Raw genomic sequence first — 57,671 nt, forward strand, 5'->3', positions numbered from 1 at the left:
ATTTGAAAGCCAATGAAACCATAAACCACGGCTAAGATTGGGTTAATGATGTTAAAGAAACAATAGAAAATATAATCCAATGGGTTAACCATTAGCACACTGTACATATAAGCACCACATGTATTCCATGGGATAAGTGGTGAAGTGATAGTACCAGAGTCTTCTAATGTCCGGCTAAGCACTACGGGATCTAAACCTCTGCGTTCATATTCTTCTTTATACATCCTACCTGGCATGACAATCGCCATATATTGGTCAGCGGTAATAAGGTTTGTACTGATACACGTTGCGACAGTTGATGCGATCAAACTGCCAGTTGACTTAGCTGTTTTCAAAATAGCGTTAACAAATACCTTTAACATGCCTAAGTGTTCAAGTACCGCACCAAAACTCAAGGCACACATAATCAGCCACGTCGTGTTAAGCATACTCGACATGCCGCCACCGCTTAATAGGTCATTAAGCTCACTGTTACCGGTTTCGATGGAGACACCGTCAAAAAATGCCGTCCATACCACGCGTATATTTGCTTCAGATTGGCTAAAGCCCTCGCCTGCGAGTCGCTCGATGAGCTCTGGCTGAAAAATTACCGCCCAAATCGCACCGATAATTGCACCAATAGATACTGCGATAAACGCTGGCGCTTTTCTAATCGCAAGCACCAACAAAACAACTAATGGGATCAAGTTAAAAATACTTAAATTAAATTGCGCAGCCAATTGTTCATTTAACGAATCAATCGCTTCAGTTGACGCTGTAGTCGACTCGGTAAAGCCTAAGATGGTAAACAGCACAAGCGCGGTTGAAATAGAGGGTACGGTTGTCCACAACATGTAGCGAATATGAGCAAAAAGTTCACTACCTGCAATCGCTGGTGCTAAGTTAGTTGTTTCAGATAACGGCGAAATTTTATCGCCAAAATAAGCGCCTGAAATAACGGCACCAGCGGTGATCGCCGGTGATAATTCCAGCCCTTGAGAAATACCGAGTAAGGCGACACCTATGGTTGCAGCCGTTGTCCACGAGCTGCCAATACTCATCGCGACAATACCACAGATAATACATGATGCTGCATAAAACCATGATGGATTAAGTATCTGTAAACCATAGTAAATCATGGTCGGGACGGTACCCGAAAGCAACCAAGTACCAATAAGCGCACCAACTGATAATAAAATCAAAATGGCGCCAAGTGACAACGATATACCGTTAACTATCGCTTTTTCTATCTCAGCCCAAGAAAAGCCGTTTTTTATCCCGATAACAACCGCAATCCCCATAGCAACAAGTAGCGCGATTTGGTTTGGACCATAAGACGAGTTGTCACCAAATAGTGTTACCGCCCCTGCAAGCATAATAACAAGCGCAATAACGGGTATCGCCGAATCAAACATACTTGGCGTGCGTGGTGATGAATCTACTGACATGTGAAATTTAAAACCTATTATTTTTTAATATTTATTGTTATACCAATTGAAATTAATATTTGACCAACTCAGAGCTGCGTCAGGGAAGTTAGAATAAAGGAAATTTATACAGATGTAGTCATTCTCCATCAAATAAATTTGCGAAATTATCACTTTTCTGACGAGCTCCCAAGGGCGAGTTTAAAAGACTTTTATGCTTCGTTACTGATTTTGATAAGGGAATAACCATTATCGGCAATCAAAGCCTTGCCTAAAAGCCTTTTAAATCTCGCTGAGTGATCAAATATTTAATTCACTTGGTATTATGACAAGTAAAATGCCTGTTGTTGACGCTAAGTGCAAGTCACAAATTATTAACTGTAAGGCTGTCCATCAATAAATATTCGATAAAACTGCATAGATGATACCACTTATACTAATCATGCAGAAACAAAAAAGCCGCCCTAATGGACGGCTTGACTGATTTTTAAACATTATACCCAGTGATTTACCTGTTTTTCGCGAGCTTATTAAGCTCGATTAAATCAAAGGTAATTTGCGCCGTTTCATCTAAGAAAATATCAAGCTCTTCGAGCTCTTCTGGTAAATCGTCAAGTGCTTCGATCGGCTCTTTGCCCATCCTTGCTAATCGTTCGTTGGCACGCGCTAAACGCTGGGCTTTACGAGTTTCGCTTTTCTGTTTCCGCTCTTCAATATTCAGTGAAATTGATTTGTCGTCTTTTTCAGCTTTGTATTGTGCGATATCTTTCTGCAGGTATTCAAACTCAATATTAGCCTTAATCCGCTCTTGATGTAGGCCTTCTAGGTAGGCGATATCAAAAGGCGTTGTGTTAACCTGGCGGTAGTTAGCACGTGGCACCTGATCCCATACTAACGCATTTTCTTCCTTGCTCTCACCCCACTCTGCAGGGTCAATCGCAGATGGAAACGCAATATCTGGCGCTACCCCTTTGTGTTGCGTACTGCCACCATTGATTCGATAAAACTTTGCAATAGTGTATTGAATCGAACCAAGTGGTTTTTCATAAAGATCATAGACACGACCTAAGCCACGGTGCTGCTGAACAGTGCCCTTACCAAAGGTATTTTCACCAACAATGATACCGCGGTTGTAATCTTGGATCGCCGCTGAGAAAATTTCCGAAGCTGATGCACTGTAACGATCAACCATGACTGTCAGAGGCCCATCGTAGTGCACGATACCATCGCGATCAGCATTTACCGCGATGCGATCTGCGCTGTCTCTAACCTGAACAACAGGACCTTTTTCAATGAATAAGCCCGTTAATAGTGTTGCTTCCGTTAATGAACCACCACCGTTACCACGTAAGTCAACGATAATACCTTCGACATTTTCAGCTTTTAACTTTTCAATTTCATTTTTAACATCTTTTGATAAGTTATTGTAAAAGCTAGGTATTTCAATAACACCAAGTTTACGAGGCTGTCCTTCTATTGACTCGTCAATATAAACCTCAGATTTGGCCGCGCGATCTTCAAGTTTAATTTTATCGCGAACGATCGACACGGTTTTCAGGCTATCTAAACTATCTGATTCACCCGGTAAGACTTGTAACCGTACTTTGGTACCTTTGGGCCCTTTGATTAAATCAACCACATCATCTAAGCGCCAACCAATGACATCGACAAATTCATCGTCATCTTGTGAAACGCCAACGATGCGATCTTTGGGTTTTAATTGATTTGACTTATCAGCTGGGCCACCCGAAACAACACTTTGAATCACGGTATAATCATCTTCGGCACGCAACACCGCGCCAATACCTTCGAGTGATAGGTTCATTTCCATCTGGAAACGTTCAGCATTGCGCGGCGATAAATACGAGGTATGCGGTTCGACTACGCGAGAAAAGCTGTTCATCACGAGTTGATAGACATCTTCGCTTTCGCTTTGTTTTAAGCGCTTAATCGTCGATTTGTAGCGTTTCGTCAGTAGCTCTTGAATTTTCGGCCACTCTTTATCAGCTAAGGTTAAATTTAACGCATCATATTTAACTTTCTGACGCCATAACTCGTTGAGCTCTTCAGTCGTTTCTGGGTAGCTGGCATTTTCACGGTCGAAGTGATAGCGCTCTTTAACCGTAAAATCAAACGGCTTGTCAAGTAGCGTCAGTGCATATTCATAGCGCTCAACACGGCGTTGTAAATTCAAATTATAAATGTCGTAAGCTACCTGCAGTTGACCTTTGGCAATGACCGCATCAAAAGCATCGCGATATTGTTCAAAACTCGCTACGTCTGAAGCGAGAAAGATATTTTTGTTAAAGTCGAGTTGCTTGATGTAACGATCAAAAATCTGGTTAGATAACGCATCGTCAATTTTGAACTTCTTGTAGTGAGCACGCATAAACTGTGCAGTGATGCGCTTTGTCGATACAGCGTGTTGGCTCTCTGGACTGAGTACGGGCAGTTCTGCTGGTATTTGAACGTCTTTACCAAAACTAACTACTGAAACGACTGATAGAGAAACAGCGATCGCGATACGACAAAATTTATGCATGCTTCGAACTCCAACTATTATGAGAAGATATTTTCTACTTGTGTTTTGATAACCATACCAGACTGAAGTTGAACGTGTACATCGTTGCCATCCACTTCTGTAATCACGGCATCCATTGGGGCATTACCAAACTTAACCTTAACTTTAGCACCCTCTTTAACAGTAGACGAGTCGATTGGTGTTAAGTTCACTGGTTCTTGTGGCTTTTTCGCTACTCGCTTAGTTGATTTTACATTTTTGAATTTTTGTTTTTTATCGGCTACGCCTTTGTTTTTAGGCGCTTGACCTGTTTTCGCCGAGTTTTTTTGACCTTCGCTTTTTGCTTTAGTATTTTTGTTACCAAATTTTTCCTGGCTTTCTTTGAGCGTTTTTGCAGCGTAATCTGCTTGCTCTTGATCGATTTCGGCAACTTGCTCACCTAACAGATCAACGCGATGACTACCCACTTTTACCGACTTTAAGTAACGCCAGCTACTTGTATAGTGTCTTAACGCTTGACGCAAACGCGTTTTACTGACCGTTTCATCTTCAGCTAACTGCTCAGCTAAGTCTTGAAAAATACCCACTTTAAGTGGTTTAGCTGGGCCTTCAATTGAGAAACACGCAGGAAATTTCTCCACCAACAAAGCGATGATTTCTTTACTTGTGTTACGTTTGTTTTCCATAAATACTACTTACAAATTTTTAATTTAAATCTTCAAGATATTGCGAACGATTGTCTAAGACATTTTGACACCATTCATAAATATCATCTGTTTCTAGTTCTGGCAAGGCAGGTTCGCCTATCCAGTGATGCCAAATCAACTCTAATAAATTAGCAAGTTCATCTGGCGAAATATCTTCTTCAGCTAAATCATACATTGTATGATAGAACTCATTGAGCTTTTCGGCGACTAACTCTTCTTCGCCATCCCAATCGCCAACAACGGCTTCTGAGACTAAAAAGTCATGAATAACCACAAACTCTTTCATTACTTACTCAACTGTTGTTCGAATAATGCAACAATTGCTTCGAGGCCTTGTTGATCTGTTTCATCAAAACGCTCAAAAACGACACTATCGATATCTAACACAGCGACGACTTTTCCGTTTTGATGCACAGGGATGACAATTTCCGCGTTTGAAGCCGCATCGCAAGCAATATGCCCCTCAAATGCATGAACATCGGCAATGCGCTGTGTTTCATCTTTTGCCGCTGCTGTACCACAAACACCTTTACCTAAGGGGATGCGAATACACGCAACCTTACCCTGAAACGGACCAAGGATCAGCTGTTCATCAACCAAACGATAAAAACCTACCCAGTTTACACCTTCTAAACGCTCAAAAAGCAAGGCACTGATATTAGCCATATTCGCGATTGTGTCTGTTTCATCACCAATAATAGCTTGAACTTGAGCATGTAATTCTTGGTAAAAGCTCTCTTTTGTCATCAAAGTTACTATCTATAATAAAAAAGGCGCCTAACATACCTTGAAAAGCGCCTTTTTTAAAGTGTTTATCCGATTTTTCTTAATGTTCAATGGCAAAGTGAACAGAAACTTCTGCTGATAGGGTATCGCTGCCACTATAAGATTGATGAAAACGAGCAGACTCGGCTGCCATCATTCTTGGTCTGGCTTGAAAATGTGATAGCTCCTCTAACGCGATCACCCGGCCTAGTTTGCCCCCCGCACTATCTACTAACGTTTGTGCTTTACTTCTGGCATTGGCAACTGCTTGTTTTAACAACGCTTGATAAACCTCTTCGTTATCACGCGTTAAACTTTGCACAGGATCAATCCGAGTAGCGCCAATTTTTACGCTGTTATCGAGCAGTTTGTCGTAATCGCGCAAATTAGTTAAATTTATTTCTACTGTCCTACTGACAACAAACTCTACTTGTGTCATCGGGGCTTTAGTTGTCGCCACCTCAGTTTTGACTATAGTGCTTTTCGCTTGTGGTGCCGGCGCGTATACTTGATTAACGCGCTCATTAGGATTTGGATAACGGATATGGACAGATAATTGACTCGACTTAATCTGTTCAGCAGCCACGCCCAAACTTCTGGCATAATTAGTTAACGCCGTGGTTTGGCCATCAACAACCGTCTTCAGTTTACTCGCACTAATACCTCGCTGCTCAAAGCCAAAACGAATGAGAAAAGTATCAGGCGCTACACTGGTACTGGCTTTACCAACGACTTTGACACTCTCTTGGGCATATCCTGTCGAGTGAATAACTAATAAACTTGCGCATATCACTGCACCAAACCAAAGCTTTTTCATCTGTATTATCCTTATTGATTGATCTGAGCTAGAAAAGCCTGTCTTTCTGTTTCACTAGCTTGTTGCCACCAGTAAGTAAGCATAGATAATGCAGTTGGAGATTGCTTGCTTATCGCAATATTTTCTTGTTTTGATTGTTCCTGTAAAACGGGGGTTTTGGCATTGGATTGTTTTTGCTGTGCCGCGCTCGGTGTACCAACAGTTGGCGCAGTGAGTGGCGCTGTCGACGAAAGCATACTAACTTGTGAAGCAACTGGCTCGGCATCAGTGCTGGTGATAATCACTTGAGGTTGTTTTGCAAACGCTTTGCCCTCGCGTTCATTATCAAGCTCGGGGGTCGCTAGCTGGTAATCTTGATCACCATTGGCGTAAAAGCTGAATAAGAATGGCTTAGAGCGAATCGTCGCAAAGTTCTCAAAGTCTTCTTCGAAAAACTCTTGGTACTTCAATAGTAGTTTTTGTTCACCGGGTTGAATATCAAAAGTAGTATCTTTGGCAAGAAAGCCGCCATTGTGTTCTTTGCCATTAATTTCTAGGACCTTCAAGGTTTCACTCACCATTAACTGGCCAGCAATCGCTGGCGCACAGATAAAGCAAGTACTCAAGACTAAGTGCTTAAATTTGATCATGTTATGCTCAATACGTTGAATATTAATATTATCTTATGAGAACAAAAAACAAATGAAAAGTTTCATTAATACTCTACGCTTGGTAATCTTTTAAACAACCACCTCAAAGAGTTATTATCCTTTTATGAGTTCCTGCCGCTGCCCATGGTTAGATACCAGTAAACCCGATTACGTTAAATATCACGATGAAGAATGGGGAGTGCCTGTATACGATGACAAAAAAATGTTTGAGTGTTTGGTGCTAGAGTCAGCCCAAGCAGGCTTGAGTTGGTACACCATTTTGAAAAAGCGTGATGGCTATCGACAAGCGTTCGCTAATTTCGATGTCGAGCAAGTCGCTAAATTTACCGATGAAGACATCGAAGAACTAATCCAAAACCCTGCCATTGTTCGTAATCGATTAAAAATAGCAGCAACGATAAATAACGCGAAGCGCTTTATCGAAATACAGCGAGAGTTTGGCAGTTTTTGTCACTATCTCTGGGCGTTCGTTGATCACCAACCGATAGTGAATGCCATGGCTAAGCTTGATGATTATGTTGCGACTTCTGAGGTGAGCGACACGCTTGCCAAGGATATGAAAAAGCGAGGCTTTAAGTTTTTAGGTTCAACAACCTTGTACTCTCACTTGCAAGCAACCGGCTTGATCAATGATCACAGTACAAATTGTTACAGAAGAAAAGAAATTATTTGTCAATATAATGATAAAGATTCGGTTAAAATGAAAACTTAATGCTTGGTTGAATTAAACTTTTTATGTCATTATATGTCAAAGACATGAGTGGTATGATAGATTTAACCCTTGAAAAACTACTCGGTAGTCTATAAATACAAGATTAAACATTCTCAGAGGAATATTTATGCAAACAATCAATACGGCGAGTCAAAGCTCGTCAATCGAGATTAACAAGGTACTCAAGAATACCTACATGCTGTTAGGTATGACATTAGCTTGGAGTGCTGTGTGTGCTGGCATCTCTATGGCAATGAATCTGTCACCTGTGGCAGCTTTAGTGATGACTATTGTTGCTTTCGTTTTATTGTTTGTTGTTCAAAAACAGGCAGATAAAGCGAGTGGCCTAATTTGGATTTTCGCCTTTACCGGCTTAATGGGCGCATCGTTAGGGCCAATGTTAAATGCCTACGCAGGTTTGCCTAATGGCGGCTCACTCATCATGCAAGCACTTGGTGGCACTGCACTGATTTTCTTTGCGCTATCAGCATACGCATTAACCAGTAAGAAAGACTTCTCATTTATGGGTGGCTTTTTAATGGTTGGTTTGATTGTGGTTGTAGTTGCTGCGATTGCCAACATTTTCTTCCAGGTGCCTGCTGTTTCACTTGCGTTAAATGCAGCAATCATCATGATTATGTCGGGTTTAATTTTGTTCGACACGAGCCGAATTATCCACGGTGGCGAAACAAACTATATCCGCGCAACGGTTTCTTTATACCTAAACATCTACAACATTTTTGTAAGCTTATTACAATTATTAGGTGTTTTCGGTAGCGACGATTAATTTTCGTCAACATACTGTTATAATAAAAGCCTCGAATCTCGAGGCTTTTTTATTTTAAGGGGTACACTTGAAAACTATCGCCGTGATGATCACTTCATCGCCTTTATCAAATTTAACAGCAACGAGTATCGCATTAGTTGAACAGCTAGCAGCCCGGTACGATACTGAAGTTATCGGCGTGTTCTTTTATCAAGAAGGCGCACTGAATGCCAGCGCAAGCACAGCTATTCCTGCTGATGAATACCAAACAATAAAGCAATGGCAAACGCTACATCAAGCACATAGTATTCCACTGCATTTATGTATAACCGCAGCCGAAAAACGCGGACTTAGCGATGACTGGCAAGATAGCACCAATATTTTGCCGGAGTTTACCGTATCAGGGTTAGGTGAATTTGTTAGCCTCTACTCTGCTGCCGACCAAGTGATCCAGCTGTAGAGGTGATGATGGAAAAATCGATAGCCATTATTAATTCGCATGCCCCGCTCAATTCAACTCATGCCAAAGAGTCGTTAGATTTGGCATTAATTTTAGGTTCCTACGAGCAAGCCACAAGTTTGTTTTTTATCGGCGATGGCGTTTGGCAACTCATACCTCAAGCCATTAGCCAAACAGGCGCTAAGGATTTCCTAAAAACCTTAAATGCCCTTGAGTTTTATGACATTGAGCATATATACGTATGCAAAAACTCTTTATTGCAACGTCAATTATCTGAACACTTTGCGCTCGATAATGTGCAGGTGTTATCACCAGACGTGCTCGCCAACAAAGTGGCTGAATTTACCACAATATTAAAATTTTAAGGCTACATTGTGCTACACATTATCCGTCAATCTCCATTTCAACAAGACATAAGCCATGAGCTAGCTTGTTTATTAACATCACATGACGAAGTGGTGCTTATCGATGATGGGGTTTATTTTTGTCAATGCTTACATTTGCAATTATTGCTCGATAAATCAAAAACGGTATATCTTGTCCAAGAACATGCTCAAGCTCGTGGTATTAGTGCCGCTAAAGGCACCTTAGGGATAACATTTGACGAGTTATCGACACTTATTTTAGAGGCAAACAAAACGTTAACATGGCAAACATGATTGAATTTAACCAACAGACCATTGAAACTGATAAGCAAGGCTACCTGCTCGATTATACAATTTGGACACCGGCACTTGGTGAGTATATGGCTGGCCTTGATAATATTGTCTTAACGCCAGAGCATTGGGAAGTGATCAATTTTGTTAGAGCGTTTTATTTAACTTATAACACCTCTCCAGCTATTCGCGCATTAACCAAAGCGATGAAAGCTGAATTTGGTGAAGAAAAGGCAAGCTCACGCTACCTTTATCGATTGTTCAAAGAGGGGCCGGCAAAACAAGCAACAAAATATGCTGGTTTACCTAAACCAGCACGCTGTATTTAACTCAACAACTTACACTTTGATATTAACATTATTACCGCTCGAAGCTGTTGGTGCCGGCAAGCTATCTAAGCTACTCGCAGCCGCTTCGATAAGTTGAACAGCCATCTGGCCTTCAATCTCTTGTTGATTCTGTGCCTTCTTTGCAACGGCAATTTCTAAAGCATCACCTGAAGCCGTTTGCACCGCGCTTGATGAGTGGATGGTAATTGACATAAATACTTCTCCTAAAATATATCTATGTATTGTATCGGTCGTGTTTCAAATAATTTTAGTAAAAAAAAATGGGATCTAAGTGAAAAACTCAGACCCCATTGATTTAATTAGTAAACTAAATTTGAATTATTTTACTGGTAACGTAGGAACATGAACGCCGGCCATTTCGTGCATTACACGCACAACCTGGCAACTGTAACCAAATTCATTATCGTACCATACGTATAACACTGCGCGGTCTTCATCAACAATCGTTGCTTGCGAGTCAACCACACCAGCAAAACGAGAACCGACTAAGTCAGTAGAAACAATTTCAGTTGATGCAGTGTAGTCGATTTGATCTTGTAACTTCGAGTTTAACGAGATCTCACGTAAGTAGTTGTTTAAACCTTCAGCACTTGTCGCTTTCTTGAGGTTAAGGTTCATGATCGCCATTGAAACGTTCGGCGTAGGTACACGAATTGCGTTACCTGTTAATAAACCCTTCAATTCTGGTAGTGCTTTAGCTACCGCTTTAGCTGCACCAGTAGAAGTAATAACCATGTTAAGTGGTGCACTGCGACCACGACGTGGTGATTTGTGGTAGTTGTCAATCAAGTTTTGGTCATTTGTATATGAGTGAACCGTTTCAACGTGACCGTTCTTGATGCCAAACTCGTCATTGATGGCTTTTAATACTGGCGTAATCGCATTCGTTGTACAACTTGCTGCTGATACGATTTTATCTTCAGGTAAAATCATATCTTCGTTTACACCGTATACGATGTTTTTAATATCGCCTTTTGCAGGAGCAGTTAACAATACTTTCGAAACACCAGTAGATTGTAAATGCTGACCCAAACCTTCTTCGTCAGACCAAATACCTGTGTTATCGACAACTAGGGCATTGTTAATACCGTATGCTGTGTAATCAATTTCTGAAGGTGATTTAGCGTAAATCACTTTGATGAAGGCACCGTTTGCTTTGATTACATTATTTTCTTCATCGATAGAAATGCTACCGTTGAAAGCACCATGAACTGAATCGCGACGCAATAAGCTTGCACGCTTCGCTAAGTCGCCATCTTTACCGGGACGAATAACAATGGCGCGTAAACGAAGTTTTGAATTTGGACCTTCACGTTCAATCAATAAACGCGCTAGTAAACGACCAATACGACCAAAACCGTATAACACGACATCTTGTGCGCCGTTATCATCACTTGATTTTTGAATGTCTGCTAATTCTTTTTCTAAATATTGTTCAATTGATAAACCGTTCGCATCACCTTTAAATAAATAGTTGTATGCTAGTTTACCAACATCGATGCGCGCAGGCGCTAATGACATTTTGTTTAACGCTTCAACAAATGGGAAGCTCTCACGCAAACGCAACTTGCTTTCTTCGTGTAAAGCAACTGATTTATGAGCCTTAATAATATCGATAGGCGTAGCCGTTACTAATGGACGACCATATACTGAAATTTCAATACCTTTGTTACGGTATAGCTGACCAATAAGTGGTTGCATGTTTTCAGCAAATGTTTGACGCTCTTGCCAACTAGCTTGATATTCTTTTTCCGTTTGGAATGTCATTTTTTAAACCTTTATATTTAAGTCAATTGAACAGTAAGCTATTATCACTATTATTGTTATTGTTGAAATGAAAATAGTCTCAACCTCGTTGCGGCGCACATTGTAATCGAACATGAAAGATTTCTCTAGCGATTACATAAAATTTTCATTATTTAAGTGAAGCCATATGCGTTCAGTATTACCCTTGATAATTGGTGTTAGTTTTCTCTCCGGCTGTGAGCAAGGCCCAACCATAGCAACTATGTGTGCGGCCGACCCACAAATTTGCCTTGATATTCATGATGACAACTGGTGTCGGAAGGAGCGCAAAGCCCTGTTATTACATAACTATAATGTCAAACAAACTAACGATGACGCCGACAAATACAAAGAGCTACTAGCTTATGAAGATTACATTGGCTGTATGTCGCTGGCCTCGCAAATAGAACATATCAAATTAAAAGAGAAAAAGACTAATCGCGTTAACAGTCTACTTAACGCTGAACGACGCTTTGAACAATTAGCACAAAACACAAAAACATCGGACAACCCTTACCTACTCTATTTTCATTGGTCGCGGTTTCTTGATGAAGACGCGATGAACAAGTTTACCGCTATGGAAGGCAGTGCGGCATTAGAAACACCAGAGTTACAGCAGTTTTTAGCCAGTTATTACATTAAACGCGATCCAGACAAAACCCTGGGTATACTATTTCACTCATTAGAACTCACGCCCTCTGGTGCCCAGTTAAATCACGAAGTTTTTGAATCGATTGCCAACATTTTTAACGATAAAGACGAACATAAACAAACATATATCTGGTTAAAAGTACTGCAATTATACAAACCCGACGATCAGCACTTAAATCAAGCATTAATCGCTATGTATGTTGAAAAGCACGGTTTGGATATTAACTTTTTAGATACGGTTGCCACCGTCACCTTGAAGAATATTGAAGAAGGTAAATTTAAAGCACCGCAGTACTAATTATCACCTGAGAGAAAAGTCTAAAAAAACGCACTCAATGGGGTGCGTTTTTTATTATTTGAACAGTAAACTGAGTGAGTTAACACAATAGCGCTTACCCGTCGGCTTAGGGCCATCATCAAAAACATGACCTAAATGACTTTGGCAATTAGCGCATTGAATTTCAATACGTTGCATATTGTGAGAGTTGTCTTGATGATAGCTAACTTGGCCTTCGCGACTTTGCCAAAAGCTAGGCCAACCACAGCCGGCATTAAATTTAGTTGCAGAGTCAAATAATGGCTGTTCGCAGTAGGCACAATGATAGATACCGTCTAACCAATGATCATTATATTTACCCGTAAAAGGATGCTCAGTAGCCGCTAAGCGACAAATTCGGTACGCATCCTCAGAAAGCTCATTTCTATGATCTTTATCTACCATTGCTAACCCTTTTTAACCTTTATTGAAAGACTAAACCTCGATTAAACGACGTGCCTGGGTCGACCATTCAACGTGGAACTTTTTACCTGCTGGCGTATCAACACGCTCAAAAGTATGAGCGCCAAAGAAATCACGTTGCCCCTGTAATAGATTAGCAGGCAATACACCGCAACGAACCGAGTCATAGTATGACAACGACGATGAAATAGCACCAATTGGCACACCTAAAATCGTTGCATCAGCAATCGATTGACGCCAATTAAGTTGATGCTTATTGAGTTGCTCGATGAAAAATTCGTCAACCAGTAAGTTTTCAAGTTCGCTATCGCGCTCAAATGCTTCAGTGATCGACTGCAAGAATACCGCACGAATAATACAACCAGCACGCCAAATTTTGGCAATATTGGCAAAATTTAATGTCCAGTTGTACTCTTTTGCTGCCAAGCTCATTAATTGAAAACCTTGAGCGTAAGCACAGATTTTCGAACAGTAAATAGCATCGTGTAAACGATCGACATAAGCTTGTTTTTCGTCTGAAGATAATACCGGTAACTGAGGTCCCGCTAATTTAGTACTCGCTTCAACACGCAGTTTCTTAAACGATGAAATTGAACGAGCAAACACTGCCTGGGCGATGGTTGGCGCAGGGCAACCAACTTCAAGCGCACTAATAGCCGTCCACAAGCCAGTTCCTTTTTGGCCTGCTTTGTCGAGAATCAAATCAACTAATGGCGTTTGGTCATTGTTTGGCTTATGACGAAGTACTTCAACAGAGATTTCCATTAAATAACTGTCTAATGGTCCCTTGTTCCAGTTTTCAAAAATATCAGCAATTTCATCAGGGGTGTAACCAAGACCTGCGCGCAATACGTGATATGCCTCACAAATAATTTGCATGTCAGCATATTCAATACCGTTGTGTACCATTTTAACGAAGTGACCAGCACCTGCTGGGCCAATATACGCTGCACAAGGATCGCCTTTTTCAACAATTTGTCCTGGCTCAGTGCGCTCAATTGGCTTACCCGTTTTAGGATCAACTTTAGCGGCAATGGCTTCCCAAATAGGTTTTATACGTGTCCATGCATACGGAGAACCACTAGGCATTAGTGCTGGACCAAAGCGGGCACCGGTTTCACCACCTGAAACCGCTGAAGAGAACAAAATAAAATTGTTTTTATATTTCTTTTCTCTCTCCACGGTATCAACCCATAAGCTGTTGCCTGTATCTATAACGATATCATCAGGTTGGATACCCGCTCCAATCAAACTCTCACAAACGTGATCTACTGGCGCTCCGGCTGGTACTGATAACACAATGGTATGTGGCGCTTTTAAACGAGAAAATAACTCAGTGTATGAGCTACAACCAACAACACGCGGACTGCCCGACTTATTTTCTAATGCATCTTGGGCGATCGCATCATTAACTTTATCTGTACTGAGATCAAAAGCAGCAACGGTATAGCCATTGTCAGCAAGGTTCAATACTAGGTTTTTACCCATAACACCTAAGCCAATAAAGCCGATATCACACGTCATATTTTCTGTTGTCATGTAAGTGTCCGAATTGTAAATATTTGGGCAAAGTACGATTGAACTAGCTCAATTATAGTTGCACTTAATACCCCTTAAAAAATTGCAGGCATTTTATCATGCACAGCTAAAATTAATACACTAAAATCAATATTTCCTGCGGAAAATGCCGCTATATTTGTGTAAACATTCGCAACACCAAAGGCGCAAATGTAATAAAAACACGTTTTAGTCGCTTTTTATGTTGAAAAAATCTGAATTTGATGTAATTTTACTACAAAAGATATTTTGCCGAATAATAGCAATTAGGAATAAACATGACAGTTAGAATAGGTATCAACGGTTTCGGACGCATTGGTCGTTTTGTATTTAGAGAAGCTTTTTCACGAGATAATGTCGAAGTTGTTGGCATTAACGATTTAATTGATGTTGATTACATGGCTTACATGCTTAAATATGACTCTACTCACGGTCGTTTTAATGGCAGCGTAGAGGTAGTAGACGGTAATCTAGTGGTAAATGGAAAAACCGTTAGGGTGACGAGTGAACGTGACCCAGCTAACTTGAAGTGGAATGAGATTGACGCCCAGGTAGTTGTTGAATCAACAGGGTTATTTTTGACCGATGAAAGCGCACGCAAACACATTGAAGCGGGCGCGCATAAAGTCGTCATGTCCGCGCCATCGAAAGATACTACGCCTATGTTTGTGATGGGAGTAAATGAAGACACCTATGCCGGCCAAGATATCGTCTCTAATGCTTCTTGTACGACAAACTGTTTAGCGCCAGTAGCGAAAGTATTAAATGATCGCTGGGGCATTAAAGATGGTTTGATGACCACCGTACACGCAACCACGGCAACACAAAAAACGGTAGATGCGCCGTCGGCTAAAGATTGGCGTGGTGGCCGTGGTGCATCGCAAAATATTATTCCATCATCAACAGGTGCGGCAAAAGCCGTCGGTAAAGTTATCCCTGAATTAAATGGCAAACTTACCGGGATGGCATTTCGGGTACCAACACCTAATGTGTCGGTTGTAGATTTAACGGTTAACCTTTGCTCACCAGCGAGTTACGACGAAATTTGTCAAGCCATGAAAGAAGCCGCCGAAGGCGATTTAAAGGGTATTTTAGGCTACACAGAAGATGCGGTTGTTTCGAACGACTTTATTGGTGAGCGTTGTACATCTGTCTTTGATGCTACCGCGGGTATCGCGCTAACTGACACCTTTGTTAAAGTAGTCACTTGGTACGACAATGAGATTGGCTATTCAAACAAAGTGCTTGATTTAGTTAACCACATCAGCAAGTAATTCACCTCAAAGGTTACTGCCTTATAGACATGTATTTTAGTCGCCGCGTGTTGTAATTTGTGCACCGGCGACACTATATAAATAAAACTACCGATAAAACGACAAGACAATAAACAAGCCAAAGCATACTAGATGTAGCATTTCGCTCATTGTCCTGCCGCTTGGCGATTGCCCTCTTCTTGACAATAAATATAACGGCTCAACGTCGACACTACATACAGGTAAACAGTACTGCTTAAAAAGCAACGACTATTTCTGTATACAAGTTGTTATAACATTTATCCGCAGTCTTTTTACAATTCTCTTACAGTTTTTTCTTATCGTTTAATCGATACTTCACCTATCAAAATTAACTAATCAACTTATCAACAAATTACAGGTGAATATTATGACTTTAGATAAAAAAGCGTTCATTGAAAAAATCCAAAAAGATGCACAATCTCTACAAAACAGCTTTGAAGCATTTAAAGCAAATGTAGAGAACAACGCAGAAAAGTCAAAAGAGAATGTCGATGAAAAAATTGCCGCGTTAAAAGTGTCAATTAAAGAGCAGGAAGCGAAAGCAAAGCAGTTACAACAAGATATTGAAAACTGGGCTGCTGATAAAAAAGAGCACACTCAAGAAACTATCTCATCATGGAAAAAGAAGCGCGAAATTGCCAAGCTTGATCGCAGAGCAGAAAAAGCACAAAAGCACGCAGCTCACTGTGTTGAGCGCGCAGTTGTTCACGTTGTTGCCGCTGAGTACGCACTTTTAGAAGCTATTTCTGCAACAATTGAAGCAGAAGAAGCACGCGAAGAAGCGACAGAGCAAGAAGCTACTCAAGAAACTGCATCAGCGTAAATTTCGCCTAGCAGGTGATAGTTATTATTGCCTAATAGCTATCCCAATCTAAGCATTACATCTGCTAGCATGCATGATATCCCCTGTAACATGACAGGGGATGCCTTTTCTTCATTAACCTGACTATTGATTTAACGATGATAGTTGTTATCGACAATAAACGGGCTTAATTCGCTCAACAAATGGTAAGTCTTGCTTCGTTACCGGCCCTTCGCCTAACCACATAAGAAATTGCTCGGTCATATCGACTTTACCACCCGACGTCATCTGGCTTTGCATGAGTTTGACTTGTACAGCCAAGCGCTGATCAAGATACTCATTTGGTGATTCAACGCCAGCCAATATTTCAATTGCCAACGTCGCGTCACTGCGGTCAGTGATTTCGCTACTGTTTTGATTATCTAACAATTTTCGTTGCCATTTCAGTGGTAGTTGCGCAAAGCTCCCGTGTTGATCAATGGCTCCATCTTTATCAATCGCTTGCGCTATGACATCGAAAATTGCTTGCCATTGTCGTAGCTGCTTTGCTTCAGCTAGCTGGCTTATTTTACCACTGACTGACGCTATACACTGATCGATTTGCTTTGCTAAACCTTTGGTGGTTGCAGGTAGATCTGATTTAAGTGTCAATAACTGCTGGTTAATTGCCTTTAACGATTTAACATCATTAGCAAGCTGAGCTTGTTCTTCCAAGGCTAATAAACTTGCTTTCACTGTCTCAAGCGCTTGGTTGTTTTCTTGATTTTGCGCTGACTTAACTGCATCTCGCTTAGCAAATAATTGATCGTTAACCTGACGAAACGCTTGCCAAAGTTTGTTTTCTTGATGCTTACCAGCGAAACCTATGGTTTTCCACTCGGCCTGTAGCTGCTTAATTTGATTAGAGGCCGCAAAGACATCGTCAAGCGCTAATAAACGGTTTGCCGTTTCAATTAATGTTAACTTTTGCTGCTTGTGCTCACTGTGTTGCTGATTAATGGCAGCAGTAATTGGCGAACAAGCTTTGCGATAGCGTTCAATTAATTCGTTATAGCGTTTTCTTGCAACCTCACCGGCTGATTGCCACTGTTTCTTTAATAGATTAAAACGCTGTTCTAGATCTTTTAGCGGCAACTGAACTGATTGCTCAGCCAAGGCGTTTAACTCAGCGATAATATCCTCGCGTTGTTTAACATGCTCATCTCGTTGTTTTTCTTGTTGGGCAAAAAACTCTCGACACGGTGAAAAAGCTTGTTCGCAAGCTTCGTTAAATGCATCGTTAAGCAACTTCTCTTGCTCTTCTTCGGCGTGACCTAAACTGTTCCACATTTTGCGATATTGTTTAACAAGATTCGCTTGCTGAGTTAAGTCGTCTTTCGGTGTTGTGGCAATTTCAGTGATTTGTGCCAGTAACTCTTGTTTTTTTGGCGTTGCCACATAGTGTTCCCAGTCAGCCAATTCTGCGATCTTTTCACTAACTTGCTCATGATCACGATTAAGTTTTACTTGATTAGCCGGGCTTAATTGATCAAATAGTGATTTGGCGTGTTTATAAACACCAAAGGAGGCATTGTATTTTCCCAAGCGAATTAACCGCTTTACATCGGCATACTTCTTGGCACACTGACCAAAGAGTTTCTTTTGCTCTTGCTCAAATGGCGCTAAAGCATTTTGCCATTGGCCGTTAATTTCTTGATAGGCTGACTTAAGTGACTGTGGTAGTACACCTGCGCTTCGCTTTTCTGCCGCTTTCCAATCTTTCAACCAACTAGCAAAAGTTTGTTGTTTATCAACATATTGCTCCATGGTCGTTGGTACGGCTAATTGCGCAATGCGCGCTATGAGATGTGTAGCCTCACTCACCGATTGTGCTATCACCGGAATCTTGCCGAGCTTTTTGCGTTCCCTATCTAATTGCTGTGAATAACCTTGTTTAGCTTGATCATCAATCAATGCTTGGTCAATCAATTGTTGCAAAGTATCACAGGCTTGGTTGATTTGCGTTTCATCGAGATCGTTGGTCTCAAAAATTGCATTTGCAATTGATTGGTCAATAGCGCTGAGCTGTTGCTCAATTTCTCGCTTTTGTTGCTGCTTTTGGGCTTTTAGCTGCTCAGCAATTTGTTGTTGTTGGTAAGCCTCAGCTTGTATTGCAAACACTTTATCGAGCTGGACGATAATATTGTGATACTTCTCTTTATTTAACGCCTGTTCAGCCTCGGGTAAATACGTTAATTCAGCAGAGATTTGCTGCCACTTAGCATCTAATTGCTGACGTTTTTCCAACATTTGCTGATAATCGTTTTGCTCTTTAAGCGCGAGTAACATAGACAAGGTTAACTGAGCTTCTTTGCGCACTTGCTCGGGTTTTTCTTTTGCCACTCTAATGTTACTTAGTTTTGCTTCAATCGCCTTACACACCGTTTGGTCATTTGCTTTTTTTAAACACTTTTCGAGTTGATTGAGCTCATCGATTTCTTCAATGATCCTAAGCTGTAACTTGCTCGAATGAGCATTAGTAAAGGCTGTATAGAGAAAGCTTGGTTTGTTTAAACGCTCAAATAATGCTGTTTGGACATTTTCATCATGCTCTAACGCATACCAACTTTCGATCAGTGAGGACTTTTTCGTGAGACTAAGTATCCGAAGTTTTTGTTCTGCACTGGTCTCATTTAAATGTGACAACAAAGATTTTTCTATTTCATTTAGTGCTAATTGGCGAATCGCCGAAGCGCTATCATCAAGATTTTGCCAATATAACGGCATACTTTTTAGCTTTTTAAAAGCTGCAATGCGCACAGTATCACTGGGATCAGTTTGGGCAATTGAAACAAGGACTTCCCTATCCTGCTCATCTGTTTGGTCAAGCTCCTTTTTAACCGCCTCTAGACGAATGGTTTCGTCTTTATGTTGCCATTTTGCTCTAAAAAACGTGGAAAAGATCATAGATCAGAAAACCTAGCAATATTATTTTTATCAGAAAACTGTGCTTTTAATTCGCGTTTTGTTTTTTCAACGATCCGGCCATCAGCGCCGATCGATAGCATTTCATCACTGTTTAAATGTTTTGCTTGATAAGCCATAACAATTTGTAATGCAGAGTCTCGTTGTGCCTGATCAACTTGAGTACCTTCAGGCCAGCGGCCAGTTTCTGCACAATGTTTTAGCCTTAAGTACATGTCTTGTGACATGTTTTCAACAAGATCTAATACGTTCATAATTCTTTACTAGTTCTCTTAAAAATAATCAAACGAATGCGGGTAATAATGTAGCTAAAAAAACCAATGACACAGACGATCATCGATAACAAATACTGCCATGACGTTTGATTGTTGTCGTACCAAAATATACCAAGAAATCCAGCACAAAATAGTAACATAGCAATAAACGATTGATTTAATAATGTTTGTGCTCTTTGAATACGGTTAACTTTGCGAATATGTGATAGGCGATCACCGGTTGCATTAGCGATTTCCAAACCGCAATGACTACAGGTTGGCGCTTTATCGGAGATCTTTTTACTGCACGCAGGGCAATTTATAACAGCCATGGCTTACCTCAAAAATATGTTTTGCGTATTCTACAAAAAAAAACGCCCATATAGGGCGTTTTTTTATGAAAAATAAGTTTATTTATTTTTCTTTGCGCTCTTGCCATAAATCAGCATTTTTAATGCCTAATTTTTCTGGATCAAAGGTGAAGTGCTCAACACCTTCTTTTTGTTGACGCTCGTAATCTTTTAATGCCGTTAATGCCGGTTTAGCGACGAAGAAGATGATTAAAATACCAATAATATTTAACCAAGCCATCATCCCAACACCTACATCACCTAAGCCCCATGCAATATCAGCGGCTTTAACGGTACCGTAGAAGGTTGCCGCCATAATCACCACCTTTAACAAGAACGTTAAAATTGGGAAATTGAAGGTACGCTTAATGTAAGCAACATTATTCTCTGCGATAAAGTAATACGCAAGAATCGTTGTAAACGCAAAGAAGAACAACGCTAATGCGATGAATGGCTTACCTACGCCAGTTAATACGCTGTCTACTGCAATCTGAGTAAATGCAGGGCTGTTTGCAGCGACATCTGCCGCAACATTCTTAACAATAAATGATTCACCCGCAGCATGAACGTTGTATGAATCTGTGATCAAGATAATAAATGCTGTTGCAGAACAAACAAATAGGGTATCAATATAAACAGAGAATGCTTGGACTAAACCTTGTTGCGACGGGTGTTCTACCTCTGCCGCTGCCGCTGCATGAGGACCCGTACCCTGACCAGCTTCATTTGAATAAACACCGCGTTTCACACCCCAACCAATTGCAGCACCAACACCAGCCATCGGTGAGAATGCATCATTGATGATCATCATTACAACACCTGGTAATTTATCAATATGAAGTGCAATAACAACGAATGCGATAATGATATATGCTAGCGCCATAAATGGTACAACAACTTGAGTAAAACTAGCGATACGCTTAACACCACCAAAGATAATAAAGCCGAGTAACAAGACAATAAACGATGCGGTGTAAATTTTTGCTGAGCTAATTTGGCCTAGCGCTGTGTCGATCATCGTACCTGAGCCAAATGCCATTTCGACCGCATTACCAATTGAGTTGGATTGCACTGTAGGCAATAACACACCACAAGCGATTACTGTGGCAATAGCAAATATCCATGCATACCATTTTTGGCCTAATGCTTTTTCAATATAATAAGCTGGACCACCACGGTATAAACCATCGTGCTCTTCTTTATAGATTTGCGCGTTTGTTGATTCGATATAAGCCGTTGCTGCGCCAAAAAACGCCACAATCCACATCCAAAACACAGCCCCAGGACCACCAAAACCAATAGCCGCTGCAACACCTGCAATATTACCTGTACCAACACGACCCGATAATGAAACCGCCAATGCTTGGAAAGATGAGATACCTTGATCAGAGCTTTTACCAGAAAGTAATAGTCGCCACATTTCACGGAAGTGACGAATTTGCACAAATCTTGTGACGATCGAAAAGAAAATACCAGCGCCCAAACACAAATAAATCAGTGCTGGGCTCCAAATAACGTCATTCAATGACTGAACTAGTTCTAACACAAATACTCCTTGGAATTATTATTATCTTAAATCGTCAACAACGTGAAAAATAGCGGTAAGTACGTCACGTCCAAACAAGCTACTTCTCGTATCAGACCAACCTACGTGTTGATCTGGCAATAAAATATTGTCTTTAAATGGCATTTCAATCGTGTACGCCAAGCATTTAAAGGTTTCGCCAACCCAGTTTGAGCCGACCGTTAAATTTGCTTGGCCTGGCTCGTCTTTATCGTAGCCTTTTTCATCTTGAAACTCTGGCGTGATCGCCAATAAAATTTGTTTAAATTTGTCTTCTAAGGCTTTGTGTTTTTCGTCATATGAAGGAATCCCCTCACAACCTGCGACAAAGTTATACGGCAAGGCTTCATCACCGTGAATGTCTAGGTGCATATCGACACCGGTTTGGTGCATTTTTTCTACAACCAAGTAAACTTCAGGGCTATTTTCCATGCTTGGTGTTTGCCATTCACGGTTAAGGTTTACGCCCTTAGCATTGGTGCGAAGGTGGCCTCTGACACTGCCGTCAGGGTTCATGTTCGGCACACAGTAAAACACGGCTTTATCTAAGATTGCGCGCGCAACGCCATCGTCTTCATCTAACAATCTATCGATAAAACCTTCCATGAACCATTCGGCCATGGTTTCGCCGGGGTGTTGTCGAGCGGTCAGCCAAATTGTTTTCTTGCCCTCGCCTTCTTCACCAATTTTTAACAAGGTCATATCACGACCATCTAGCGTTTGACCTAATACTTGTAATTGGCAATCTGGAGAAAGTTGGGCGTTGTGAATTAAATCTTGGTGGCGCTCGTAGCTATATGGCGCAAAGTAGGCAAAGTAGACGCTGTCGTGCTCTGGTTCAAACTCTATGGTGAGTTTGTCACCGTCGAAACTTGTTGGCACGCGGAACCAGAACTCTCTATCGTATGAGGCGACCGCTTGGTAATTATGCCAGCCTTCTACGTAAGCTGATTTACCGGCATTCATCAAGTGCATCGTCAGTGGGCTGCGCTCTGTGTTATGCACTTTAAAATGGAACCACTGATAAAACTCAGATTGGTTATCATGTTCAATTTCTAACTGAATGTTTTCTGGATTTTCTGCATTTAACACACGGATGTTACCGCTGTCGAAATTCGCTGTAATTTGCATAAAATTATTCTTATAAAATTAACGTCGCGACCTAGTGTACACAAACAGTATCGATATAAGAAGTCGTTATTGCAGTGAAATCGTTAGAGTGTTCGTAAATAGAGACCAAGCTCGGTGCTATAACCCAGGGATTGAGCAACAACCTTGTTATTTTCATCAATCACATAATAACTTGGGTAGCCAGTTATTTGGAAGGTTGTTTTGAGCTCACTATTACCTAATGCTACGGGAAACGTTAGCGCTTTATCGGCGACAAATGTTTGAACCTCTTCAATACTATCAAAATCTAACGCGATAGCGACAACATCAATATCATCGCGTTTAAGGTATATATTTTCTAAATTACCGATACTCGCATGGCAGATCTGACACCATGGTGCAAAGAAATAGAGTACTTTCTTTTTTTGCTGTGCGGTGATTGCTATTGTTTTGTCATCTAGGGTGGGTAGGTTCACCAATTCGGTACTAACTTGGCTGTTATCTGATAGCATAGAAGATTCTTTAAACAGGCTAAGAACATTAAAAACAGCAATAAAAAAGACAAGCTGGATAGCTAAACTGCGCAACACAACAACACTTCCCATTAATTTAAATTTAACTGATTAGACCTTTATATCATATCTTTTCTTTCATTATCGGTAAGCGGTATTCTCGAGATTTCCGCCTCGATAATTGCTCCCTGCATTATTCTAATTACCTATATCCATATAGGCATTCGCGGCAATGACAGCGATCCAAATAAAAAGGCCAGCATCATTAGCTGACCTTTCAAACATCTCGGATTTTAGTGAGGGATTTAAGCTTAGTTCAAAGAAGGTTTAACGCGCATAGCTGCCTATGCTTTACTTCTTTTAGCCTTAAGCCCTCATTCTGGCGAGGAAATTTTGCTTAATTCGAGGCGAAGTTGCTAATTTATAGTTTTTCATATAATTCGCAACTTCAACAATGAAGTAAGTGAAATTAACCGTCAGAATTAGCCAATGTGAGTTTCGTTACGCATATAAGGCTGCAATACTGTTGGTATTTCGATGCGACCATCAGCACACTGATAGTTTTCTAAAATAGCAACTAAAGTACGACCGACTGCTAAACCTGAGCCGTTTAATGTGTGAACAAGTTCAGGCTTATTGGTTTCACTGTTGCGGTAACGCGCTTGCATACGGCGCGCTTGGAAATCGCCCATGTTAGAGCAAGACGAGATTTCACGATAGGTATTTTGCGCAGGCAACCACACTTCAATATCGAAGGTTTTGGTTGCACTAAAACCGATATCACCGCTACACAACACGACGGTGCGGTATGGTAACTCTAATTTCTCGAGGATAACTTCCGCATGACGTGTTAACTCGTCTAATGCTTTAAATGAATCTTCCGGCTTAACGATTTGCACCATTTCAACTTTGTCGAATTGATGCTGACGAATTAAACCGCGAATATCACGACCTGATGAACCGGCTTCCGAACGGAAACACGGTGTATGAGCCGTCATTTTAATCGGCAATTGATCTTCGGCTAAGATGTCATCACGCACTAAGTTTGTTAAGGGTACTTCAGCTGTTGGAATCAATGAAAAATGACGGTTGGCCAAGTCGGTGTGGAATAAGTCTTCACCGAACTTTGGTAATTGGCCAGTACCATATAAAGAGTTGTGATTAACTAAATACGGCACATACATTTCTTCGTAGCCATGCTCTGTGCTGTGCACGTCGAGCATAAATTGCGCTAACGCGCGGTGCAGTCGCGCGATTTGGCCACGCATAACGACAAAACGCGTACCTGCTAATTTAGCGCCGGCTTCAAAGTCTAAACCTTTGTCTAAAGCACTCGCTAGGTCTACGTGATCTTTTACGTCAAAATCGTAAGTCTTTGGCGTGCCCCAACGACGAACTTCAACGTTATCGTCTTCGTCAGCACCTTCTGGTACTTCATCAGATAATAAGTTTGGAATAGCCGACACGAGCTCATCAATTTTCGCTAATACGCTATTAAGCTCTTCTTTAGCGCTATCAAGTGCACTACCAAGTTCGTTCACTTGGGCAAGTAGTGGCGCTATATCTTCGCCGCGAGCTTTGGCTTGGCCAATTGATTTAGAACGCGTATTGCGCTCGTTTTGTAAGTCTTGAGTTTTAACTTGAATCGCCTTGCGTTGCTCTTCAAGTTTATTAAATGTTTCAACATCTAATGTAAAACCACGTTTTGCAAGGTTTTGAGCGATATCGTTGATGTTGGTTCTAAGCTGTTTTGAGTCAAGCATGTTTTATCACTTGTCGGTTATTTGTTAATGAGTGTCACTATAAACATTCCTAATGCGGCCGCCATTATACACAAACTGACATTAAGAACTATATTTGTCATCGCTTTTAATAAAAAGCCTTGTTGAAACAAGAGTATTGTGTCAACGCTGAAGGTAGAAAATGTGGTGAATGCACCGAGAAAGCCAATGCCAATTAAACTGCGATAAACGCCAGCGTCTATATGGCCTTGTTCGATCAAACTGTAGAGCAGACCGAGTAAAAATGAGCCGACCAAGTTCACCAATAAAGTTGCATATGGAAAGCCCTTACCAAGTAAACTAGCCGTTTGTTGATAAACGAAAAACCGCAAACTTGCCCCTAGACCACCACCTATGGCTACTGTGAGGTAAACTAAATAGTTATTTATACCGCTTGTCATTAGCATCCTTGTTGAGATTATCTAGGTAGTCGCGTTTTTGTTTGAGTTGCTTTTCTAAGCCTCGCTCGGTTGGGTAATAAAAACGCGTTTGAGCAATTTCTGGCGGAAAATAGTTTTCACCAGCAGCAAAGGCATTTTCTTCATCATGAGCATAACGGTATTCTTGCCCGTGACCAAGTGATTTTGTGATCGCGCTTGTTGAATTTCTCAAGTGAACCGGCACGGCTAAATCGGCGGTTTGAGCAGCGAGCTCGCGAGCCTGTTTAAAGGCGGTATACACAGCATTACTTTTTGGTGCTAGCGCCATATAAACCGTTGCTTGGGCAATCGCCCTTTCACCTTCTGCTGGGCCAACGCGATGGAAGGTGTCCCAAGCGTTGATGGCAAGTTGCATCGCTCTAGGATCGGCATTGCCAATATCTTCCGATGCTATCGCCAATAAACGTCTCGCTACGTAAAGCGGGTCGCCACCGGCGTTGATAATACGAGCAAACCAATACAGCGCCGCATCGGGATCAGAGCCGCGTACCGATTTATGAAACGCGCTAATAACATCGTAAAATGCGTCACCGCCTTTGTCGTATAGCGCAATTTTATCGCCCGCCACTTGCGTTATATGATCAAGTGAGATGGTTTTCTGATGATTTTCAACGCTCGCTAGTTCAACGGCATTGTCGAGTAGGTTCAGTGTTCTTCTCGCATCGCCTGCCGCCAAAGCGACAAGTTGCCGTTTGGCATGGTCATCAATTGAGATGTCGATTGACTCTTTGTTAGCTAAAAACACCAGAGCATTGGCAATGATTTGGTTTAAATGAGCCTCTTCAAGCTTTTTTAAGGTATAGACCCGCGTTCGTGACAATATCGCTTTATTTAATTCAAAGGCGGGGTTTTCGGTCGTCGCACCTATAAAAACAATCGTGCCATCTTCAATATGTGGTAAAAAAGCATCTTGTTGTGATTTGTTAAACCGGTGTACTTCATCAACAAATAATAAGGTGCGTTTATTTTTGTGAATCGCATTATCTTTTGCCTGATCTATCGCGATTCGTATGTCCTTAATGCCTGAAGTGACAGCAGATAAACGAATGATTTCAGCGTTGGCATGATGTGCAATTAATTCAGCTAATGTCGTCTTACCCGTACCTGGCGGCCCCCAAAAGATAACCGAGTGGCACTGCCCTGCTTCAATCGCTGCGCGCAAAGGTTTACCGGCACCCAGGATGTGTTCTTGGCCGATATATTGATCGAGTGATTTAGGCCTTAAAACCGCAGCAAGTGGTTGAAACTCACTCGGAATATCTAGATCAAAATCAAAGGAGTTATTGACGTTGGTCATCAATATGCGTGCCTTGCGGGATCTCAAACTCAAAAATTGACGGCGTTGAGTCTGACGCTTTCATCGTTAAACTGATTTCACTTATTTGACCGGTCGCATCAAATATTACTAATTGATCGAGCTTATCGTTAACAAACTTGAGTTGGAGCGCTTTGACGTGAGCTTGCTCGTCTAAAGACTCTATAACAAATGAGGATTGAACTTGTAATACGCGATAACCCTGCCAGAGTTTGTCATCATTACTACTGAGTAATAAAATTGGGGTATTGGCTAATGCTTGGTCAAAATTATAAATACTGACCTGTTCTATAAATGGGTCGTAAAACCATAAGGTTTCGCCATTGGCAATAATTAACGTTTCGTCAGGCGATTGCGTGTGCCAGTGTACTTTATTTGGCTTTTCTACCGTTAACTGCCCCTGACCATTAGCAATTTCTTGACCTTCCGCATCAATTACTCGCTGGCTAAAATCAGCGCTAAAGCCGTCTAGTTTCGACAGCTTTGCCTGTAAAGCCTGTTTGATTTGAGCAGACGCTACTGAATTAGGCTCAGTGGTAAACTGACTTTGGCTCTGGGCAAAACAACTAACACTAACAACTGCACTGCTAAACCCCAATACAAGTGGCAACAATAATTTTTTCATATACATCTAGAAAACTCGCTTAGGCTTTTACTGGTGGCGGCGCTAAAACTTCACGCGCACCATTGTGACCCGGTGCACTTACGACACCTTGGAGCTCCATTTGTTCAATGATTCTAGCGGCTCGGTTGTAACCAATTCTGAATTTGCGTTGGACACCTGAAATAGATGCGCGTCGACTTTCTGTAACAAATGCTAGTGCTTCATCGTATAACGTGTCTAATTCTTCTTCACCACTGCCTTCGGCTTGTTCACCCGGTAATAGGATTTCTTGTTCACTCTCACCCGATAAAATTTCATCTAAGTAATTTGGCTCTCCGCGTTGCTTCCAGTCGCTAACAACCGCATGAACTTCGTGATCGTCAACAAACGCACCATGAACGCGGGTAGGTACACCCGTACCCGGTGGTAAATAAAGCATATCACCTTGCCCGAGTAATTGTTCTGCACCTTGTTGGTCTAATATGGTTCTAGAGTCGATACGAGATGACACTTGGAACGCCATACGCGTTGGAATATTGGCTTTAATTAAACCGGTGATAACATCTACCGATGGGCGCTGTGTAGCCAACACCAAGTGAATACCTGCGGCACGTGCTTTTTGCGCAATACGGGCAATTAACTCTTCAACTTTTTTACCGACGATCATCATCATGTCGGCAAATTCATCGACCACTACAACGATACTCGGCAGCTTTTCTAATTCAGGTGCGGTTTCGTCCATCGAATCACCAGGCTTCCATAAAGGATCGGTGAGCGGTGTGCCATCGGCTTTTGCTTGCGCGACTTTTTGGTTAAAGCCTTTTAAATTACGTACGCCCATGGCCGACATTAACTTATAGCGTCTTTCCATCTCACCGACACACCAACGAAGTGCATTGGCTGCTTCTTTCATATCAGTTACGACTTCTGCTAATAGGTGTGGGATCCCCTCATACACCGAAAGCTCAAGCATTTTCGGGTCGATCATGATCAAACGCACTTCTTCCGGCGTAGCTTTGTATAACAAGCTCAAAATCATGGTATTAACACCAACAGATTTACCCGAACCTGTGGTACCTGCGACCAATAAGTGTGGCATTTTCGCTAAATCAACAACCACAGGGTCGCCAGCTATATCTTTACCTAAAACCATGGTTAACGGCGATTTACTCTCGACAAATTTATTGCACGAAATCACCTCACTTAAGCGGACAATTTCACGATGTTTGTTTGGTAACTCTAGGCCAATAACCGATTTCCCAGGAATCACTTCAACAACGCGAACACTGATCGCTGATAACGCTCTGGCTAAATCTTTTGATAAGTTGGTAATTTTGCTTACCTTAACACCCGGCGCCAAATCGAGCTCAAAGCGCGTAATTACTGGGCCTGGAAATACTGAAACAACCTGTGCTTGAATATTAAAATCAAGTAACTTAGCCTCAACCAAACGACTAACATTGTCTAAATCTTCTTGGTTAATTGGATTTTCAGCTTTGTCGGGTCTATCGAGTAATTCAATTGACGGCATGCCCTGATATTTATCGATCGGCTGTGCTGCGTTATTATTTTGTTCTTGGCTACTCGGTTGAGTCGGTGTTGGTACTTCGATTACCGGTGTTTTTTCAAAGGCAGCTGCAATTTCCGCTTCACTGACATGCTCTTGTACCGATGTAACAACTGGGCCATCGATTAACTCGTCGATTTCCACGAAGTCCTGTTCGTTTTTATCTTCAAAGGCTTCTGTGCTATTAATCGCTTCAAATGCTTCTTGAATATTTAACTGTGGTTCTAGCTGTTCAGGTGTTTTAGCTTTACTCGGAAATTCGTCAAAACTGACATCGGTCTCATTTTCCTGAACAACGTTTTGGCGCTGCTCACTATCACTGCTATTAGGCGCAAACTTTTCTTTTAAATACGCAGGTAGCGCAACCAAATACAGTGCAGCTTTAATCGTGTATTCACCAATGCCATCGATAATACTCAACCATGAATATCCCGTCAGCAGGACAAAACCAGCGGCAATGAAAAGCAAATAAAATAAGGTCGTGCCAACAAATGATAAGTAAGGTAATAAAGCGTTACTTACTACATCGCCGATAATGCCACCTGCACTAAAGTAGTAAATATCATCGAAATTCATACTCGCTAATGCCGTTAAGCCAATAAGAAGCATTAAAAAGCCAACGACTTTTAAGCCTAATGTAAGGTAATCAAGCTCCATTAACTTGTGGTAACGTTGAAATAGCAACCAACCAGTTATGGCGATCACAAAGGGCAACGAATAGGCTAGCCAACCAAACGTATTGAGCAAAACATCTGATAGATAGGCTCCTACTGCTCCGCCTAAGTTTCGTATCGGTGTTTGATAGCCGGTTTGAGACCAACCAGGATCTGCTGGGTCGAAACTAAATAAAACGACCATTAAATAAAGAGCAAAAACACAAGAGACTAACATACCTGCTTCTAACAAACGTTGGATGCCAGTTAATTTCGGAGATTGTTGAAGAGACTGTTCAGACAAAAGTTTAACCATTCGCTATTTATTATTGCTATGCTGTATAAATTAACATGAATTAACCGAGGCGCAAATAATTTAACGCAATATTGGTAGTTGATTGGTCGATTTTACCTCTTCCATCACGACATACGTTCTACTCTCACTTACGGCAGGCAGCCTTAACAAGGTATCACCAAGCAGTTTGCGATAAGCAGCCATATCGGCAACACGAGTCTTCAATAGAAAATCAAAATTCCCTGAAACCAGATGACATTCTTGAATCACATCAATACCTCGAACCGCTTTAGCAAAATCGTCAAACACATCAGGGCTCGTTTTCGTTAAGGTAATTTCAACAATAACCAGTAATGCTGCCTGCAATAATTCGGGGTTTAATGTCGCCGTATATCCTGTAATGTACTTTTCATTCTCAAGCCTTTTAACCCTTTCCAAACAAGGCGTTGGGCTCAAGCCTACTCTTTTAGATAGCTCGACATTAGAAAGTCGACCGTTTTTTTGTAACTCGACTAAAATGTTTTTATCGATACGATCAAGTTTCTTATTTTGCTTTGCTGTCGTCATATATATAAATCTATAAAATCGATATTTGACAGGATTATATGCTAAAAACAACAAATCTACGAGGATATATTCTAGACAAATATCACTATACTAGTCACAAATTTTAACTATGAGATTTAACAAATGATTATTGGTGTTCCTAAAGAGATTAAAAACCACGAGTACCGCGTAGGTATGGTACCTGCAAGTGTACGTGAAGTTATTAATCACGGTCACAGCGTATTCGTTGAAACGGAGGCGGGTTCTGGTATTGGTTTTACCGACCAAGACTATATCGATGCAGGCGCTACTATTTTAACTACTGCTGAAGAAGTTTTTGCTCAATCAGAAATGATTGTCAAAGTAAAAGAGCCACAAGCAGTTGAGCGTGCAATGTTGCGTGAAGGTCAAATCTTATTTACTTACTTGCACCTAGCACCAGATTTAGCGCAAACGCAAGATCTAGTAAACAGCAAAGCTATCTGTATCGCTTATGAAACAGTGACAGATAACAATGGTGGTTTACCGTTGCTTGCTCCTATGTCAGAAGTTGCTGGCCGCATGTCAATTCAAGCCGGTGCTCAAGCATTAGAAAAATCTAACGCAGGTCGCGGCATGTTGTTAGGTGGCGTACCAGGCGTTGAACCAGCTAAAGTGGTTATTATCGGTGGCGGTATGGTTGGTAACAATGCCGCACAAATGGCTGTAGGCATGGGCGCGAATGTTGTTGTTTTAGATCGCAATATCAATGTTCTTCGCAAGCTAGATGCGCAGTTTGGCAACAAAATCCAAGCTATCTACTCAACTGCGGACGCGTTAGAAAAACACGTGTTAGAAGCTGACTTAGTCATTGGTGGTGTGTTAATTCCGGGCGCGGCTGCACCTAAATTAGTGACAAAAGAGCACATCGCTAACATGAAGCCGGGTTCGGCAATTGTTGATGTAGCAATTGACCAAGGTGGCTGTATTGAAACTTCAACACCTACTACACACGCTGAACCAACTTACATTGTTGACGAAGTTGTTCACTACTGTGTAGCTAACATGCCGGGTGCGGTGCCGCGTACATCAACGTTTGCATTAAACAATGCAACACTGCCATACATCATCCAGTTAGCAAACAAAGGTTACCAAAAGGCGCTATTAGACGATAAGCACCTGTTAAATGGTTTGAACGTGATCAATGGCCAAGTAACGGTTAAAGAAGTAGCTGAAAACCTAGGCTTTGAATATACAGATCCAGGTGTTGCGTTACTTAACGCTTAATTTATCACCCTGCCTGTAAATAAAAACGTGCACTTTATAAGTTGCACGTTTTTTTTTACTTAAAAAGTTATTTTACCCTCTTGAACAAATCACTTACGATCCCAATAAATTGATTAAGCTTTTCTATTTTGGAGTATCACATGAGTGAAGCAAGACATTGCCCTCTGTTAATTTTAGGTTCTGGCCCTGCGGGTTATACTGCTGCGGTTTATGCTGCACGTGCTAACTTAAACCCAGTTATGATCACCGGTATGCAACAAGGTGGTCAGTTGACAACAACAACTGAAGTTGAAAACTGGCCTGGCGACGCTAATGATTTAACTGGTCCTGATTTAATGGTGCGTATGCAACAACACGCAGAGAAATTTGATACAGAAATCATTTTTGATCACATTGAAGAAGTTGACCTAGAATCACGCCCATTTAAATTAAAAGGCAATGAAGAATACACTTGTGACGCCCTCATTATTTGTACTGGCGCATCAGCACAATACTTGGGCTTACCATCTGAAGAAGCCTTTATGGGTAAAGGTGTTTCTGCTTGTGCAACCTGTGATGGTTTCTTCTACCGCAACCAAAAAGTTGCCGTAGTTGGTGGCGGTAACACAGCTGTAGAAGAAGCGCTTTACTTATCAAATATCGCTTCAGAAGTGCATTTAGTGCACCGTCGTGACACTTTCCGCTCTGAAAAAATCTTAACTCAACGCTTAATGGATAAAGTTGAGAACGGCAATATTGTGCTTCACTTAGACCGTACATTAGACGAAGTGCTTGGCGATGACATGGGTGTAACAGGTGTTCGCTTAAAAGATACAAAATCAGATGCAACAGAAGAATTTGATGTCTCTGGTGTATTTATTGCGATTGGTCACAAACCAAACACTGACATCTTTAAAGGTCAATTAGACATGAAAGATGGCTACCTAAGCATTCAAAGTGGTACTAACGGTAACGCAACACAAACCAGTGTTGAAGGTGTGTTTGCTGCTGGTGATGTAGCTGATCACATTTATCGTCAAGCTATTACCTCTGCAGGTGCTGGCTGTATGGCGGCATTAGATGCAGAGCGCTACTTAGACGCAAAAGCGTAAGTTTAGGCCGTTAATTGATGAGCCAGACACTTCATTTTTTAAATGAACACAGTCTGGCTTTTCCCGATCCTCATTTTGCCCTTTCTGAGCCAAATGGTTTACTCGCCCTTGGCGGCGATTTATCTCCTAGCCGATTAATTGAAGCATACGCCAATGGAATATTTCCATGGTATAGCCAAGACGAGCCAATCATGTGGTGGTCGCCCGATCCTCGCGCGATTATTCCAACAAGTGATATTCGAGTTAATAAAACACTTCGTAAGTTTTTGAAGAAAATGGATTATCGAATCACCTGTAACTATGCCTTTGAAGAAGTCATTAGTCAGTGTGCCGATGCGCCGTTTCGCCATGAGGAAACTTGGATTGTTGAAGATATGCAAGTTGCTTATCACAGCTTACACAAGCTTGGCCATGCTCATTCCATTGAAGTCTGGCAAGACAAGCAATTAGTTGGTGGTTTGTATGGTGTCGCCATCAATGGCTTTTTCTCTGGTGAATCGATGTTCTATCAAGCGCCCAATGCATCAAAGGTTGCTTTGTTAGCACTGAGCCAATTGCTGTCATCGCACGACATCAACTTTATTGATTGCCAAATTAACAATCCGTTTCTTGCCAGTATGGGTGCAATAGAGATCAGCCGAGATGAGTTTATCCAACAAAAAAACACTGCGATAAAAACTTCACTACCGAGCGGCGTCTGGCATCCGCGTGAGCTATACTTAACGACATGAGCAGTGCAAGTTTAACCTTTGGCGTAACCCGCGATTTTCCCTGTAGCTACCTTAAAGATCAACAAGAAAAGCTACTCATTGCGGTAGATGAACGCCTTCATAACACGCCAAACTATGGCTGGCTAATGGCCAATGGTTTCCGTCGTAGCGGCGATCAACTCTACCGCCCTAATTGCGATAGTTGTAATGCCTGCCAGTCAATTCGCGTGATTGCAGGTGAATTTAAACCGAGTAAAAGTCAAAAGCGTTTAACAAATAAAAACAGTGACTTAGTGGTAAAGATTGAGCATAATTTTTGTGATAATTACTTCCCGTTATTCGAGCATTATATTAATACCCTACATACTGATGGCTCAATGTATCCTGCATCAAGAGAGCAGTTTTACTCATTTTTAGCGTGTAATTTATCACCACAAGTATTTGTCGAAATATGGCAAGAGGATACGCTACTTAGCGTTGCGGTTACCGATGTGTTGCCTAATGCATTATCTGCTGTTTACACCTTTTACCATCCAGAGTATCGAAAACGTTCATTGGGCATGTATTCAATTTTACAACAAATCAACCTCAGTAAAACGTTAGACAAACCCTACCTTTATCTGGGTTATCAAATAGACACCTGTCAAAAGATGAATTACAAAACCAAATTCACACCGTATCAACGATTTATTGAGAATAACTGGCAAACTGTTAAATAAATAGTCGCTTTGACTTTACATTAGCCAACTATTTCGGCATGATCTGCGCAACTTTTTATTTAATGAACTTTAGAGGTCACGCGCCCAATGGCGAAAGAAGAAAATATTGAAATGCAAGGTACGGTTTTAGATACCTTACCAAATACCATGTTCCGTGTTGAATTAGAAAATGGACACGTTGTTACTGCTCATATTTCAGGTAAAATGCGTAAAAATTACATCCGTATTTTAACTGGCGACAAAGTAACAGTTGAGTTAACGCCTTACGATTTATCGAAAGGTCGCATTATTTTCCGTGCCCGCTAAATAGTTAGCCAATAAAAAAGCTCGCATTTTGCGAGCTTTTTTTGTTTCTATCGGCCTTAAAAAGCCGGAAATACAGCCAACCACCGCACTTCCTTCTATCATTAGTTTTCAACTAATTCTTTTTTCGGCTCTACTTTGATCACCAACTCATTTTTAGCAACATTGACCTTAGCAACGCCACCTTGAGTTAATTCACCAAAGAGTAATTCATTGGCCAGCGGCTTTTTCAACTTCTCTGAAATTAATCTAGCCATTGGTCTTGCCCCCATTGCTTTATCATAACCATTGTTAGCTAGCCATTGCTTCGCATCACGCGTTAACTCTAATGACACACCTTTTTGATCAAGTTGTGCTTGAAGTTCGACAATGAACTTATCAATGACTTGGGCAATAACCTCAGGTGATAAGTGGTTAAACCAAACGATATTGTCTAAGCGATTTCTAAACTCTGGTGAAAATACCTTGTTAATTTCATCCATCGCATCATAGCTGTGATCTTGTTGCTTAAAGCCGATACTTTGCTTAGTGGTTTCAGTTACACCAGCGTTGGTCGTAAGCACCAAAATAACATTTCTAAAATCGGCTTTGCGGCCATTATTATCAGTCAAGGTACCGTGATCCATCACCTGCAATAAAATATTAAAAACATCGCTATGCGCTTTTTCTATCTCATCAAGCAGTACAACTGAATGAGGGTGTTTGATCACCGCATCGGTCAATAAACCACCTTGCTCATAACCAACGTAGCCAGGAGGCGCACCAATTAACCGACTAACAGCATGTTTTTCCATATACTCAGACATATCAAACCGCAAAAATTCAACGCCTAGTAATGTCGCTAATTGCTTGGTTACTTCGGTTTTACCAACGCCAGTTGGTCCTGCAAATAAAAACGAGCCGATTGGCTTACCTTCATTACCTAAACCTGAGCGCGATAAGCGAATAACTGAAGTTAAATCATCAATCGCGTGATCTTGACCAAATACCAACATTTTTAAATTGCGATCTAACGATTTCAAATTATCTTTTTCGGACGATGATACACTTTTTTCTGGAATTCTAGCCATTTTCGCAACAATGGTTTCAATATCATTATCCTTAATAACTTTCTTGCGTTTACTCGCTGCCACCAATTGTTGTTTAGCACCGGCTTCGTCAATGATGTCGATAGCTTTGTCAGGTAAAAAACGTTCATTGATATATTTATCGGCTAATTGAGCTGCTGCTTTTAATGCCTTGTTGGTGTAACGAATGCCATGATGTGCTTCGTATTTTTCTTTTAAGCCCTGCAAAATTTTCGTCGTATCCTCAACACTTGGCTCTGAGACATCAATTTTTTGGAAACGACGAGCCAGTGCGCGATCTTTTTCAAAGATACTTTGGTACTCTTGATAAGTTGTTGAACCAATACAGCGCAGCTTTCCTGAAGACAGCAAAGGTTTTAATAAATTCGAGGCGTCCATCATACCACCAGAAGCAGCGCCTGCCCCTATAATGGTGTGAATTTCGTCGATAAATAATATTGCGTTGTCGTCTTGCTCTAGATCTTTTAATAAGGCTTTAAAGCGTTTTTCAAAATCACCACGATATTTTGTTCCAGCTAAAAGCGCTCCCATATCAAGTGAATAGATTGTGGCATCGGCTAAAAACTCGGGAACATCCTCTGATATCACTAAATTTGCTAACCCTTCAGCAATAGCCGTTTTACCAACCCCTGCCTCACCGACAAATAAAGGGTTATTTTTGCGGCGACGGCTTAAAATTTGTAAAGTTCTCTCTAATTCATTTTCACGACCAATTAGCGGATCGATATTACCTTTGCGAGCTTCTTCATTAAGGTTAACAGAAAAATTTTCGACAGTGCGGGGCTCTTCCTCTGTCTGAATTGCATTATCATCGTGTTGCGGTAATTCATGCTGGGCGTTTTTAGCAATACCGTGAGAAATAAAATTAACAATATCCAATCTTGAGATATCTAACTTTTTCAAAAAGTAAACAGCCTGTGATTCTTGCTCACTGAAGATTGCGACTAGCACATTTGAGCCATTAACTTCAGACTTACCCGATGACTGTACATGAAACACCGCGCGCTGCAATACCCGCTGAAAACCAAGCGTAGGTTGTGTTTCTCTCTCTTCTTCCCCTTCTGGTATTACTGGGGTAGTTTCTGTGATGAATGTTTTGAGTTCATTTTTAAGTTGTGACATATCGGCGCCACAGGCACTAAGTGTTTCAACTGCTGACGGATTGTCTAATAAAGCAAGCAACAAATGCTCTACCGTCATAAACTCATGACGATGCTCCTTGGCATCTCTAAACGCTAAATTTAACGATATTTCTAGATCTTTATTTAACATAAGTTACTCCAATAAAACCTGATGAATTTACGCCTGTTCCATACCGCACCTTAACGGGTGCTCATGTTCAAGGGCGTAATCGCACACTTGGCTAACTTTGGTTTCCGCGACCTCAGCAGTATACGTTCCGCAACTTGCTTGGCCTTTATAATGTACGTTTAACATGATGTCAGTGGCTTGCTCGACATTCTTGTTAAAAAACTTCCTCAAAACTTCAACCACAAAATCCATTGGGGTGTAATCATCGTTGTATAGAATTACGTTATACATTGATGGCGGTTGCAGTCTGTTTTTTACTTGCTCATCAAGCGCTTCGCCATGTTGGGTTGATGAATTCCAAATGCTCATATTTATATAATAGTCTTAAGTTTAGGGTTTACGCCATCAAGAATGTAAAGATATTTGTAAAATTTTAATAAGTTTTTTAACAAAAACTCTTGACTAATTTTTTATATTATCTACGATTTCTTATGTGGCTAAATTTTAGCCATGGCTGTGTTGTTATTGCCGATAAGCACAGCATAACTAATTACCGAAGGATTTAGAAGGAAGTTGATGTATGGCTCACGGTACAGTTAAATGGTTTAACAATGCAAAGGGGTTTGGTTTCATTCGTCCTGATGATGGTGGCGAAGATATTTTTGCCCATTATTCAACGATTCAAATGGATGGTTACCGCACGCTTAAAGCAGGCCAAGACGTTAATTATGAATTAAATGAAGGTCCTAAAGGTCACCATGCTGCGAGCATCACACCGGTTGATTTACCGAGTGAAGAATAGCGCAGTATCGTTATCATAAAAAAACACAGCAAGCGCTGTGTTTTTTTATGCCTTAAATATCAATTACATATGTTCGATAATACAGTCACCGAATTCACTACAAGTAACTAGTGTCGCATTATTCATTAAACGTTCGAAGTCATAGGTTACAGTTTTAGCACCAATCGCTCCTGACATACCCTTCAGTAATAAATCAGCAGCTTCTACCCACCCCATGTGTCGCAACATCATTTCAGCAGAGAGAATAACTGATCCTGGGTTAACTTTGTTTTGTCCTGCATATTTTGGTGCAGTACCATGTGTAGCCTCAAAAATTGCGATACCATCGCCAATATTTGCACCTGGTGCAATACCAATACCACCGACTTGTGCCGCTAACGCATCAGATAAATAATCACCATTTAAGTTGAGTGTTGCAATCACACTATATTCTTCTGGTCGTAATAAAATCTGTTGTAGCATCGCATCAGCGATAACATCTTTGATTATGATCTCTTTACCTGTTTTAGGGTTGGTTACTGAGCACCATGGACCACCATCAATGAGCTCACCACCAAACTCTTCACGCGCTAATTCATAACCCCAATCTTTAAATGCACCTTCGGTAAATTTCATGATATTACCTTTGTGGACAAGGGTAACCGAATCTCGGTTATTATCAATAGCATACTGAATAGCTTGACGAACTAACCGCTGTGTTCCAGCTTTAGACACAGGTTTAATACCGATGCCACAGTCTTGTTCAAAGCGAATTTTGTTAACACCCATCTCGTTTTTTAAGAACTCAATGACTTTTTGTGCTTGCTCGCTACCGGCTTGATATTCAATACCTGCATATATATCTTCGGAGTTTTCCCTGAAAATAACCATATCAACTGACTCAGGGTGCTTAACTGGGCTTGGTACGCCAGTAAACCATTGAACTGGACGTTGACATACGTATAAGTCTAATACCTGGCGCAATGCAACATTTAACGAGCGAATACCACCACCAACAGGTGTTGTTAATGGCCCTTTGATACCCACTTTATATTTTTTAAAAAGTTCAAGGGTTTCATCAGGTAACCAGGTTTCAGAATCATAAAGTGCCGTTGCTTTTTCACCTGCGTAGACTTCTAGCCACTGGATTTCTCGCTCTCCTTGATAAGCTTTTTCGACGGCTGCATTAACCACTTTGATCATTGGTGGCGTAACATCAACACCGATACCATCACCTTCGATATATGGAATTACAGGGTTATTTGGAACTACTAATCGGCCGTTATCTATTTCAATAGCTTGACCTTTTTCTGGAATCGTTACTTGCGACGTCATAACAACTCTCCCATTGATTGACTTGTGAATTTTCAGGTTTCATACACCTGTATGAATAACGTAAACGATCAAGAGTAAATACACTAATCACTAGGGCGTTATAACGAGCATAAACAAAATAAATGGCAAAACATTAAAATATAGTCTACTCGTTTATTTAGCTCATAGTTCATGTTTTATCGCGCCTGCGAAGGTAATTTCTCAATAACCGACTAGACTTATAAGTGGTGGTCACATCCGTTGGAGGTATTATGACTTCAGTATGGACTAATCACGCTAGACATCTAGCCGGCTTAGTTAATAGTAAAAAGGATACGCAAGCACACTTGTACCTGGAGCAGATGATGCTATTTCCTGTTGATATTCAAGACCGTATCATTGAGGAAATCAGTCAACTTGAACATTGTACAAATGAAGCCGTTGCACAAATCATTGCGCAACACTCCACGTTACCTTTGCGCTAACTTCTCCACACATTGAACCTTTCAAGGTTAACTAAACCAATACATTCATCAATATAACTGCGCTTGGATGAGTGTATTGGGTTAGCCTTTAATGTGTTAACTGCACTTGCCTTAGTTCATTAATTTCATCGCGGACTTTTGCGGCGTGTTCAAACTCTAGGTTTTTAGCATGTTCAAACATTTTCTCTTCAAGCACTTTTACTTGCTTATCAATCTCAGCAACCGACATGGTTTGATACTTAGCTTTTGGCACTGCTACCTGTTTGGCTTTTTGTTGTAACTCTTCATTTGATGTACCAAGATCCATTACATCGCTAATTTTGCGCTTAACACCTTTTGGTGTAATGCCGTTATCGAGATTGTATTGCGCTTGTTTTTCGCGTCGGCGGTTGGTTTCATCAATAGCTTTGCGCATCGACTTTGTTACCGTATCAGCATAGAGAATGGCCTTGCCTTCAACATTGCGAGCCGCTCGGCCAATTGTTTGAATTAGAGAACGTTCAGAGCGTAAAAAGCCCTCTTTGTCAGCATCGAGAATAGCAACGAGAGAAACCTCTGGCATATCTAGGCCCTCCCGCAACAGGTTAATACCAACGAGTACATCAAACTTGCCCAAACGTAAATCCCGAATGATCTCCATGCGTTCAACAGTATCAACATCTGAATGCAAGTAGCGGGTTTTAACACCGTGTTCATCTAGATACTCGGTCAAGTCTTCCGCCATTTTTTTGGTTAACGTTGTCGCTAACACACGCTCTTGTTTCGCGATTCTGATCCTAATTTCAGATAACAGATCATCAACTTGGGTATCTACTGGTCGCACTTCTATTTCAGGATCAAGTAGACCCGTTGGTCGAACGACTTGTTCTGCCACTTCACCATTAGATTTATCAAGTTCATATTGGCTAGGTGTTGCCGAGACATAAATGGTTTGCGGCGCTAAAGCTTCAAATTCTTCAAACTTTAGTGGTCGGTTATCAAGTGCAGATGGCAATCTAAAGCCATATTGGACTAAATTTTCTTTGCGCGATCGGTCACCTTTATACATGGCACCAATTTGCGGTACTGTCACATGCGATTCATCGATGACTAATAAGCCATCAGGGGGTAAGTAGTCGAATAAAGTAGGTGGTGGTTCGCCGGCGGCTCTACCAGATAGGTATCGCGAGTAATTTTCAATCCCTGAGCAGTAACCGAGCTCATTCATCATTTCTATGTCGAACTGAGTGCGCTGAACGATGCGCTGCTCTTCAATTAACTGGTTATTGTCTTTTAATACTTTTGCCCTGTCTTTTAACTCAATCTTGATGTTTTCAATCGCTGATAATATTTTATCGCGCGGTGTTGCATAATGGGTTTTAGGGTATACCGTTACACGGGCAAGTGTGCGTTCCATTTCACCGGTTAGCGGATCAAATTCTCTAATATTTTCGATTTCCTCATCGAACAGCTCGACTCGTAGCGCTAGGCGATCTGATTCAGCAGGAAAAATATCAATGACATCACCGCGAACGCGATACGTTGCTCGAGTAAAAGCCACATCATTTCGGGTGTATTGTAGCTCGGCGAGGCGACGTAAAATATCACGTTGATTTATGATGTCTCCCTGGCGTAAATGCAACATCATCTTTAAGTAGGAATCTGGGTCGCCCAAACCATAAATGGCTGATACCGATGCAACAATTACAACATCTCTGCGCTCAAGGAGTGCTTTGGTTGCAGATAACCGCATTTGCTCAATATGCTCATTTACCGAAGAGTCTTTCTCAATAAAAGTATCGGTCGTGGGCACATAGGCCTCGGGCTGATAGTAATCATAATAGGAAACAAAATATTCTACTGCGTTATTTGGGAAAAACTCCTTCATCTCACCGTATAGCTGGGCTGCTAATGTTTTGTTTGGCGCGAGAATCATGGTTGGCCTATCGAGCTTTTGAATGACATTAGCGACCGTATATGTTTTGCCCGATCCTGTAACCCCTAATAACGTTTGGTGAGCTAGACCTGCTTCGATACCATCAAGTAACTGAGCGATTGCCGTTGGCTGATCTCCTGCGGGTGTGTATTGTGATTCGAGGGTTAGCTTTTTCATGCTAAATTTACCGAGTGTGCTTGCTTAAACTGTTTTGTAAAAGACGAATATGAAATAAACGCCATCAATAAATTACCGAGTAAGGCACCGATAAAGAACCCTGTTAAACCAAATAGCTCACTACCGGCATAGGCCAAGGGTACATAAAATACGAATAACCTCACTAAACTCAGCACTAACGCGGTCATGGGTTTATGGAGCGCATTAAATGAAGAGTTCGTTAAAATGATAACGCCTTGTAAGCCATAACCAAGTGGTAATATCCAAATATATAACTTGATTAAATCGGCAACTTCCTTTTCAGTTGAGAAGATATTTGCAATCAAAGGTGCGAGCAAAGCGAGTAACAAGTAAATACCTAGTTGCCAAACCATGGCAAACTTTACTGCTGTTTTGTAACCTTCTTCAACTCTCTCCATGTTACCAGCCCCAAGGTTTTGGCTAATGAAAGGTGGTAGTGTCATCGACATTGCTAGCACGACCAAACAGGCAATTGATTCTATTCTCGAACCAACACCAAATGCAGCTACAGCAGATTCACCGTAGGAAGCAACGATTGCCGTTAATATGGCACCGGCTATTGGTGTCAGCATATTGGCTCCAGCTGCGGGTATACCTATTTTGAGTACTTGACGAGCGCTATTTATAAAGCGCTCTGTGGTTATCATTGTGCGATGAATAAGATTACGTCTGATCGCCAAAATATAAAGGACAAAGAACAACCCAACAACCCAAGAAATTAAGGTCGCTATCGCTGCGCCTTTGATCCCCATCGCCGGAATAGGACCAAAGCCAAAAATGAGCATTGGATCCAACACCGCATTTATAAGCCCCGCACTCCCCATAATCATGCTCGGTGTTTTGGTATCGCCCGACGCTCTTAGCACCGCATTACCGATCATAGGGCCAATCAAACAAACACAGCCCAAAAACCAATAATCCATGTAATCGTGAATCAAGGGTAATAACGTCGGTTCAGCCCCTAAAAGAATAAAAATATCATCTGTGAAGTAATAACCAAGTACCGCAATGATACTGACTAAAATACCAGTTAAAATGATTGCTGAAGTTGCAACATCTTTAGCTGAGTCTTCATCATTGCTGCCGAGATATTTTGCAATCACGGCTGACGTACCGATTCCTAACCCTATCGTTAGACTAATAATGGTAAAAGTAATAGGAAAGGTAAAACTAATCGCAGCTAATGGTTGTGTGCCCAACAAACCAACAAAGAAGGTATCGATTAAGTTAAAGGTCATCAGCAATATCATGCCGTACGTCATCGGGATAGTCATTCGCTTGAGCGTTTCGCCAACCGGACTTGTTAATAAATCTATTTGATTTTTATTTTTGGCAGCAGACATGCAACTTCTACATATGTTTATGTTGGACAGGTTATTGTAATAAAACGACCAACAACCTGCTACGAGAAAAAGTAAAAAAATATGTTTGTTTTATCCTTGGCCAAAAAATCCACAAGAACATCTACAAACCAAGACTTGAACAAATATTAATCATGAAGCGTGTATTTTTAAAACAATACAACGTAAGTGACTGAATTAAATACACTTCAACAAGGTGATTTAAAATTAATCAATTAACTCCAAGCTATGTATATCAAAGGCATTACAACTTATTACACTTTCACTCACATACTTATCCACAACAAAAGTGGATAACTAAGGGATACCCTATTTCAACTCAGTAATGATGATTAATCGACCAGACCCTGACAGATTTTCAACCGTTGTGGTGACAAATCAACCAAACGAACAAATATTTAAAGTTTTTATTATTTTTGTGTTGACAGTATCGCAAGCGCCCTTTAACATTCCGCTCCGTTAACGACAACAGCAACAATATTTGCTCGTCGCTAACGAGTATAATTATTCCCCTGTAGCTCACTTTAGTTAGAGCTTTAGGTTGAGAGCACTGTTAATCCATGTGTCTTTCGTAAAATAAGTAAAAGATTATTCCCCTGTAGCTCACTTTAGTTAGAGCTTTAGGTTGAGAGCACTGTTAATCCATGTGTCTTTCGTAAAATAAGTAAAAGATTATTCCCCTGTAGCTCACTTGGTTAGAGCTGTAGGTTGAGAGCACTGTTAATCCATGTCGCTTTCGTAAAATAAGTAAAAGATTATTCCCCTGTAGCTCAGTTGGTTAGAGCGGTGGACTGTTAATCCATGTGTCGTCTGTTCAAATCAGACCAGGGGAGCCACTTTTAGAAGTATGGCTGCAAAGCGGTATTTCGACAAAACTAGATTATTCCCTGTAGCTCAGTTGGTTAGAGCTTTAGGTTGAGAGCACTGTTAATCCATGTGTCTTTCGTAAAATAAATAAAAGATTATTCCCCTGTAGCTCAGTTGGTTAGAGCTGTAGGTTGAGAGCACTGTTAATCCATGTCGCTTTCGTAAAATAAGTAAAAGATTATTCCCCTGTAGCTCAGTTGGTTAGAGCGGTGGACTGTTAATCCATGTGTCGTCTGTTCAAATCAGACCAGGGGAGCCACTTTTAGAAGTATGGCTGAAAAGCGGTATTTCGATAAAAACTAGATTATTCCCCTGTAGCTCTGTTAGTTAGAGCTGTAGGTTGAAAGCACTGTTAATCGATGTGTCTTTCGTAAAATAAGTAAAAGATTATTCCCCTGTAGCTCAGTTGGTTAGAGCGGTGGACTGTTAATCCATGTGTCGTCTGTTCAAATCAGACCAGGGGAGCCACTTTTAAGAAGCCTACTTTATAGTAGGCTTTTTTCATTGCTAAACATCAACTTATTGAGAGTATTATATTCCCAAAAAACGATTCGGCATGAGTTATAGCGGTGGACTGTACTGTTCCAATCTGGCATGTGTCGTCTGTTCAAATCAGACATTCCTAATAAACACATGAGCCACTTTTAAGAAGCCTACTTTATAGTAGGCTTTTTTCATTGCTAAACATTAACTTATTGAAAGTATTATATTCCCCAAAAAGCGATGCGGTTTGGGTTGGAGCGTTGGACTGTACTGTTCCAATCTGGTATGTGTCGTCTGTTCAAATCAGACTTTCCTGATTCACACATGAGCCACTTTTAAAAAGCCTACTTTTTGGTAGGCTATTTTCATCGCCAAGCATTAATCTGTATTTAGCCAAGAGCGAGCCAGATCCCTACCCCTACCATTAAGGTACCTGAAATTCGATTCATCAGTTTGACGTTATTGCCAGTTGAGAGGAAAATTCGCAGTGTTTTACCACCTGTTGCGTATAACATCATACAAACAAACTCACTACATAAAATCACAGACAACAAGATCAAGAGTTGAGGTACTAGTGCTTGTTCAGGGTCGATAAAAGGTGGAAGTAGCGCGATCATAAAGCCCCACCCTTTCGGGTTGGACACCGCCGTAATTAACCCTTGAGCAAACAATTCAAACTTGCCAGTCTCCACTTGGTTATTAATATCTATCGCCATCTTCCCTTTTGACATCCACATTTGATAACCCAAATATACAAGATAAGCGCCACCGATATACTTAAGTATGGCAAATAACTCAGGATACTTAAGCATAACAGAGGCAACACCAATTACCGCAGAAATAGCTACAATTGCCACCCCCAGTAACTCACCTATCATCATGTACATAGTGCGACGAACGCCAACAGACATACCCAGTGTCATCGCAAGTGTCATACACATGCCAGGTGTTATAGAAACAAAAAAGAACGTAGGGATAAATATCGCAAGAACAGCTAATTCCATAAATTAAGTAGGATTTTAGTTAAAACGCGAGGCTAACAAAATACGTTAACTAGGAGCAAGTAATTTATCGCTAATTTTGCAGAAATAATCAAAGACACTTATACAATACAAAGCTACTGAGATCGACTATAAAAGTTATCAACTACTTGGGCTTTGTGTTGTTGACCGCTAGCATCGATAAATTCAAAGTCAACGATGATACGCCAGTACATTTGTGGTTCACTGCAACTACCAACAAAGCCATTGGCAATGAACTGCTTATCCGAGTTACCGATGTTGAACACCAAGGGGATTTTGCCCATGTACATAGAGACCCCTTCCAAGTATCCCGAGACTTTAGTCAATTGGGCAACATTCTCGATTTCAAGGGCAACGCTAAACAATGTTTCAGGTGATACTTGTTCTACATTGGTTAACAAACGCACTGAATATTTATCACTACTGACTAGGCATTCCACTTTACCGTTCAAACAAAAGCGAATTTGCTGCTCCTGCTCTGGTTTGGTCTGCTCACCACAAGCAGTGAACAAAAAAACAGCAGTTAATAATAGGGAAATAAATCGATTCATGGTGCTGATTTTATTAGATTTAGCTAAATTTGTATATTTCGGTTAGCAAAATGTAACAAATCTTAACTTTTTTTTGATTTAGAACATGTTTTCGGCTTCAACGTAATGACTTTTGAACTTGAGTTGCTTAATATTCAACACCGATTTAATCAATCTGTGCGCCTTGAGCAAAATTAGACTATAACTTAATCACATAGCTTGTTTTGTAATCGGCTTACAAACCCATTTTTTTAATAATTATAAATGTGGAAACCTTAACATGAACCAAAGTAATACGTCGGCAGTTGACTACAACATGAATGTTGTCCGTCAGTTTACTGTCATGACTGTGATCTGGGGATTCGTTGGTACGCTTGTTGGTGTTATTATCGCTGCTCAACTTATTTGGCCAGCGCTAAACTTCGACACGCCGTGGCTAACGTATTCTCGTCTTCGTCCTCTCCATACCAATGCGGTAATATTCGCGTTTGGTACAAGTGCGCTTTTTGCTACCTCATATTACGTAGTACAAAGAACCTGTAAAACAGCATTATTTGCTCCTGGCCTTGCTTCTTTCACCTTCTGGGGTTGGCAGGCAATTATCGTTGCCGCAGCAATTACTCTGCCTTTAGGTTATACAACAAGTAAAGAATACGCCGAACTAGAATGGCCAATCGATATCGCAATTGCGGTGGTATGGGTGTCATACGCTATAGTGTTCTTCGGTACTATCATTAAACGCACGACTTCGCATATTTACGTTGCCAACTGGTTCTTTGGTGGTTTCATTATTACTGTTGCAGTACTTCATATCGGTAACTCAATGGCAATTCCTGTTTCTATGATGAAGTCATATTCGTTATACTCAGGTGCGATCGATGCAATGATGCAATGGTGGTACGGTCATAATGCTGTAGGTTTCCTATTAACAGCTGGTTTCTTGGGTATGATGTACTACTTCGTTCCTAAACAAGCTGAGCGTCCTGTTTATTCATACCGTTTATCTATCGTTCACTTCTGGGCGTTAGTTTCACTATACATTTGGGCTGGTCCTCACCACTTGCACTACACAGCGTTACCAGACTGGGCTCAGTCTTTAGGTATGGTAATGTCAGTTGTATTATTCCTTCCTTCTTGGGGTGGTATGATCAACGGTATCATGACGTTATCAGGTGCATGGCACAAGCTTCGCAGTGACCCTATTCTTCGTTTCTTAATCGTTTCATTGTCTTTCTATGGTATGTCTACGTTTGAAGGTCCAATGATGGCGATTAAATCAGTCAACGCATTATCTCACTACACTGACTGGACAATCGGTCACGTTCACTCTGGTGCGTTAGGTTGGGTTGCAATGGTTTCTATCGGTGCTATGTACCACTTGATTCCTATCCTATTTAATCAAGAGCGCATGTTTAGCGTTCGCTTAATCAACATTCACTTCTGGATGCACACTGCCGGTATTATTTTATACATCGTTGCTATGTGGATTTCAGGTGTAATGCAAGGTTTAATGTGGCGTGCGGTAAACGCTGACGGTACATTGACTTACAGCTTTGTTGAAAGTTTAACGGCGTCATACCCGTTCTACTTCATGCGTTTCTTAGGTGGTGCATTAGTAGTCGCTGGTTTCGTGATTATGATGTACAACATGTTCAAAACTATTGGCGCTGAAAACGGTAGCCTTAAAAAAGTTGAAGCAGCTTAAGGAGATTGAACATGCAAAACAAACATGAAAAATTAGAAAAACACATTGGCTGGTTCTTCGTAATTACTATTTTTGCGATCAGTATTGGTGGTTTAGTAGAAATTACTCCGCTTTTCTTCCAAAAAGAAACGACGCAGCCAGTTGATAACTTACGTCCTTATACAGCTTTAGAAATGGAAGGTCGAGACATCTACATCCGTGAAGGTTGTAACACTTGTCACAGTCAGATGATTCGTCCTTTCCGCGCTGAAACAGAACGCTATGGTCACTACAGTGTGGCTGGTGAGCACGTTTGGGAACACCCATTTTTATGGGGCTCTAAACGTACTGGTCCAGATTTAGCTCGCGTAGGTGGTCGTTACTCTGACGACTGGCATCGTGCGCACTTAATCGATCCTCGCTCTGTTGTTCCTGAGTCAAACATGCCTTCATTTAAATGGTTAGATGAAAACACGTTAGACGGTCAGTTAACAGGTAAGAAAATGGAAACATTTAACATGTTAACGCGTAACCGCACTCATAAAGATGAGAACGGCAACCCTATCCCACTTTACTCTGCTGAAGAAATCGCAGGCGCTAAAGCGGCGGTAGCTGGTAAAACTGAAATGGAAGCCTTGATTGCATACTTGCAGTCGCTAGGCCACGCATTGAAGTAAGACCATGGATTACGGCACGTTAAGAGGGTTAATAGCCCTCCTTATATTGACACTTTTTATCATCATTGTGGTCTGGGCTTACAGCAAAAAACGCAACTCTTCGTTTGATAAAGCTGCAAACTCAATTTTCGAAGAAGATCGCAAAGAAGAAATTAACAAACAGGAGACTAATAATAATGTCTAGCTTCTGGAGTATTTGGATTACTGTTCTTACACTAGGAACGTTAGTAGGTTGTTACCTATTACTGCGTTGGTGTTTAAAGAACTTCGCAGGTGTTGAAGAAGGCGAGTCAATGGGACACACTTTCGACGGCATTGAAGAGCTTAACAACCCACTACCTAAATGGTGGAGTACGTTCTTCTTATTAACAATCATTTGGGGCTTCTTATACCTAGCGTTATACCCAGGTTTGGGTAACTTTGCCGGTCTATTAGGCTGGAAATCTTCAAACCAAGGCATCACAAGTATTGAAGAGTCTAAGCAATTAACTGAAGAGCGTTTAGCTGAAGGCTCTGGTGTATTAGTACAATACGACCGTGAAGTTGCACAAGCCAACGAAACCTTTGGTAAAATTTTCGCTAAATACGCAACTTATTCAATTGAAGATATTGCAGCAGCAAAAAGCGAAGAGATTGACTTTGATACACGTGACTACGACGCCCTTTCAGCAGAGCAACAAGCCTTAGTAGATCGCAGTGAAGCATTAAAGGTTGGTCAACGTTTATTCCTACAAAACTGTTCACAATGTCACGGCTCTGATGCTCGTGGTACTACTGGCTTCCCTAACCTTACCGACGACGATTGGTTATACGATCACTCGCCTGCTGGCATTAAGTACACCTTAATGGAAGGTCGCAAGGCGCAAGGCATGATTGCTTGGGGTACAATGCTAGGTGGCGAAGAAGGTGTTAAAGACGTAGCTGCTTATGTATTAAGCTTAAGCGGTCGTGATGCAAAAGAAGGCAATGCGGAAGCGGGTAAAGCCAAATACGCAATGTGTCAAGCATGTCACGGAGCTAGCGGTGAAGGCAGTGCAGCTATGGGTATCGACCTAGGCGCACCTCGCTTAAACGACAACATCTGGTTATACGGCGGCAGTGAACGCGCCGTTCAAGAATCTATCAGAAATGGTCGTGCTGGTGTGATGCCTGCTTGGAAAGACATCTTAGGCGAAGAAAAAGTACACGTTATCAGTGCTTATGTTCATAGCTTAAAAGAAAAATAATGTGAGTTTCACATAGTCTAAAGCCCCGTTAATTAACGGGGCTTTTTTTTGACTAAAATCAAACTAAATCATTGACTTTTTCTTGGTTGCAAGACGTAAAACAAGTACAATAATGAAAATTTTTTAAGTGTATTTTTTATGAAAACATCTTGGTACAAAGAGCCTTGGGCTTGGTTGGTATTTTTTCTTCCTTTTTCTGCAGTAGTTGCCGGTATTACAACCTTATTCATCGCACTTGATGATCCTGATGAACTAGTTGCTGGTGACTATTACAAAAAAGGTAAAGCCATAAATATGCAAGTGTCTAAAGTAAAAATGGCACAAAAATTAGGCATGCGCTTCGAACTAAAGCTCGCCAACAACGAGTTAGTTATCAAACCAACGGGCATTGAAAAAGTTTTTCCTGTGTTAAACATCAACTTCTTTCACCCTACACTGGCAGAAAACGACTTCTATTTAGCCTTAACGCCAGATGGTAACGGTCACTTTCGCCATCAATTCGACCAACCAGTAAAAGGTAAATGGAAAATTACCATTAGCTCATTTGAAGACACCTGGAAAATCCAGCAAGACGTATATTTACCACAAACAAACTTTATCGATATTAAGCCGGATCCTGCAAAAGCAAACTAATGACCATTCACTGCTTTCACTGTGACGAGCCCGTGCCAAGCGGGCTTGACTTATCTGTTACCATTAATCAAAAAGTTCAACCAATGTGTTGTATTGGTTGCCAAGCCGTTGCGCAAACCATTGTTGATAATGGCCTGACTGACTATTACAAGTTTAGAACCGAGCCCGCCAATAAAGGTGAAGTACTTGTTCCTGAGCAATTAAATAAGCATAAGTTGCTCGACGATGAAGCCCTGCAAAATGAGTTTATTCATCAAGACGGCGATATCAAAGAGTCGATCTTAACCGTTGATAATATCAGTTGTGCCGCCTGTGCTTGGTTAATTGAAATGAAAATCTCCAAGCTTGATGGTGTCAAGCAAATCAATGTTAATGCGACAACGCAACGAGCTACCGTAAAATGGTTTGACGACCAAATAAAGCTCAGTGATATTTTATCAGCAATTGATGCCATTGGTTACCACGCCCTACCGTTTAAAGCCAGCACCGCTGAAGAGCTTAACCAACAACAAAGCAAAGCCTTTATTAAGCGATTGGGGATCTCTGGCATCTTAATGATGCAGGTTATGATGATAGCCATTGGTTTATATTTCGGGGCGTTTTCAGATATGTCTGAGCACAACCTGACCTACTTGCGTTGGGCAAGCTTGATTCTCTCGTTACCTATAGTCACTTATGGTGCATTTCCATTCTATACCGGCGCAATAAACGCCTTACGGGCTCGTCGATTATCGATGGATGTGCCAGTCTCAATTGCGATATCATTGGCCTATACAGCCAGTGTTTGGGCAACTGCAACCCGCCAAGGTGAGGTGTACTTTGAATCAGTCTCTATGTTCACTTTTCTCTTGCTCATTGGTAAGTTTTTAGAATTTAGAGCTCGTAATCGCGCCGCGCAAGTATCTGCGAACCTATTGAAACTCATGCCTTTATCGGCAACAGTACTACAAGATGGTCAACCAAAGCTGATCGCGGCTAAAAAGCTTGCTGTCCATGATCAAGTTATCATTAAGCCTGGCGAGACGATTCCTGCAGACGGCTTAATTGTTCACGGTAGCTCACAAATCAATGAAGCTATGCTATCGGGCGAGCAAAAACCGGTGACTAAAACCCAAGGTGAAAAAGTGTTTGCCGGCACTATTAATGGCGATGGCAACATAACCATTAGTGTTACAAGCTTGATGAGCGACTCATTCTTAAGCCAACTTATCCGATTAAGTGAAGCGGCTCAAAGCTATAAGCCTAAGCTCGCTCAGTTCTCAGACAAAATTGCGCAGTATTTTGTAGCACTAATCTTAGTTATGGCATCGATTACCGCACTATATTGGGGTCAACACATGCCAAGTGAGGCATTTTGGATCACGCTCTCGGTATTAGTTGCAACCTGCCCTTGTGCGCTTTCACTAGCAACACCCACAGCATTAACTTGTGCTACGACTAAACTCAATCGCTCGGGAATTATGATCAAATCGGCACATGTCATGGAAGCGATGCCACAAATCGATTTATATGCCTTCGATAAAACGGGAACGCTAACAACAGGCGACTTCACCATTTCACAAGTTGTACTTTTTGACTCGCCCTATACTGAAAAAGAGTTGCTACCCATTATAGCCAGTGCTGAGGCCTACTCTGAGCATCCGATTGCTAAAGCATTCCATAGCTACTTTGATAGCCAAACAGAAGTGGACAAGGTTGAAATTGTTGCAGGTTGCGGTGTTAACGCCCAATACAAGGGCCAACAATTAACTATTGGTAAAGCATCATGGATCCTTTCACAAACTATCGATAACACTCATGAGCAGTCACATCGAGATGCTTCGTGTTTAGTTTTACTTAATGGCCGACTTATTAGTGCTATTTATTTGACTGATACCATTAGAGAGGATGCTGTAACGCTCTTATCGTCACTAAAATCAGCACACTGTAAAACCTTGTTGCTATCAGGTGACAACCAAGCCGGCTGCCAACAAGTCATTGACACCTTGCCTCTTGATGAAGCTCACAGTCAATTAACTGCCAAGGATAAAATGGCACAACTTACCGAAAAGCAAAAACAATACAAAGTTGCAATGGTTGGCGATGGCATTAACGACACGCCTGTGTTTAGTGCCGCTCATTTATCGATTGCTATGGGCAGTGGTGCTGATATTGCAAAACACGGTGCAGATGTTATTTTGTTAAACAACAAATTGGGCTCAATTGCTACTTTATTAGACGTTGCTACACGCACCAAAAAGATTATTCGTCAAAACTACATGTGGGCTTTTGGCTATAATGCGATTGTTTTGCCGCTTGCTATGTCAGGCCACATTACGCCGTATCTTGCTGTTATAGGTATGTCAGCAAGTTCTATTTTGGTGGTAACTAACTCATTGAGGTTATTGAAATGACGGTAATCTATGTTCTGATCCCAATCGCGGTCTTGTTGACTATTATTGGTATTTACCTGTTCTTTTGGGCAGTAAAGTCTGAACAGTTTGACGATCTTGAAAAGGAAGGAATGAGCATCCTTTACGACGAAGACAAACAAGCTTCAAATGACACGACTAAGCCGACAGAGAATACGCCAAAAGATCCGCATGAGCTTTGATTATTTATCGGCATTTGTTGTTGGTTTATTAGGTGCTGGTCATTGCCTAGGCATGTGTGGTGGCATCACAGGTATGCTAACCAATGCAATTGGTCCGGATGCCTCCCATCAAAAACTAAAACTCGTCGTCGGCTACCATCTCGGCCGCTTATCGTCTTATGGTTTAATTGGTGCTATTGTTGGCTTTAGCAGTTCTTTAGCGGTAAAAAGTGGCGGGATTAATGCTAATTTTCTGCATATACTCTCGGCTATTTTCTTAATATTGCTCGGTTTTTATATTGCCCAATGGTGGCAGGTCGTTGGTAAAATCGAGCTTATCGGCAAAAAACTCTGGCAGTACATTGCGCCATTAGCGAAACACTTCCTGCCCGTTCGAACCCCGCTGCAAGCATTGGGCCTTGGTGCGTTGTGGGGTTGGTTACCTTGCGGTCTAGTTTATTCAATGTTGACGTGGGCACTAGCTAGCGGCAGTGCGATGAACGGTGGCCTGATATTAATATGCTTTGGTCTTGGTACATTACCAGCACTTATTTCAATGTCTTATGGTATTGATTATGTTCAATCGTTAATGCGCAATAGTTTGTTACGCAAATGTACTGGCTTGGCAATGATTGCTTATGGTGGTTACACCTTACTCATTGCATCTACACAACTGATTAATTAGAATACCGTCATTAAAGGATTTATCGCTAGGTCATTCATGTCATCAAAAAATTGCGCCACTCAACAGCACATCCATTGCCAAAATTGCAGTATTAGTGAGCTTTGCTTACCTTTTTCCTTAAATGATCAAGAGCTCGACTTGCTCGATAAAATCATTGACAGAAAAAAGCCCGTGCACAAAGGTGACAAATTATTCCAAAATGGTGAACCATTGAATTCACTTTTTGCAGTGAGAACAGGCACCTTTAAAACCTACATTATTGACAGCCAAGGTGAAGAGCAAATTACGGGGTTTCACCTACCAGGAGATTTGCTTGGTTTTGATGCGATCGCCAATAAAACTCACCCGAGTTTTGCCCAAGCGCTAGAGACGGCAATGGTCTGTGAAATTCCTTTCACGACGCTCGACCTACTGTCAAACAATATGCCGAAATTACGAACGCAAATCTATCGTTTGATGAGTGACGAAATAAAAACCGACCAAGAAATGTTATCTTTGCTCAACAGAAAGAACGCTGAACAGCGGTTAGCGACTTTTATCGCCATGTTAAGTAACCGTCAGAAAGCTCGTGGTTTATCACCGTATGAATTCAGACTGTCAATGACACGCGGTGATGTAGGGAATTATTTAGGCTTAACAGTAGAAACGATTTCTCGATTGTTAAATCGTTTTGATAAACAAGGCCTGTTAACCGTTAACGGTAAGTTTATTACGATCAACGATATTGATGAACTAGCTCAATTAGCGGGTATGTAATACTCGCTAGTTTGCTCCCTCCCGCTTTTTCTGAATTTCTCCTATACTAAGCATCAGTAGCAAGAATTTTCTTATGCTAAATTTTGATTTATAACAAAGCTTTAAGCTATATTCTTTGTCATAGTAGCGTTAACACTTTGTTGAATCGGTATAAAATAATGGAAAAATATCAGAACCTTTTAGTGGTCATTGACCCAACACAAGAACGTCAAAAAGCACTTGAGCGTGCGATCGAGTTAGCTCATAAAAACAACGCTAAGATCACGGCATTCTTGTCGATATTTGATTTCTCCTATGAAATGACAACCATGTTATCGAGTGATGAGCGCGAAACGATGCGAGGTTCGGTGATAGAGAGCAGAACACAGTGGATCAAAGATCTGATTGCAACGCTTGAAACCGATAAATTAGTTATCGATATCAAGGTTGTTTGGCACAACCGTCCATTCGAAGCCATTTTAGAACAAGTTGAAAACGAAAATTTTGACCTAGTGATAAAAGGAACTCATGAGCACGACAAACTTAAAGCCGTTATTTTTACGCCAACCGACTGGCATATATTGCGCAAATGCCCTTGTCCTGTACTTTTGGTAAAAGAGCATTCATGGCCGGAAAATGGCAATATTCTAGCCGCTATTAATGTCGGTAGCGACGAAGCTGAACACATCGCTTTAAATGACAAAATTACCGAAGAAGCCAAAAACTTAGCGCGTATTATCAACGCTAATGCTAACTTAGTTAATTCATTTCCGGGTACACCTGTTAATATCGCCATTGAAATACCCGAATTTAACGCGAACGAATATAACGACAATGTAAAAAGTCATCATGTCCATGCCATGCAAGAACACGCTAAAAAGTTTGGTATTGATGAAGCCCATACGTATGTCAAAGAAGGATTGCCTGAAGATGTGATTGAAAGTATGGCTAAAGAGCTCGATGCTGAGTTAGTTATTCTAGGAACTATCGGCCGAACAGGCATCTCAGCTGCGCTCATTGGCAATACTGCAGAGCATGTCATCGACCGATTAAATTGTGACGTTTTAGCACTTAAACCAGATGGTTTTAATTAATACCAAGTGAATCAAATATTTGATCACAAGCAGAAATATGTTCGCAGCGTATTTCTGCTTTTTTTGTTTTTTATTTCCCTGTTTTAATCGGGTATAATGCGCGCCAAATTTCTCGGGTATTCCTATAAATGACTGAACTAACCGCTGTTGAAAAAACACAATTAACTAAGTTAGAAAAAAAGCTACGCCGCAATGTCGGGCAAGCTATTGCACAATATAATATGATCGAAGATGGCGATCGCATTATGGTGTGTTTATCCGGTGGTAAAGACAGTTATGCCCTGCTTGCCATTTTAATGATTTTACAAAAGCAAGCGCCAATTAACTTTTCACTAGTGGCGGTCAACCTTGATCAAAAGCAGCCTGGTTTTCCAGAACATGTTTTACCCCAATATTTAGAGAGCTTGGGGGTTGAGTACAAAATAGTTGAAGAAGACACCTATGGCATAGTAAAAGAAAAGATCCCAGAAGGTAAAACGACTTGTAGTTTGTGTTCTCGTTTACGCCGTGCCGTACTTTATAAAACAGCTAAAGCTTTAGGTGCAACTAAAGTGGCGTTAGGACATCACAGAGATGACATGATAGAAACCATGATGCTAAATATGTTCTACGGCGGCAAATTAAAATCGATGCCACCTAAACTGGTATCTGATAATGGTGAGCACGTGGTTATTCGCCCTTTAGCGTTTTGTAAAGAAAGTGAGTTGATCCAATACAGTGAATTAAAGAAATTTCCAATTATTCCATGCAACTTGTGTGGCTCTCAACCCAATTTACAGCGCCAGAATATCAAACAAATGCTCAATGATTGGCATGATAAATTTCCCGGTCGAATTGAGTCCATGTTCACGGCAATGCAAAACATCGTACCTTCTCACCTTTGCGACAGTGAATTGTTCGACTTTAAATCAATGAGTACAGACTCTGAGATTGTTGATGGCGGAGATATCGCATTCGACGAGCCAGAAATAGCCCAACAAAGCGTTGAGCAATCGTTAAATTCAAACGAGTTACAGCAAGTCAACATCATTAATATCAGCTAGTTGAACGACAACTAGCTTTTTATAACCCACACAATCAAACGGAATAAGTACATGCTTGAACAATGGTTTCAACTAAAGGCACACAATACCAATTTTAAAAAAGAAGTTATTGCCGGTATTACCACTTTTCTCACCATGGCTTATATCATCTTTATCAACCCTGCGATGCTTGCTGACGCCGGAATGGATAGAGATGCCGTGTTTGTTGCAACCTGTTTAGCTGCCGCTATTGGTTGTTTTATTATGGGATTTGTCGCCAATTATCCTATCGCACTTGCTCCGGGTATGGGGTTAAATGCCTTTTTCACCTATACCGTAGTCCTTGATATGGGCTATAGCTGGCAGGTTGCGCTTGGTGGCGTATTCTTTTCTGGTCTCATCTTTATCCTATTAAGTCTTTTTAACATTCGCGAATGGATAATTAACTCAATACCGCAGTCATTGCGCTTTGGTATTGCTGCAGGTATCGGCCTATTTTTGGCGTTTATCGCGTTAAAAAATGCTGGTTTTATCGTTGATAACCCGGCGACACTTGTAACTTTAGGCGACATTACTGCGGTAGAACCTGTGCTCGCGGCTATTGGTCTATTCTTAATTGTTGGCCTGGTAAAGCGCGGTATTAACGGCGCTGTGATGTTGTCAATTTTAGTGATTACTGCAATTGCGATTTTGATTGGTAAGGTGCAATACGACGGTATTGTATCGATGCCACCAAGCTTAGCACCGACATTTATGCAGTTAGATATTAGCGGTGCTTTTGAGGTCGGCATGATCAGCGTTGTCTTTGCTTTTTTATTCGTTGATTTATTCGATACATCGGGCACCCTTATTGCGGTTGCACAACGCGGTAACTTACTCGCTGAAGATGGCACTTTACCAAGGTTAGGAAAAGCATTACTGGCAGATTCAAGTGCAACCGTAGCCGGTTCAATGCTTGGCACCTCAACGACAACAAGTTATGTCGAAAGCACTGCTGGTGTTGCTGCAGGTGGTCGTACAGGATTAACCGCTATTACCGTTGGCGTGCTATTTTTATTGTCTTTATTTTTCTCGCCACTCGCTGGCATCATTCCAGCTTACGCGACTTCAGGCCCTTTATTTTATGTGGCAGTGTTAATGTTAGCTGGCTTAGTTAATATCCATTGGGATGATTTATCAGAAGCCGTCCCCGTAGCGGTTATATGTATAACTATGCCATTAACATTTTCAATCGCTCACGGCATTGCTTTTGGCTTTATATCTTATGTTTTAGTGAGAATTTTTAGTGGTGAGTTTAAATCTCTCAACCTAAGTGTGCTATTTTTAGCAATATTGTTTGTTTTAAAGTTCGCTTTCTTTGGGTAA

General features: G+C 41.1%; 57 protein-coding genes, 3 tRNA genes and 2 pseudogenes (1 of these 62 cut by a window edge). 31 read left to right on the forward strand and 31 right to left on the reverse strand.

The genetic code is table 11. The features are described 5' to 3' along the window. The 7 genes from nhaC to LP316_RS11890 all read right to left on the reverse strand — a co-directional run. Positions 1-1,427 carry the 5' portion of a Na+/H+ antiporter NhaC gene (gene nhaC / locus LP316_RS11860; RefSeq protein WP_193021371.1) on the reverse strand. Its footprint begins 25 nt before the window's first position, so the window shows 1,427 of its 1,452 coding nt (coding positions 1-1,427); the start codon lies at positions 1,425-1,427; its stop codon lies off the left edge, out of view. Positions 1,428-1,914: 487 nt separating this feature from the next. Continuing rightward, the gene (prc, locus tag LP316_RS11865; protein WP_193021372.1) at positions 1,915-3,948 is read right to left on the reverse strand and encodes a carboxy terminal-processing peptidase; all 2,034 of its coding nucleotides are present in this window, start codon (positions 3,946-3,948) and stop codon (positions 1,915-1,917) included. Between the two features lie 17 nt (positions 3,949-3,965). Further along, a complete protein-coding gene (gene proQ / locus LP316_RS11870; protein WP_193021373.1) occupies positions 3,966-4,613 on the reverse strand; it encodes an RNA chaperone ProQ in 648 nt (215 codons plus the stop codon). A 19-nt stretch (positions 4,614-4,632) separates the two neighbouring features. Further along, positions 4,633-4,920, reverse strand: a complete 288-nt coding sequence (locus LP316_RS11875; RefSeq protein ID WP_193021374.1) for a hypothetical protein — start codon at positions 4,918-4,920, stop codon at positions 4,633-4,635. Then, positions 4,920-5,381: a GAF domain-containing protein gene (locus LP316_RS11880; protein ID WP_193021375.1), complete on the reverse strand. Its 462-nt coding sequence runs from the start codon at positions 5,379-5,381 to the stop codon at positions 4,920-4,922. Before LP316_RS11880 ends, LP316_RS11875 begins: the two co-directional genes overlap by 1 nt. Before the next feature lie 79 nt (positions 5,382-5,460). Further along, positions 5,461-6,216: an SIMPL domain-containing protein gene (locus tag LP316_RS11885; protein WP_193021376.1), complete on the reverse strand. Its 756-nt coding sequence runs from the start codon at positions 6,214-6,216 to the stop codon at positions 5,461-5,463. Positions 6,217-6,227: 11 nt separating this feature from the next. Then, entirely contained in the window at positions 6,228-6,845 is a 618-nt protein-coding gene (locus LP316_RS11890; RefSeq protein WP_193021377.1) for a DUF2057 family protein, read from the reverse strand. A gap of 124 nt (positions 6,846-6,969) precedes the next feature. Here LP316_RS11890 and LP316_RS11895 point away from each other — a divergent pair, with 124 nt between their 5' ends. The 6 genes from LP316_RS11895 (at position 6,970) to LP316_RS11920 (ending at position 9,789) form a co-directional block, all read left to right on the forward strand. Further along, entirely contained in the window at positions 6,970-7,578 is a 609-nt protein-coding gene (locus LP316_RS11895; RefSeq protein WP_193021378.1) for a DNA-3-methyladenine glycosylase I, read from the forward strand. Positions 7,579-7,705: 127 nt separating this feature from the next. Then, entirely contained in the window at positions 7,706-8,365 is a 660-nt protein-coding gene (locus tag LP316_RS11900; RefSeq protein WP_193021379.1) for a Bax inhibitor-1/YccA family protein, read from the forward strand. 67 nt (positions 8,366-8,432) lie between these two features. Then, complete coding sequence (tusD, locus tag LP316_RS11905; protein WP_193021380.1) at positions 8,433-8,804, forward strand: sulfurtransferase complex subunit TusD; 372 nt, start codon at positions 8,433-8,435, stop codon at positions 8,802-8,804. A gap of 8 nt (positions 8,805-8,812) precedes the next feature. Next, positions 8,813-9,169, forward strand: coding sequence for a sulfurtransferase complex subunit TusC (tusC, locus tag LP316_RS11910; protein WP_226960736.1), 357 nt, complete (start codon positions 8,813-8,815; stop codon positions 9,167-9,169). Between the two features lie 9 nt (positions 9,170-9,178). Next, complete coding sequence (gene tusB, locus LP316_RS11915) at positions 9,179-9,463, forward strand: sulfurtransferase complex subunit TusB (protein WP_193021382.1); 285 nt, start codon at positions 9,179-9,181, stop codon at positions 9,461-9,463. Further along, entirely contained in the window at positions 9,460-9,789 is a 330-nt protein-coding gene (locus LP316_RS11920) for a TusE/DsrC/DsvC family sulfur relay protein (RefSeq protein WP_193023892.1), read from the forward strand. Before tusB ends, LP316_RS11920 begins: the two co-directional genes overlap by 4 nt. Positions 9,790-9,798: 9 nt before the next feature. On the opposite strand, the gene LP316_RS11925 is transcribed toward LP316_RS11920, so the two are convergent. Together LP316_RS11925 and LP316_RS11930 are read right to left on the reverse strand one after the other, a co-directional pair. Beyond that, complete coding sequence (locus LP316_RS11925; protein ID WP_193021383.1) at positions 9,799-10,002, reverse strand: hypothetical protein; 204 nt, start codon at positions 10,000-10,002, stop codon at positions 9,799-9,801. Positions 10,003-10,128: 126 nt separating this feature from the next. Beyond that, positions 10,129-11,577: a glyceraldehyde-3-phosphate dehydrogenase gene (locus LP316_RS11930; RefSeq protein WP_193021384.1), complete on the reverse strand. Its 1,449-nt coding sequence runs from the start codon at positions 11,575-11,577 to the stop codon at positions 10,129-10,131. Between the two features lie 166 nt (positions 11,578-11,743). Here LP316_RS11930 and LP316_RS11935 point away from each other — a divergent pair, with 166 nt between their 5' ends. Next, positions 11,744-12,544 carry a DUF2989 domain-containing protein gene (locus LP316_RS11935; protein WP_193021385.1) on the forward strand — a complete coding sequence of 267 codons (801 nt, stop codon included), beginning with the start codon at positions 11,744-11,746 and terminating at the stop codon, positions 12,542-12,544. 54 nt (positions 12,545-12,598) lie between these two features. Here the strand turns inward: LP316_RS11935 and msrB are convergent, their stop codons facing one another. Next, complete coding sequence (gene msrB, locus LP316_RS11940) at positions 12,599-12,967, reverse strand: peptide-methionine (R)-S-oxide reductase MsrB (RefSeq protein WP_193021386.1); 369 nt, start codon at positions 12,965-12,967, stop codon at positions 12,599-12,601. 30 nt (positions 12,968-12,997) lie between these two features. Further along, positions 12,998-14,524: an NADP-dependent phosphogluconate dehydrogenase gene (gene gndA, locus LP316_RS11945; RefSeq protein WP_193021387.1), complete on the reverse strand. Its 1,527-nt coding sequence runs from the start codon at positions 14,522-14,524 to the stop codon at positions 12,998-13,000. Positions 14,525-14,820: 296 nt separating this feature from the next. Between gndA and gap the strand changes: the two genes are divergently transcribed. Continuing rightward, the gene (gene gap / locus LP316_RS11950) at positions 14,821-15,816 is read left to right on the forward strand and encodes a type I glyceraldehyde-3-phosphate dehydrogenase (protein WP_193021388.1); all 996 of its coding nucleotides are present in this window, start codon (positions 14,821-14,823) and stop codon (positions 15,814-15,816) included. 388 nt (positions 15,817-16,204) lie between these two features. After that, on the forward strand, positions 16,205-16,660 hold the full coding sequence (locus LP316_RS11955; protein ID WP_193021389.1) for a hypothetical protein: 456 nt from the start codon (positions 16,205-16,207) through the stop codon (positions 16,658-16,660). A 147-nt stretch (positions 16,661-16,807) separates the two neighbouring features. On the opposite strand, the gene LP316_RS11960 is transcribed toward LP316_RS11955, so the two are convergent. From LP316_RS11960 to lrp, 13 genes and pseudogenes are all read right to left on the reverse strand, one after another. Then, positions 16,808-19,585: a DUF349 domain-containing protein gene (locus LP316_RS11960; protein WP_193021390.1), complete on the reverse strand. Its 2,778-nt coding sequence runs from the start codon at positions 19,583-19,585 to the stop codon at positions 16,808-16,810. After that, positions 19,582-19,857, reverse strand: a complete 276-nt coding sequence (locus tag LP316_RS11965; protein WP_193021391.1) for a YeaC family protein — start codon at positions 19,855-19,857, stop codon at positions 19,582-19,584. Before LP316_RS11965 ends, LP316_RS11960 begins: the two co-directional genes overlap by 4 nt. Further along, entirely contained in the window at positions 19,854-20,189 is a 336-nt protein-coding gene (locus tag LP316_RS11970) for a hypothetical protein (protein WP_193021392.1), read from the reverse strand. The genes LP316_RS11965 and LP316_RS11970 overlap by 4 nt, the downstream gene beginning before the upstream one ends. An 82-nt stretch (positions 20,190-20,271) precedes the next feature. Continuing rightward, a complete protein-coding gene (locus tag LP316_RS11975) occupies positions 20,272-21,753 on the reverse strand; it encodes an alanine/glycine:cation symporter family protein (protein WP_193021393.1) in 1,482 nt (493 codons plus the stop codon). Positions 21,754-21,774: 21 nt separating this feature from the next. After that, the gene (locus tag LP316_RS11980) at positions 21,775-22,902 is read right to left on the reverse strand and encodes a M14-type cytosolic carboxypeptidase (RefSeq protein WP_193021394.1); all 1,128 of its coding nucleotides are present in this window, start codon (positions 22,900-22,902) and stop codon (positions 21,775-21,777) included. 83 nt (positions 22,903-22,985) lie between these two features. Continuing rightward, entirely contained in the window at positions 22,986-23,486 is a 501-nt protein-coding gene (locus LP316_RS11985) for a TlpA family protein disulfide reductase (protein ID WP_226960737.1), read from the reverse strand. Between the two features lie 389 nt (positions 23,487-23,875). Beyond that, positions 23,876-25,156 carry a serine--tRNA ligase gene (gene serS / locus LP316_RS11990; protein WP_193021395.1) on the reverse strand — a complete coding sequence of 427 codons (1,281 nt, stop codon included), beginning with the start codon at positions 25,154-25,156 and terminating at the stop codon, positions 23,876-23,878. A gap of 17 nt (positions 25,157-25,173) precedes the next feature. Further along, on the reverse strand, positions 25,174-25,575 hold the full coding sequence (crcB, locus tag LP316_RS11995; protein ID WP_193021396.1) for a fluoride efflux transporter CrcB: 402 nt from the start codon (positions 25,573-25,575) through the stop codon (positions 25,174-25,176). Continuing rightward, positions 25,556-26,911, reverse strand: coding sequence for a replication-associated recombination protein A (locus tag LP316_RS12000; protein WP_193021397.1), 1,356 nt, complete (start codon positions 26,909-26,911; stop codon positions 25,556-25,558). Before LP316_RS12000 ends, crcB begins: the two co-directional genes overlap by 20 nt. Then, positions 26,895-27,554: an outer membrane lipoprotein chaperone LolA gene (gene lolA / locus LP316_RS12005; RefSeq protein WP_193021398.1), complete on the reverse strand. Its 660-nt coding sequence runs from the start codon at positions 27,552-27,554 to the stop codon at positions 26,895-26,897. Before lolA ends, LP316_RS12000 begins: the two co-directional genes overlap by 17 nt. Before the next feature lie 19 nt (positions 27,555-27,573). Continuing rightward, positions 27,574-29,061, reverse strand: a pseudogene (locus tag LP316_RS16190) (DNA translocase FtsK); the annotation flags it as partial. A 495-nt stretch (positions 29,062-29,556) separates the two neighbouring features. Next, positions 29,557-30,069, reverse strand: a pseudogene (locus LP316_RS16195) (DNA translocase FtsK 4TM domain-containing protein); the annotation flags it as partial. A 60-nt stretch (positions 30,070-30,129) separates the two neighbouring features. Continuing rightward, complete coding sequence (lrp, locus tag LP316_RS12015; RefSeq protein WP_193021400.1) at positions 30,130-30,615, reverse strand: leucine-responsive transcriptional regulator Lrp; 486 nt, start codon at positions 30,613-30,615, stop codon at positions 30,130-30,132. 123 nt (positions 30,616-30,738) lie between these two features. On the opposite strand from lrp, the gene ald reads away from it, so the two are divergent. The 5 genes from ald to infA all read left to right on the forward strand — a co-directional run bounded on the left by ald (position 30,739) and on the right by infA (position 34,686). Next, positions 30,739-31,860 carry an alanine dehydrogenase gene (ald, locus tag LP316_RS12020; protein WP_193021401.1) on the forward strand — a complete coding sequence of 374 codons (1,122 nt, stop codon included), beginning with the start codon at positions 30,739-30,741 and terminating at the stop codon, positions 31,858-31,860. Positions 31,861-32,000: 140 nt separating this feature from the next. Then, a complete protein-coding gene (gene trxB / locus LP316_RS12025) occupies positions 32,001-32,951 on the forward strand; it encodes a thioredoxin-disulfide reductase (RefSeq protein ID WP_193021402.1) in 951 nt (316 codons plus the stop codon). Positions 32,952-32,968: 17 nt separating this feature from the next. Beyond that, a complete protein-coding gene (aat, locus tag LP316_RS12030; RefSeq protein WP_193021403.1) occupies positions 32,969-33,682 on the forward strand; it encodes a leucyl/phenylalanyl-tRNA--protein transferase in 714 nt (237 codons plus the stop codon). Next, complete coding sequence (locus tag LP316_RS12035; RefSeq protein WP_193021404.1) at positions 33,679-34,380, forward strand: arginyltransferase; 702 nt, start codon at positions 33,679-33,681, stop codon at positions 34,378-34,380. Before aat ends, LP316_RS12035 begins: the two co-directional genes overlap by 4 nt. A gap of 87 nt (positions 34,381-34,467) precedes the next feature. Then, positions 34,468-34,686 carry a translation initiation factor IF-1 gene (infA, locus tag LP316_RS12040; protein WP_011043571.1) on the forward strand — a complete coding sequence of 73 codons (219 nt, stop codon included), beginning with the start codon at positions 34,468-34,470 and terminating at the stop codon, positions 34,684-34,686. Positions 34,687-34,787: 101 nt separating this feature from the next. Here infA and clpA read toward each other — a convergent pair whose 3' ends face one another. Together clpA and clpS are read right to left on the reverse strand one after the other, a co-directional pair. Next, positions 34,788-37,043 (reverse strand): ATP-dependent Clp protease ATP-binding subunit ClpA, encoded by a 2,256-nt coding sequence (clpA, locus tag LP316_RS12045; RefSeq protein ID WP_193021405.1) that lies wholly within the window; start codon positions 37,041-37,043, stop codon positions 34,788-34,790. Between the two features lie 27 nt (positions 37,044-37,070). Next, on the reverse strand, positions 37,071-37,391 hold the full coding sequence (gene clpS, locus LP316_RS12050; RefSeq protein WP_193021406.1) for an ATP-dependent Clp protease adapter ClpS: 321 nt from the start codon (positions 37,389-37,391) through the stop codon (positions 37,071-37,073). Between the two features lie 211 nt (positions 37,392-37,602). Between clpS and cspD the strand changes: the two genes are divergently transcribed. Further along, complete coding sequence (cspD, locus tag LP316_RS12055; protein ID WP_193021407.1) at positions 37,603-37,824, forward strand: cold shock domain-containing protein CspD; 222 nt, start codon at positions 37,603-37,605, stop codon at positions 37,822-37,824. A gap of 63 nt (positions 37,825-37,887) precedes the next feature. Here cspD and icd read toward each other — a convergent pair whose 3' ends face one another. Beyond that, positions 37,888-39,138, reverse strand: a complete 1,251-nt coding sequence (gene icd, locus LP316_RS12060; RefSeq protein ID WP_193021408.1) for an NADP-dependent isocitrate dehydrogenase — start codon at positions 39,136-39,138, stop codon at positions 37,888-37,890. Positions 39,139-39,389: 251 nt separating this feature from the next. Here icd and LP316_RS12065 point away from each other — a divergent pair, with 251 nt between their 5' ends. Then, entirely contained in the window at positions 39,390-39,602 is a 213-nt protein-coding gene (locus LP316_RS12065) for a hypothetical protein (RefSeq protein ID WP_193021409.1), read from the forward strand. 88 nt (positions 39,603-39,690) lie between these two features. Here the strand turns inward: LP316_RS12065 and uvrB are convergent, their stop codons facing one another. After that, positions 39,691-41,694 (reverse strand): excinuclease ABC subunit UvrB, encoded by a 2,004-nt coding sequence (gene uvrB / locus LP316_RS12070; RefSeq protein ID WP_193021410.1) that lies wholly within the window; start codon positions 41,692-41,694, stop codon positions 39,691-39,693. Further along, complete coding sequence (locus LP316_RS12075) at positions 41,691-43,058, reverse strand: MATE family efflux transporter (protein ID WP_193021411.1); 1,368 nt, start codon at positions 43,056-43,058, stop codon at positions 41,691-41,693. The genes uvrB and LP316_RS12075 overlap by 4 nt, the downstream gene beginning before the upstream one ends. Before the next feature lie 777 nt (positions 43,059-43,835). Here LP316_RS12075 and LP316_RS12080 point away from each other — a divergent pair. The 3 genes from LP316_RS12080 (at position 43,836) to LP316_RS12090 (ending at position 44,411) form a co-directional block, all read left to right on the forward strand. Next, positions 43,836-43,912 (forward strand) — tRNA-Asn (locus LP316_RS12080). A gap of 213 nt (positions 43,913-44,125) precedes the next feature. Beyond that, positions 44,126-44,202: transfer RNA gene (locus LP316_RS12085), tRNA-Asn, on the forward strand. Positions 44,203-44,334: 132 nt separating this feature from the next. After that, positions 44,335-44,411: transfer RNA gene (locus tag LP316_RS12090), tRNA-Asn, on the forward strand. A 404-nt stretch (positions 44,412-44,815) separates the two neighbouring features. On the opposite strand, the gene LP316_RS12095 is transcribed toward LP316_RS12090, so the two are convergent. Continuing rightward, positions 44,816-45,430 carry a LysE family translocator gene (locus LP316_RS12095; RefSeq protein WP_193021412.1) on the reverse strand — a complete coding sequence of 205 codons (615 nt, stop codon included), beginning with the start codon at positions 45,428-45,430 and terminating at the stop codon, positions 44,816-44,818. A 113-nt stretch (positions 45,431-45,543) separates the two neighbouring features. Further along, positions 45,544-45,999 carry a hypothetical protein gene (locus tag LP316_RS12100; protein ID WP_193021413.1) on the reverse strand — a complete coding sequence of 152 codons (456 nt, stop codon included), beginning with the start codon at positions 45,997-45,999 and terminating at the stop codon, positions 45,544-45,546. Positions 46,000-46,258: 259 nt separating this feature from the next. Between LP316_RS12100 and ccoN the strand changes: the two genes are divergently transcribed. The 12 genes from ccoN (at position 46,259) to LP316_RS12160 (ending at position 57,671) form a co-directional block, all read left to right on the forward strand. Further along, a complete protein-coding gene (gene ccoN / locus LP316_RS12105; protein ID WP_193021414.1) occupies positions 46,259-47,683 on the forward strand; it encodes a cytochrome-c oxidase, cbb3-type subunit I in 1,425 nt (474 codons plus the stop codon). Between the two features lie 11 nt (positions 47,684-47,694). Beyond that, positions 47,695-48,339 (forward strand): cytochrome-c oxidase, cbb3-type subunit II, encoded by a 645-nt coding sequence (gene ccoO, locus LP316_RS12110; protein ID WP_193021415.1) that lies wholly within the window; start codon positions 47,695-47,697, stop codon positions 48,337-48,339. A 4-nt stretch (positions 48,340-48,343) separates the two neighbouring features. After that, a complete protein-coding gene (locus LP316_RS12115) occupies positions 48,344-48,523 on the forward strand; it encodes a cbb3-type cytochrome oxidase subunit 3 (RefSeq protein WP_193021416.1) in 180 nt (59 codons plus the stop codon). Further along, the gene (locus LP316_RS12120) at positions 48,516-49,565 is read left to right on the forward strand and encodes a c-type cytochrome (RefSeq protein ID WP_193021417.1); all 1,050 of its coding nucleotides are present in this window, start codon (positions 48,516-48,518) and stop codon (positions 49,563-49,565) included. The genes LP316_RS12115 and LP316_RS12120 overlap by 8 nt, the downstream gene beginning before the upstream one ends. Positions 49,566-49,703: 138 nt before the next feature. Then, positions 49,704-50,198 carry a FixH family protein gene (locus LP316_RS12125; RefSeq protein ID WP_193021418.1) on the forward strand — a complete coding sequence of 165 codons (495 nt, stop codon included), beginning with the start codon at positions 49,704-49,706 and terminating at the stop codon, positions 50,196-50,198. Next, positions 50,198-52,591 (forward strand): heavy metal translocating P-type ATPase, encoded by a 2,394-nt coding sequence (locus LP316_RS12130; protein WP_193021419.1) that lies wholly within the window; start codon positions 50,198-50,200, stop codon positions 52,589-52,591. Before LP316_RS12125 ends, LP316_RS12130 begins: the two co-directional genes overlap by 1 nt. Further along, positions 52,588-52,791 carry a cbb3-type cytochrome oxidase assembly protein CcoS gene (gene ccoS, locus LP316_RS12135; protein ID WP_193021420.1) on the forward strand — a complete coding sequence of 68 codons (204 nt, stop codon included), beginning with the start codon at positions 52,588-52,590 and terminating at the stop codon, positions 52,789-52,791. Before LP316_RS12130 ends, ccoS begins: the two co-directional genes overlap by 4 nt. After that, complete coding sequence (locus LP316_RS12140) at positions 52,781-53,455, forward strand: sulfite exporter TauE/SafE family protein (protein WP_193021421.1); 675 nt, start codon at positions 52,781-52,783, stop codon at positions 53,453-53,455. Before ccoS ends, LP316_RS12140 begins: the two co-directional genes overlap by 11 nt. 36 nt (positions 53,456-53,491) lie before the next feature. Next, positions 53,492-54,211, forward strand: a complete 720-nt coding sequence (gene fnr, locus LP316_RS12145; protein ID WP_193021422.1) for a fumarate/nitrate reduction transcriptional regulator Fnr — start codon at positions 53,492-53,494, stop codon at positions 54,209-54,211. Between the two features lie 158 nt (positions 54,212-54,369). After that, positions 54,370-55,284, forward strand: coding sequence for a universal stress protein UspE (gene uspE / locus LP316_RS12150; RefSeq protein ID WP_193021423.1), 915 nt, complete (start codon positions 54,370-54,372; stop codon positions 55,282-55,284). Between the two features lie 128 nt (positions 55,285-55,412). After that, positions 55,413-56,327 (forward strand): tRNA 2-thiocytidine(32) synthetase TtcA, encoded by a 915-nt coding sequence (gene ttcA, locus LP316_RS12155; protein ID WP_193021424.1) that lies wholly within the window; start codon positions 55,413-55,415, stop codon positions 56,325-56,327. Between the two features lie 51 nt (positions 56,328-56,378). Beyond that, on the forward strand, positions 56,379-57,671 hold the full coding sequence (locus LP316_RS12160; RefSeq protein WP_193021425.1) for an NCS2 family permease: 1,293 nt from the start codon (positions 56,379-56,381) through the stop codon (positions 57,669-57,671).

The sequence above is a fragment of the Thalassotalea sp. LPB0316 genome (genome assembly GCF_014898095.1).
GTDB lineage: Bacteria > Pseudomonadota > Gammaproteobacteria > Enterobacterales > Alteromonadaceae > Thalassotalea_G.

Bases quoted from the DNA above. Each gene is read 5' to 3' on its own strand.
- LP316_RS12130 (WP_193021419.1), top strand. From the start codon at position 50,198: ATGACCATTCACTGCTTTCACTGTGACGAGCCCGTGCCAAGCGGGCTT.
- ald (WP_193021401.1), top strand. From the start codon at position 30,739: ATGATTATTGGTGTTCCTAAAGAGATTAAAAACCACGAGTACCGCGTA.
- LP316_RS11985 (WP_226960737.1), bottom strand. From the start codon at position 23,486: ATGGGAAGTGTTGTTGTGTTGCGCAGTTTAGCTATCCAGCTTGTCTTT.
- ccoN (WP_193021414.1), top strand. From the start codon at position 46,259: ATGAACCAAAGTAATACGTCGGCAGTTGACTACAACATGAATGTTGTC.
- clpS (WP_193021406.1), bottom strand. From the start codon at position 37,391: ATGAGCATTTGGAATTCATCAACCCAACATGGCGAAGCGCTTGATGAG.
- LP316_RS11935 (WP_193021385.1), top strand. From the start codon at position 11,744: ATGCGTTCAGTATTACCCTTGATAATTGGTGTTAGTTTTCTCTCCGGC.
- prc (WP_193021372.1), bottom strand. From the start codon at position 3,948: ATGCATAAATTTTGTCGTATCGCGATCGCTGTTTCTCTATCAGTCGTT.
- msrB (WP_193021386.1), bottom strand. From the start codon at position 12,967: ATGGTAGATAAAGATCATAGAAATGAGCTTTCTGAGGATGCGTACCGA.
- LP316_RS12075 (WP_193021411.1), bottom strand. From the start codon at position 43,058: ATGTCTGCTGCCAAAAATAAAAATCAAATAGATTTATTAACAAGTCCG.
- LP316_RS11960 (WP_193021390.1), bottom strand. From the start codon at position 19,585: ATGATCTTTTCCACGTTTTTTAGAGCAAAATGGCAACATAAAGACGAA.
- tusC (WP_226960736.1), top strand. From the start codon at position 8,813: ATGGAAAAATCGATAGCCATTATTAATTCGCATGCCCCGCTCAATTCA.
- aat (WP_193021403.1), top strand. From the start codon at position 32,969: ATGAGCCAGACACTTCATTTTTTAAATGAACACAGTCTGGCTTTTCCC.
- crcB (WP_193021396.1), bottom strand. From the start codon at position 25,575: ATGACAAGCGGTATAAATAACTATTTAGTTTACCTCACAGTAGCCATA.
- LP316_RS12035 (WP_193021404.1), top strand. From the start codon at position 33,679: ATGAGCAGTGCAAGTTTAACCTTTGGCGTAACCCGCGATTTTCCCTGT.
- LP316_RS12095 (WP_193021412.1), bottom strand. From the start codon at position 45,430: ATGGAATTAGCTGTTCTTGCGATATTTATCCCTACGTTCTTTTTTGTT.
- infA (WP_011043571.1), top strand. From the start codon at position 34,468: ATGGCGAAAGAAGAAAATATTGAAATGCAAGGTACGGTTTTAGATACC.
- LP316_RS11965 (WP_193021391.1), bottom strand. From the start codon at position 19,857: ATGAACGTATTAGATCTTGTTGAAAACATGTCACAAGACATGTACTTA.
- LP316_RS11885 (WP_193021376.1), bottom strand. From the start codon at position 6,216: ATGAAAAAGCTTTGGTTTGGTGCAGTGATATGCGCAAGTTTATTAGTT.
- LP316_RS12115 (WP_193021416.1), top strand. From the start codon at position 48,344: ATGGATTACGGCACGTTAAGAGGGTTAATAGCCCTCCTTATATTGACA.
- LP316_RS11895 (WP_193021378.1), top strand. From the start codon at position 6,970: ATGAGTTCCTGCCGCTGCCCATGGTTAGATACCAGTAAACCCGATTAC.
- cspD (WP_193021407.1), top strand. From the start codon at position 37,603: ATGGCTCACGGTACAGTTAAATGGTTTAACAATGCAAAGGGGTTTGGT.
- ccoO (WP_193021415.1), top strand. From the start codon at position 47,695: ATGCAAAACAAACATGAAAAATTAGAAAAACACATTGGCTGGTTCTTC.
- LP316_RS11900 (WP_193021379.1), top strand. From the start codon at position 7,706: ATGCAAACAATCAATACGGCGAGTCAAAGCTCGTCAATCGAGATTAAC.
- LP316_RS11890 (WP_193021377.1), bottom strand. From the start codon at position 6,845: ATGATCAAATTTAAGCACTTAGTCTTGAGTACTTGCTTTATCTGTGCG.
- LP316_RS12160 (WP_193021425.1), top strand. From the start codon at position 56,379: ATGCTTGAACAATGGTTTCAACTAAAGGCACACAATACCAATTTTAAA.
- LP316_RS11980 (WP_193021394.1), bottom strand. From the start codon at position 22,902: ATGCAAATTACAGCGAATTTCGACAGCGGTAACATCCGTGTGTTAAAT.
- uspE (WP_193021423.1), top strand. From the start codon at position 54,370: ATGGAAAAATATCAGAACCTTTTAGTGGTCATTGACCCAACACAAGAA.
- LP316_RS11970 (WP_193021392.1), bottom strand. From the start codon at position 20,189: ATGGCTGTTATAAATTGCCCTGCGTGCAGTAAAAAGATCTCCGATAAA.
- LP316_RS12065 (WP_193021409.1), top strand. From the start codon at position 39,390: ATGACTTCAGTATGGACTAATCACGCTAGACATCTAGCCGGCTTAGTT.
- clpA (WP_193021405.1), bottom strand. From the start codon at position 37,043: ATGTTAAATAAAGATCTAGAAATATCGTTAAATTTAGCGTTTAGAGAT.
- lrp (WP_193021400.1), bottom strand. From the start codon at position 30,615: ATGACGACAGCAAAGCAAAATAAGAAACTTGATCGTATCGATAAAAAC.
- fnr (WP_193021422.1), top strand. From the start codon at position 53,492: ATGTCATCAAAAAATTGCGCCACTCAACAGCACATCCATTGCCAAAAT.
- LP316_RS12120 (WP_193021417.1), top strand. From the start codon at position 48,516: ATGTCTAGCTTCTGGAGTATTTGGATTACTGTTCTTACACTAGGAACG.
- lolA (WP_193021398.1), bottom strand. From the start codon at position 27,554: ATGAAAAAATTATTGTTGCCACTTGTATTGGGGTTTAGCAGTGCAGTT.
- ttcA (WP_193021424.1), top strand. From the start codon at position 55,413: ATGACTGAACTAACCGCTGTTGAAAAAACACAATTAACTAAGTTAGAA.
- LP316_RS11880 (WP_193021375.1), bottom strand. From the start codon at position 5,381: ATGACAAAAGAGAGCTTTTACCAAGAATTACATGCTCAAGTTCAAGCT.
- LP316_RS12140 (WP_193021421.1), top strand. From the start codon at position 52,781: ATGAGCTTTGATTATTTATCGGCATTTGTTGTTGGTTTATTAGGTGCT.
- gap (WP_193021388.1), top strand. From the start codon at position 14,821: ATGACAGTTAGAATAGGTATCAACGGTTTCGGACGCATTGGTCGTTTT.
- gndA (WP_193021387.1), bottom strand. From the start codon at position 14,524: ATGACAACAGAAAATATGACGTGTGATATCGGCTTTATTGGCTTAGGT.
- LP316_RS12125 (WP_193021418.1), top strand. From the start codon at position 49,704: ATGAAAACATCTTGGTACAAAGAGCCTTGGGCTTGGTTGGTATTTTTT.
- LP316_RS12000 (WP_193021397.1), bottom strand. From the start codon at position 26,911: ATGACCAACGTCAATAACTCCTTTGATTTTGATCTAGATATTCCGAGT.
- ccoS (WP_193021420.1), top strand. From the start codon at position 52,588: ATGACGGTAATCTATGTTCTGATCCCAATCGCGGTCTTGTTGACTATT.
- icd (WP_193021408.1), bottom strand. From the start codon at position 39,138: ATGACGTCGCAAGTAACGATTCCAGAAAAAGGTCAAGCTATTGAAATA.
- LP316_RS11955 (WP_193021389.1), top strand. From the start codon at position 16,205: ATGACTTTAGATAAAAAAGCGTTCATTGAAAAAATCCAAAAAGATGCA.
- proQ (WP_193021373.1), bottom strand. From the start codon at position 4,613: ATGGAAAACAAACGTAACACAAGTAAAGAAATCATCGCTTTGTTGGTG.
- LP316_RS11875 (WP_193021374.1), bottom strand. From the start codon at position 4,920: ATGAAAGAGTTTGTGGTTATTCATGACTTTTTAGTCTCAGAAGCCGTT.
- uvrB (WP_193021410.1), bottom strand. From the start codon at position 41,694: ATGAAAAAGCTAACCCTCGAATCACAATACACACCCGCAGGAGATCAG.
- LP316_RS12100 (WP_193021413.1), bottom strand. From the start codon at position 45,999: ATGAATCGATTTATTTCCCTATTATTAACTGCTGTTTTTTTGTTCACT.
- LP316_RS11920 (WP_193023892.1), top strand. From the start codon at position 9,460: ATGATTGAATTTAACCAACAGACCATTGAAACTGATAAGCAAGGCTAC.
- trxB (WP_193021402.1), top strand. From the start codon at position 32,001: ATGAGTGAAGCAAGACATTGCCCTCTGTTAATTTTAGGTTCTGGCCCT.
- LP316_RS11925 (WP_193021383.1), bottom strand. From the start codon at position 10,002: ATGTCAATTACCATCCACTCATCAAGCGCGGTGCAAACGGCTTCAGGT.
- serS (WP_193021395.1), bottom strand. From the start codon at position 25,156: ATGCTTGACTCAAAACAGCTTAGAACCAACATCAACGATATCGCTCAA.
- LP316_RS11930 (WP_193021384.1), bottom strand. From the start codon at position 11,577: ATGACATTCCAAACGGAAAAAGAATATCAAGCTAGTTGGCAAGAGCGT.